The following is a 46,209-nucleotide window of genomic DNA, read 5'->3' on the forward strand; positions in this document are numbered from 1 at the left end:
GGTGAAATGGCGCACGCGCGGCAGGCGCGGATGAAGCACGATGATCTGCAGGATGCAACTCCTTCGCTGGCACGGCACCGGCAATGCAGCCGAGGCGCATAAGCCGCCGCGCTGACGCCAGCGGCACGCTAGAATGCGCGCATGCGCATGTTTACCCATTACGCCCTCCAGACGGCCGCAGCCAAGCCGCTCAATGACTGGCTGGACAAAGCCGGCCCGGTCTCGGCCCTGATGCAGACGGCGCGGGAACTGGCGGTACTGGAAGCTGAAGTGCTGTCCCTCCTGCCACGCGGACTGCAGGACGGCATTGCTGTCGCTGGTGTCAAGCAGGACGCCCGCGGGATCGGCCAAGGCCAATCGGAGCGAACCTTGCTGTTGCTTGCAGCCCATGGCGCGGCAGCGGCACGCGTTCGACAAGTGGTGCCTACACTACTTTCCAGGCTGCAACAGCGAGGGTCGCAGATTACCGCAATCCGCGTGAGGGTACAACCCGAGGTCGGCCGGCAGAGTGACTGGGACACCGGGCCGTTGGTCAAGCCCAAGGTGGCCCGGATGTCGGCCACCGGCTTGTCCAGCCTGACCCAGCTGGCCCAGGAACTGCCCGAGTCGCCGTTGCGCGATGCCCTGAATACGCTGTTGTCGCACCACCGCTAAGGGCGAACCTCCCTGTCCACGCGCGCCTCCCCGACGCAAAAAAGCCGGCCTGCGGGCCGGCTTTCATTTGGGGCCGGCAGCGTGGCCCCGGACTGCCCTCCAGCGTCAGGCGAACGCCGGCTGCAACTGCGGCAGGAACGCCGGGGGCGCATCCTCGACGCGGTCGAACGTCACTATCTCGTACGCTTCCTGGTCCGCCAGCAAGGCCCGCAACAGCTGGTTGTTCAGCCCGTGCCCGGACTTGTTGGCGATATAGGCGCCAATCAACGGATGCCCGACCACATACAGGTCACCGATCGCATCGAGGATCTTGTGGCGGACGAACTCGTCGCCATAGCGCAGCTCCTCGTTGTTCAGCATCCGGTGCTCGTCGAGCACGATGGCGTTATCCAGGCTGCCGCCGCGTGCCAGCCCCATCTCCCGCAACGCCTCGACTTCATGGGCGAAGCCGAAAGTCCGGGCGCGGGCAATCTCGCGCACGTAGCTGGTGTCGGCAAAATCGATGGAGAATGTCTGGCCGGTCTTGTCCACCGCCGGATGGCGGAAATCGATGGTGAAAGCCAGCTTGAAGCCGAAATAAGGCTCCAGACGCGCCAGCTTGTCGGCTTCGCGGACTTCCACGGCCTTTTTCACGCGGATAAAACGCTTGGGCCCGGATTGCTGCTCGATTTCGGCGGACTGCAGCAGGAAGACGAAGGACGCGGCGCTGCCGTCCATGATCGGGATTTCCTCGGCGTCGACATCCACGTACAGGTTGTCGATGCCAAGACCCGCGCAGGCGGACATCAAATGTTCCACGGTCGACACGCGCGCGCCATCCTTCTGCAGGACCGACGCCAGACGCGTGTCGCCAATGGCTAGCGTGTCCGCGCGGATCTCGACCGCTTCGGGCAGGTCGACGCGGGTGAATACGATGCCGGTATCTACCGGGGCCGGGCGCAGCGTCAGCGTCACTTTACGACCCGAGTGCAAGCCTATGCCAACGGTCTTGACCAGGGATTTGATGGTGCGCTGTTTGAGCATAACGATCTCAGCCATTATTAAAATCTATCGAATGCACTTTCTAATACAGCGATTTTACCACCACTACGTTTGGTGCGCTGCATCACTTTGTTTCGGTGTGTTATTCCCAGGAAATAAAGCGAAATAAGCGACAAGAAAATCACTTGGAAGTGTACCGATGACACATTCCCGTATTAAGCGCGCAACGCCGCCAGTACCGCTTCAGCACTGCTGACCTTGAATTCGCCAGGCGCTTCGAGCCACAGGTGGGTGACCACGCCATCGTCGAGCACCATGGCGTAGCGCTTGGAGCGTACGCCCATGCCGCGCCCGGTCAGGTCTTGCTCCAGGCCCAGCCGGCGCGTCCACTCGGCGCTGCCATCGGCCATCATCCGCACCTTGCCGGCGGTGTTCTGCTCGCGGCCCCAGGCGCCCATGACAAAGGCGTCGTTCACCGACACGCACCAGACCTCGTCGACGCCGGCCGCGCGCAGCGCCTCGGCCTGCGCCACATAGCCCGGCACATGCCTGGCGGAGCAGGTAGGGGTGAAGGCGCCCGGCAGGCCAAACACCACGATCTTGCGGCCACGCGCGAGTTCGGCAACCGAGAAGGCATTGGGCCCGAGGGTGCAGCCGCCGGCTTCCACTTCAAAAAATTCGTTCAGCGTGGCGTCGGGCACACGCGCTCCAATGGCGATCATGCTGTGTCTTCCTGTCTCGGCAAAAACCCTGTTTAGCATCATAGTGCGCCCACCGCGGGTGCCCAAGCCGGACACCGCCCGAATACATCGTCGAAATTGTCCGACATGACCGGGAGACTGGCGGGTGGAGGCGGCCTTTACGGCACCAGGCTCAAGGCCTCAAGGCCTCAAGACCTCAAGACCTCAAGACCTCAAGACCTCAAGACCTCAAGACCTCAAGGGCTCCGGGCGACGCTGCTTTTTCAAAATGGATCCGCGCACCGATCTTGCGATCGGCGCGCGGACGACGGCACATCCCGGCCGGGATGGCGGGAGACCAGTCCGGGGAGGCGGCCGGAGGCACGCCTGTCCCGGCGACGGGATGCGACCTGAGAGCGTCAGCGCGGGTGCGGCATGACCGAGCGGGTCAGTCCGCCACCACCGGGGCGCAACACGAGCGGATAGGGAGCGCTAGCGTGTTTCGCTGGTCCGGGGTCGCGGCCTGACTGCGGCCGGCCTTGCCCACACCCTGCCGAGCCAACTCAGTCCGCCTGCTTGCGCAGGAAGGCCGGGATGTCGTACGTATCCACACCCTTTTCCTGCAGCGCCGCCACGTGAGCCGATGCAGACTCGCGCGAGCTGCGCCATACCGCCGGCGTGTCCAGGTTGCTGTAGTCGGGCGCGTTGCTGTGGCCGTGGCCGTGGCCGTGACCGTGACCGTGGCCGACGTTGTTGGTCATGTTGCCCATCATCTGCACCGGCATGTTGTCGGTACCGGTCTTGAGCAGGGTCATCGGCTGTTGCTTCTTGGCCGAGCGGCCCAGGCCCGTGGCCACCACCGTCACGCGCAGCGCGTCGCCCATGGCGTCGTCATACACCGTGCCGAAGATCACGGTGGCATCTTCCGCGGCATAGCTGCGGATGGTGTTCATGACTTCCTTGGTTTCCGACAGCTTGAGCGAACGGCTGGCCGTGATGTTGACCAGCACKCCGCGCGCACCCGACAGGTCCACACCCTCCAGCAGCGGGCTGGCAACAGCCTGCTCGGCCGCCAGGCGGGCGCGGTCCACGCCCGACACKGTGGCCGTGCCCATCATGGCCTTGCCCTGCTCGCCCATGACCGTCTTCACGTCTTCGAAGTCGACGTTCACCAGGCCATCGACATTGATGATCTCGGCGATACCGGCAACCGCGTTGTGCAGCACGTCGTCGGCGCACTGGAAGCACTTGTCCATCTCGGCGTCGTCGCCCATCACTTCGAACAGCTTCTCGTTGAGCACCACGATCAGCGAATCGACGCAGGACTCCAGCTCGCCCGAGCCGGCTTCCGCCACCTTGGCGCGGCGCGCGCCTTCGAACTCGAAGGGCTTGCTGACCACGCCCACGGTCAGGATGCCCATTTCCTTGGCAACCTGGGCCACGATGGGAGCGGCGCCGGTACCGGTGCCGCCGCCCATGCCGGCAGTGATGAAGACCATGTGCGCACCGCGCAGCGAGTCGGCGATCTGCTCGCGCGCCTGCTCTGCGCAGTTACGGCCCACCTCCGGCTTGGCGCCGGCGCCCAGGCCAGTGTTGCCGAGCTGCAGCACACGCGAGGCACTGGAGCGCTTGAGCGCCTGCGCATCGGTGTTCATGCAGATAAATTCGACCCCTTGCACGCCACGGCTGATCATGTGCTGCACAGCGTTACCGCCCGCGCCGCCCACGCCAATCACCTTGATGATGGTGCCGTCCTGCAACTCCGTCTCGATCATGTCAAAGTCCATCACTGCCTCCAAGAAGTATCAGCCGCCAAACGCTGCAGCCTCCCCGCCGCAACCCTTGGTTACTGAACAAGAAACCATCAAAAGAAAACTGCCTGTTTAACGGCCCGTCCGCAATGACGTGGACAGGCCGCCTTTCACTCAAGTGCAAACCAAACGCCGGCAAGCTCAGAAATTGCCGACGAACCATTCCTTCATGCGCGTCCACACCTGCTTGACCGAGCCGCTCTGCACCGCGACCTTGCGGCCTCGCATGCGTTGCACGCGACCTTCGAGCAGCAGTCCCATTACGGTCGAATAGCGCGGACTCTTGACTACTTCATGCAAATTTCCGCGATATTCCGGCACGCCGACCCGAACCGGTTTGAGGAAGATGTCCTCGCCCAGTTCCACCATGCCCGGCATCATCGCCGTGCCGCCGGTAATCACGACACCGGACGACAGCAATTCTTCGTAGCCCGACTCGCGCACCACCTGGTGCACCAGCGAGTACAACTCCTCGATACGCGGCTCGATCACCGCCGCCAGCGCCTGGCGCGATAGCGAGCGCGTGCCGCGGTCGCCCACGCCGGGAACCTCGATCATGTCGTCCGGATCGGCGATGGCCTGCTTGGCAATGCCGTACTGGATCTTGACGTCCTCGGCATCGGGCGTGGGCGTGCGCAGCGCCATGGCGATGTCGTTGGTGATCTGGTCGCCGGCGATGGGGATCACGGCCGTATGCCGGATCGCGCCTTCGCTGAAGATAGCGATATCGGTGGTGCCGCCGCCGATGTCGACCAGCACCACGCCGAGTTCCCTCTCGTCCTCGGTCAGCACTGCCAGGCTCGACGCCAGCGGCTGCAGGATCAGGTCGTGCACCTCCAGCCCGCATCGGCGCACGCACTTGACGATGTTCTGCGCCGCGCTGACCGCACCGGTGACGATGTGCACCTTCACTTCCAGCCGGATGCCGCTCATCCCGATCGGCTCGCGCACGTCTTCCTGGCCGTCGATGATAAATTCCTGCGTGAGGATGTGCAGGATCTGCTGGTCGGTCGGGATATTGACCGCCTTGGCAGTCTCGATCACCCGGGCCACGTCGGTCTGGGTGACCTCCTTGTCCTTGATCGCCACCATGCCGCTGGAATTGAAGCTGCGGATATGGCTGCCGGCAATGCCGGTGAACACCTCGGAAATCTTGCAATCGGCCATCAGTTCAGCCTCTTCCAGCGCACGCTGGATGGACTGCACGGTGGCCTCGATATTGACCACGACCCCTTTCTTCAGACCCTTGGACTCTGACTGGCCCATCCCGATCACTTCATAGCTGCCGTCGGGGCGCAACTCCGCCACGACCGCGGCCACCTTGGAAGTGCCGATATCGAGACCGACCAGTAGGTCCTTGTATTCCTTGCTCATCGGTTTTTCTCCGCGTTCTTGCTCTTGAGTCGCGTCGGTTTGTTAATCGGATTGGTACTGGTAGTTGTGCTGGTGCTGGTGCTGGTGCTTGTACTGGTGCTGGTCCCGGCGGCCTTCGCCTTGGCGGCCGCCGCTGCCTGGGCATCGGTCAGGAACCGCACGTTGGCCGCGCGGATGGCGAACCCGTTGGGGTAGCGCAGGTCCGCGTATTCGATCTGCTTGCCCCACTGCTCGGTGACCTGGGGCCAGGCCACGACGAAGCGCTTGACGCGCTGTACCATGGCGTCGCGCTCCTCGTCGTTCTGTTCGCGCCCAAGCTCCACCACCATGCCGTTGGACAATTTCGCGCGCCACGCATAGCGCGACGACAGCGTGACCGCCAGCGGCTCGACCTTGAGCGGCTTGAACCATTCGCGCATGGTCTCCAGCTTGTCCACCACGTCGCCTTCGCTGTCCGGTGGGCCGTCGAGCGCGAGCAACTGGGCATCTTCCTCGGCTTCCGCCGGATTGGCGACGAAAACTTCGCCATACGTGTTGATCAGGCGCCCACTGTCGGCATTGCCCCACGTACCGAGCGCTTCGTGCTCCTCGACCTCGACCGCCAGCCCGTTGGGCCATTCACGCCGGACGCTGGCGCGGCGCACCCAGGGCACCGACTCGAAGATCTGCCGCGCCTCGTTGAGATCGAGCGTGAAAAAGCTGCCCGAGAGCTTGCCCAGCGCGTTGGCGCGAACGCTCGGCGCATTGACATGTCGCAGGGAGCCGCCTTCCATCGCCGCCACCTGGACGTGCGTGATGGCGAACACCGGCCGCTGCGCCAGCCATAGCAGGCCGGCCGCGAACGCCATCACCACCACCAGCGCGTAGAGCGTGGAGGCGATGAGGTTGAGCAGGCGAGTGTTGTGCCACATGGCTTAGCCGTGTTCCGGTTCCGGTCTGTCGGGTTTCAGTGTCTGTTCCATGCTGGTTCAGTGCTCAATCGGGTTTCCAGGCTTCGCTGGGATGCAGGTCCAGCGTGGCGGCCGCGGTCACCTGCATGACGAAATCCTCGTAGCTGATGCCCACCGCGCGCGCCGCCATCGGCACCAGCGAATGACCGGTCATGCCGGGCGACGTATTCATCTCGAGCAGGAAAGACTTGCCGTGCGCGTCCAGCATCACATCGGCGCGCGCCCAGCCGCGGCAACCGAGCACGCGGAAGGATTGCACCGCCAGGCGCCGGACTTCGGCTTCCACTTCGTCCGGCAGGCCCGACGGGCACAGATATTGGGTATCGTCAGTAAAGTACTTGTTTTGATAGTCGTAATTGGCGCCGGGCGCGACGATGCGGATCACCGGCAGTGCCTCGGCACTGGCGCCCTCCCCCACGATCGGGCAGGTCAGCTCCGCGCCGTCGATGAACGTCTCGGCGATGACGTCGTTGTCCAGCGCCGCGGCCTTTTCGAAGGCGGCACGTATCTGGCCCGCTTCGGTCACCTTGCTCAGGCCGATCGACGAACCCTCGCGCGCCGGCTTGACGATGAGCGGCAGGCCCAGGTCGGCGGCGACGGCGTCGAAATCGGTATCGGCATGCAGCATCGCAAAGCGCGGCGTGGGCAGCCCGTGGGTCATCCACAGGCGCTTGGTGGCCTGCTTGTCCATCGCCAGCGCGGAAGCCAGCACGCCGCTGCCGGTGTAGGGCACGCCCAGTTGTTCCAGCAGGCCCTGGATGGTGCCGTCCTCGCCGTAGCGGCCGTGCAGGGCGATAAAGACGCGATCGAAGCCGGCCGTGGCCAGTTCGGCCACCGACTGCAGGCCCGGATCGAAGGCATGGGCATCGACGCCGCGCGAGCGCAGCGCAGACAGCACGCCATTGCCCGACAGCAGCGAGATCTCGCGCTCGGCGGAACGGCCGCCGAGCAGCACGCCGACCTTGCCGAGCGATTTGGGATCGATATTGGGATGGGCGACGAAGCTCATGCCTGACCCCCAGCCTGTTGCGAAACCAGTTGTCCGGGCACGGTGCCGATCGTGCCGGCCCCCATTGTCACCACCACGTCGCCGGGCCGGGCGGCATTCAGGATAGCCTGCGGCATGTCGTCGATCTGCTCCACAAAAACGGGTTCAACCTTGCCTGCCACGCGCAGCGCGCGGGTCAGCGCGCGGCCGTCGGCGGCCACGATCGGGGCTTCGCCGGCGGCATAGACCTCGGCCAGCAACAGCGCATCCACGGTGCCCAGCACCTTGATGAAATCCTCGAAGCAATCCCGCGTGCGGGTAAAGCGGTGCGGCTGGAACGCCAGCACCAGCCGGCGCCCGGGGAACGCGCCGCGCGCCGCGGCCAGCGTTGCCGCCATCTCGACCGGGTGATGGCCGTAGTCGTCGACCAGCGTGAAGGTGCCTTCGGTCTTCGTCTCGCCCTGCGCATCGGTGCTGACGCAGGCCACTTCGCCATAGCGCTGGAAGCGGCGTCCCACCCCGTGGAACTCGCGCAGCGCCTTGACGATGGCGGCGTCGGGCACTTCCAGCTCGGTCGCAATGGCGATCGCTGCCAGCGCGTTCTGGACGTTGTGCATGCCGGGCAGGTTCAGCACCACGTCCAGCGGCGCCTCGGCATGGCCGTTGAGCTGGCGCAGCACGGTGAAGTGCATCTGGCCGTCGACCGCACGCGCATTGACCGCGCGAATCTGGGCGTCCTCGGCAAAGCCGTAGCGCACGATCGGCTTGGACACGAAGGGCATGATCTCGCGCACGTTGGGGTCATCCGCGCACAGCACCGCGATACCGTAGAACGGCAGGCGCTGGGTGAATTCCACGAACGCCTGCTTGAGCCGGGCGAAATCGTGCCCGTAGGTGTCCATGTGGTCGGCATCGATGTTGGTAATGACCTCGATCACCGGGAACAGGTTCAGGAACGAGGCATCCGACTCGTCGGCCTCGGCCACGATGAAGTCGCCCGTGCCCAGGCGCGCGTTGGCGCCTGCCGAATTCAACCGGCCGCCGATCACGAAGGTGGGATCGAGCCCGCCTTCGGCCAGCACCGACGCCACCAGGCTGGTGGTGGTGGTCTTGCCATGGGTGCCGGCGATGGCCACGCCCTGCTTCAGGCGCATCAGCTCGGCCAGCATCACCGCGCGCGGCACCACCGGGATGCGCTTGGCGCGCGCGGCCAGAACCTCGGGGTTGTCGTTGCCAACCGCGGTGGACACCACCACCGCGTTGGCGCCGTTGATATTGGCGGCGTCGTGGCCGTGCATCACGGTCGCGCCCAGCGACGCCAGGCGGCGCGTGGCGGCATTGCTGCCCACGTCGGACCCAGTGACCTTATAGCCCTGGTTCAACAGGACCTCGGCGATGCCGCTCATGCCGGCGCCGCCGATGCCTACGAAGTGGATGTTCTTGACGATGTGCTTCATGAATCCGTTGTATCAATCCCTGGCCATCTGGCTGCAGATCTCCGCCACGCGCCGGGTAGCTTCCGGCTTGGCCAGACCGCGCGCCTGATGCGCCATCTCTTTGAGTCGGGTCCGCGATAGCGAGGCCAGCGTCTGCGCCAACCCGCTCGCGGTCAGATCGTTCTGTTGGACCAGCAAGGCGGCGTCCTGGCTCGACAGGAATTTCGCATTGGTGGTCTGGTGGTCATCGACCGCATGCGGGAACGGCACGAACAGTGCCGCCACGCCTGCCGCCGCCACCTCCGACACGGTCATCGCGCCCGCGCGGCAGATCACTAGATCCGCCTCAGCGTAGGCCGCTGCCATGTCGTCGATAAAGGGCAATGCTTCCGCCGTGACGCCGGCGGCCTGGTAGTTGGCGCGCAGCGTGTCGATCTGCCTGGCGCCGGCCTGGTGCCTGACAAGCGGGCGCTCGCCCTCCGGCAACAGCGCCAGCGCCTTGGGCACGACGTCGTTGAGCGCTGCCGCGCCCAGGCTGCCACCCACCACCAGCAGCCGCAACGGCCCGCTGCGGCTGTCGTAGCGCTGCTCGGGCGCCAGCATCCGCGCGACTTCGTCGCGCACCGGGTTGCCGGTCCACTCGCTGTCCGGCAGTGCGTTCGGGAAGGCGCACAGCACCCGGTCCGCGACCTTGGCCAGCACCTTGTTGGCCAGCCCGGCAATCGAGTTCTGCTCGTGCAGCACCAGCGGCCGGCCCAGCAGCGAGGCCATCATGCCGGCGGGGAAGGTGATATAGCCGCCCATGCCCAGCACCACGTCGGGCCGCACCCGGCGCAGCGCCTGCAGGCTCTGCCAGAAGGCGCGCAGCAGGTTCAGCGGCAGCAGCAGCTTGGTCAGCGGACCCTTGCCGCGCAGGCCGCCGAACTGGATGAACTCCATCGGGATGTCGTACTTGGGCACCAGCGTGGCTTCCATGCCGGTCCGGTTGCCAAGCCACACGACACGCCAGCCCTGCTCGCGCAATGCGCGCGCGACCGCCAGCCCGGGGAAGACGTGCCCCCCGGTGCCGCCAGCCATCACGAGCAAGGTGCGCGGTGCGGTCATACCTTCCCTCCGCGCATCATCACGCGATTCTCATAGTCGATACGCAGCAGGATCGCCAGGCCCACGCAGTTCATGAAAATGCCCGAGCCGCCGTAGCTCACCAGCGGCAGTGTCAGCCCCTTGGTGGGCAGCAGGCCCAGGTTCACGCCCATATTGATAAAGGTCTGCCAGCCGATCCAGATGCCGACGCCCTTGGCCACCAGGCCGGCAAAGGTGCGGTCGAGCTGCAAGGCGGTGCGGCCGATCTCGAAGGCGCGGCGCACCATCCAGTAGAACAGCACGATCACCACCAGCACGCCCACGAAGCCGAATTCCTCGCCAATCACGGCGAGGATGAAGTCGGTATGGGCTTCGGGCAGGTAGTGCAGTTTCTCGATACTGCCGCCCAGCCCGACCCCGGTCCACTCGCCGCGCCCGAAGGCGATCAGCGAATGCGTGAGCTGGTACGCCTTGCCGAGCGCATTGCTCTCTTCCCACGGGTTGAGATAGGCAAAGATCCGCTCGCGCCGCCATGGCGACGCCGTGATCAGCAGCGCGAAGGCGCCCACCGCCACGCCGACCAGGCCGGCGAACAGCTTGCCGTTGATGCCACCCAGGAACAGGATGCCCATGGCCACCGTGGCCACCACCAGGAAGGCGCCCATGTCGGGCTCCAGCAGCAGCAGCATGCCCACCACCACCACGGCCACGCCCATCGGCAGGAAGCCCTTGCCCACGTTCTGCATCCACTCCTGCTTGCGCACGGTGTAGTTGGCGGTGTACAGCACCACCGCCAGCTTCATGAACTCGGACGGCTGGAAGTTCATGATGCCGAGCGGAATCCAGCGCCGCGCGCCGTTCACGCCCTTGCCGACGAAGGGCACCAGCACGACGATCAGCATCACCAGCGCGATCACGAACAGCTTGGGCGCGTACTTGTCCCAGAACTTGACCGGGATCTGGAACGCCAGCAAGCCCATGGACAGTCCGATGAACAGCGCGAACGCGTGCCGTGCGAGGAAGTGGCTTTCGCGGTAGTTGGCGTAGCGCGGCGAGTCAGGCAGCGCGATCGAGGCCGAGAACACCATCACCAGGCCAAGCGCGAGCAGCACGATCGCCACCCACAGCAGCGGCTGGTCGTACTCCATCATGCGCGAGCGCGTCGGCTTGACGCCGGACACCGCATCGCGCAATCCGCCCCAGGCGTTGCCGATGGTCGCGCCGATAAAGCCGCTGCGCTTGACCTGTCCGTCGCTCATGGCACGATCCCCCGGGACATCGCCAGTTCTTCCACCGCGGCGCGAAAGACTTCGGCGCGGTGCACATAGTTACGGAACATGTCGAGGCTGGCACAGGCCGGCGACATCAGCACCGCGTCGCCGCCCTGCGCCGCACTGGCGGCGAGGGTGACTGCCTGCTCCAGCGTGGCCGCGTCGACCAGCGTGACGCCGGCATCCTGCAGCGCGCGGCGCAGCTCGCCGGCATCCTTGCCGATCAGCACCACGGCGCGCGCGTACTGCGCCACCGGCGCGGCCAGCGGCGAGAAATCCTGCCCCTTGCCTTCGCCGCCTGCGATCAGCACCACGCGCTTGTCCAGCCCGGACAGCGCGGCCACGGTGGCGCCCACATTGGTGCCCTTGCTGTCGTCGAAGAACTCGACATCATCAATCGTGGCGACCCACTCCACCCGGTGCGGTTCGCCGCGGTATTCGCGCAGGCCATGCAGCAAGGCATTGAGCGGCAGGTCGATGGCGCGGCACAGCGCCATCGCAGCCATGGCGTTGGCGGCGTTGTGCATGCCGCGGATATGCAGCGCGTCGGCCGGCATCAGGCGCTTGTGGCGCACCGGCACTGCTTCGGCTTCCTCGGCGGCGGCCTTGCGGCGGCGCGGCTTGTTCTCGCCCTCGGCTTCGCTATCGGGCTCCGCCACCACCAGCCACGGCATGCCGCCCTCGCGCAGCACGCCGAAGCTGCCCGGCACTTCGGGCAGGTCGGTGCCGAAGGTCACCGGCGCGGTGCCAGGGCGTGCCATGCCCAGGGTCAGGCTGTCGTTGCGGTTCAGGATCTGCACGCAGCCGGCCTCGCCCGGCGCCGGGGCCGGACCGAAGACACGGGCCTTGGCTGCGGCGTAGGCTTCCATGCCGCCGTGCCAGTCGAGATGGTCCTGGGAGATATTGAGCACCGTGGCGGCATGCGGCGCCAGCGTGTGCGTGGTTTCCAGCTGGAAGCTCGACAGCTCCAGCACCCATACCTCGGGCAGCGTGGCCGACGCGATGCAGGCGGCCAGCTTGTCCAGCGCCGACGGGCTGATATTGCCCGCCACCGCCACGCTCTTGCCGGCGCGCTCCACCAGGCGGCCGGTCAGCGCGGTGGTGGTGGTCTTGCCGTTGGTGCCGGTGATAGCCAGCAGCCTGGGTGCATAGCCCGACTCGGCCTGGAGGTGCGCCAGCGCACGCGCGAACAGCTCGATCTCGCCCCATACTGGAATCCCGCGCTCGCGTGCCGTGGCCAGCAGCGCTGCGGTCGCGCCTTCCAGTGGCGACAGGCCGGGGCTGATGGTCACCAGTTCGATGCCGTCCAGCAGTGCTTGCGTGAAGGGACCGCCATGAAATTCGGCCGAAGGCAGTTCGGCTTGCAGGAAGACCAGGTTGGCAGGGGCCTCGCGCGTGTCGGCAACGCGCACGAGCGCGCCATACTGGCCGCACCAGCGCGCCATCGCCAGGCCCGATTCGCCGAGACCCAGTACCAGCACATGAGGTTTTTGCAACTCGCCAAACACTTCGATTCCCGCCCTTTCTGTTTCTGCGTTGATAGATATAGCGTTGCGCCGGATCAGCGCAACTTGAGCGACGACAGCCCAATGAGCACCAGCAACATGGTGATGATCCAGAAGCGCACCGTCACCTGCGTTTCCTTCCAGCCCGACAATTCAAAGTGGTGATGCAGCGGCGCCATCTTGAACAACCGCCTGCCCTGGCCATAGCGCCGCTTGGTAATCTTGAACCAGCTCACCTGCAGCATCACCGACAGCGTTTCCACCACGAAGATGCCGCCCATCACGAACAGCACGATCTCCTGGCGCACGATCACCGCCACCGTGCCCAGCGCGCCGCCCAGCGCCAGCGCGCCGACGTCGCCCATGAAGACCTGGGCCGGGTGGGCGTTGAACCAGAGGAAGGCCAGGCCCGCCCCCGCCAGCGCCGAACAGAAAATCAACAACTCGCCAGCCCCGGGGATGTGCGGGAACAGCAGGTACTTGCTGTAGACCGAACTCCCCATCACATAGGCAAACACGCCCAGTCCGCTGCCGACCAGCACCACGGGCATGATCACCAACCCGTCCAGGCCGTCGGTCAGGTTCACCGCGTTGCTCGAACCCACGATCACCAGGTAGGTCAGCACGATAAAACCGGCCACGCCCAGCGGATAGCTCACTTCCTTGAAGAAAGGCACGATCAGGTTGGACTTGTACGGCATGTCGAGCGACAGACCGCCTTCGACCCAGCCCAGGAACAGGTCCCACACCCGCACATTGCTGCTTTCCGACACCGAAAACGCCAGGTAGACCGCGGCCACCAGGCCGATCAGGGTCTGCCAGAAAAACTTCTCGCGGCTCGACATGCCGCGCGGATCGCGATAGACCACCTTGCGGTAGTCGTCCACCCAGCCGATCGCGCCGTAGCCAAAGGTCACCAGCATCACGACCCAGATAAAGCGGTTGCCCCAGTCACACCACAGCAACGTGGAGATGGCGATCGACACCAGCACCAGCACGCCGCCCATGGTGGGCGTGCCGGCCTTGACCAGATGCGACTGCGGGCCGATGGTGCGCACCGCCTGGCCGATCTTGAGTTCGGTCAGCTTGCGAATCACCCAGGGCCCAAGGCCGAGCCCGATCAAAAGCGCGGTGAGGTTGGCCATCACCGCGCGGAAGGTCAGGTAGTTGAAGACCCGCAGGAAGCTGTAGTCGTTTTGCAGCCACTGGGCCAGAGCCAATAACATCGTGTTTCCGTATTCCTTTCGACAACCGCCCGGCGGTGCCGGGCTATCAGATTGATTGCGTAAATGACTGGTAAATGACTGGTAATAACTGCCAGTGACGATTAGTGCGGGGGAGTGTTTGCGACCAGCGCATCGACCATCCGTTCCATCCGCATGAACCGCGATCCCTTCACCAGTACCGCGCTGGCTGCCGCCACGGCACCGTCCTTGTCTTCCACCAACGCCTGGGCGAGGTCTTCTGCACGCTCGAAATGCCGGCCCCGCGCACCGAATGCCTTCACCGCATCCGCCACGGCCTGGCCGGTTGCCCATAGCGCCTCGATGCCGCGCGCGTTCGCGTAGGCGCCGATCTCCGCATGGAAGGCCGGCCCCTGGTCGCCCACTTCGCCCATATCGCCCAGCACCAGCAGGCGCGGCGCGGCAAACCCGGCCAATACGTCGATGGCCGCGCGCACCGAATCCGGGTTGGCGTTGTAGCTGTCGTCGATCACCAGCGTGCCGCCGGCTGCGTGCTTGACCTGCAGCCGTCCCTTGACGGCGGCAAACCCGGCCAGTCCCGCCTGGATTGCCTCAACGCCCACGCCGGCGCCCAGCGCACAGGCGACCGCCGCCAGCGCGTTGCGCACGTTGTGGGCGCCAAGCACCGACAAGCGGACCTCGAACGCGGTGCCGGGCGCGCGTACCTGCATCACTTGAACGCCATCCTCCAAATGCACGTCGGCGCCGACATCGGCGCTCGCATCCAGGCCGAACGACAGCACGCGGCGCTGGCCGGCGGCCTGCCGCCAGATGCCGGCATGCGCGCCGCCGCCCTCGGCGTCGAGCGGAAACACCGCCACGCCGTCGGCGGGCAATGCCGCGATGGCCGCCGCGTGCTCGTGCGCCACGGCCTCGACGCTCACCATGAACTCCTGGTGCTCGCGCTGGGCATTGGTCACCACGGCCACGGTGGGCTGGGCGATGCCAGCCAGGTAAACCGTCTCGCCCGGGTGGTTCATGCCCAGTTCGAGCACGGCCAGCCGGTGCGCGCGGCGCAAGCGGAGCACGGTCAGCGGCAGGCCGATATCGTTGTTCAGGTTGCCGCCGGTGGCGAGCCGGGCGCCCTCCCCTACCGCCGCGGCGAAGATCGCCGCGATCATTTCCTTGACCGTGGTCTTGCCGTTGCTGCCCGTCACCGCGACCGCGGGCAGGCTGAAACCGCGGCGCCAGCCGGCGGCCAGCTGGCCCAGCGCCAGGCGCGTATCGGGCACCACGATGGCGGGAATGCCAAGCCCGGCATCGGGCGCCCGCTCCACCACGACCGCGGCGGCGCCACGCGCCACCACATCGGCCAGGAAGTCATGCGCATCGAAGCGCTCGCCCTTGAGCGCGACAAAGAGGTCGCCGGGCTGGACCGTGCGGCTGTCGGTGAGCACGCGCGAGAAAGCACGGCCGGCCGCGCCATCCGGCCCGGAAATACGCGCGCCGGCGATCCAGCCGGCGGCTTGCTGCAAATCGGTCATGGTGAATTGGGTCATGCCGACACCCCACGCGTACCCAGCGTCAGCCGCACATGCTCGCGGTCGGAGAACGGACGCTTGCGGCCATGCACCTCCTGGGTGGCTTCGTGCCCCTTGCCGGCCACCAGCACCACGTCGGCCGCGGTGGCGTGCTTGATGGCGTAAAGGATGGCGGCGGCGCGATCCTCGATCAGGTGGGTATGGCCGCGGTCGTCGATACCGTCGGCGATGGCGTTGAGAATGTCCTGCGGGTCTTCGCTGCGCGGGTTGTCGCTGGTCAGCACGATCTCGTCGGCAAGGCGCTCGGCGACCGCGCCCATCAGCGGCCGCTTGATCGGATCGCGGTCGCCGCCGCAGCCGAACACGCACCACAGGCGTCCCTTGCGCGCCTGCGCCACGGGGCGCAGCGCGGCCAGGGTCTTTTCCAGCGCGTCCGGCGTGTGGGCGTAATCGACCACGGCCAGCGGCCCGTCCTGGCCGCCATGGCTGCCGCCGAACAGTTCCATGCGGCCATCGACCGGCTTGAGCGTGCGCAGCGCGTCGATGGCCGCAGCCCACTCGACGCCGTTGGCGAGCACCGCGCCGAGCACGGCGAGCAGGTTGCTGACATTGAACTCGCCGATCATCGGCGTGGCGACCTCGGCGCTGCCGAAGCTGCCGTCGACATGGAAGGCGGTTCCGGCAGCCGTGGCGCGCACACCGGTGGCGCGCAACCACTGGCCGCCCTTGCGGCTTGCGGCGCTGTCGCCGTCGATGCCGTATTCGATCACCTGCCCGGCCGCCAGCGCGCCCGTCAGCAGCCGCCTGCCCATGGCATCGTCACGGTTGATCACGGCGGCACGCAGGCCGGGCCACTGGAACAGCAAGGCCTTGGCCGCCTCGTACTCGGCCATGGTGCCGTGGTAGTCGAGATGGTCCTGGGTCAGGTTGGTCAGCACCGCCACCGCGAAGTGCGTGCCGGCCACCCGGCCCTGCTCGAGCCCGTGCGAGGACACTTCCATCGCCACGGCGCGCGCGCCGGCGGCGTTCAGCTCCGCCAGGCTGTCCTGCAGCTGGACCGCGTCGGGCGTGGTGAAACCGGTCGCCGTGAGCGCGTCCGGGAATCCGGTGCCGAGCGTGCCGATGGTGGCGCAGCGCTTGCCGGCCACCTGCAGCGCGCGCGCCAGCCACTGGCTGCACGAAGTCTTGCCGTTGGTGCCGGTGATGCCGGTCACCGCGAGGTCGCGCGCGCCGTTGCCGTACCAGCCCGCGGCGATCGGGCCGGCGAGCTGGTGCAGGCCGGACACGCCAAGGTGCGGCACGGCTTCGGCGTGCGGCCAGGCAAACCCATCGGCCTCGTAGACAATGGCGCTGGCGCCGCGGGCGATGGCCTGGGCAATGTGGGGGCGCGCATCGGTCGACAGGCGCTGGTTGCCGAGCACATAAGCGAGGAAGACATCGCCCTGGGTCAACCGGCGCGTGTCGCCGGTCAGCCTGGCGCCGGCAGGCGCGTGCTGGCGCAGCCACGCCAGCGCATCGCCGGCCTGCGCGGCCACTTCGAGGGGGAGCAGGTTCCGGCTCATTGGGTCGCGCTCCACGGTTCGCTTTCCTGCACCTTGTCGCTCACCACCAGCTGCCGGATCGGCGAGTCCGGCTGCACGTTGAGCGCGCGCAGCGCGCCGCCGGTAATCGCGGCAAAGGCCGGACCCGCTGCGGCACCGCCGTAATGGCTGCCGGAGGTAGGTTCGTCCACGCTGACGGCCACGATCACGCGCGGATTCGACATCGGCGCCAGGCCGATGAAGGAAGCGCGATACTTGCTGCGGTCGTAGCCGCGGCCAACGTGCTTGTAAGCGGTGCCGGTCTTGCCGCCCACCCGGTAGCCCATCACCTGGGCCTCGGGCGCGGTGCCGCCAGGCGCCGTCACGGTCTCGAGCATGGCGCGCACCTGGCGCGCCACCTCGGGCGACAGCACGCGCTCGCCAGTGACTTGCCCCCGGTTGCGGAACATGGTGACCGGAATCATTTCGCCGTCATGGGCGAAGATGGTGTAGGCATGGGCGATCTGGAACAGCGACACGGACAGGCCGTAGCCATAGGACATGGTCGCCTGCTCGATGGGCCGCCAGCTCTTGAACGGGCGCACCCGTCCGGCCACGGCGCCGGGGAAGCCGATCTTGGGCGCCTGCCCCAAGCCCACGCTCATATACATATCCCACATTTCCTGCGGCTTGAGCAGCATCGCGATCTTGGTCGTACCGATGTTGCTCGACTTCTGGATGATGCCGGCAACCGTCAACGCCCCGTAGTTGTGGGTGTCGCTGATGGTGGCGCCTTCGTAGTTGAATTTGCCGGCAGTGGCAAATACCGTCGACGGCGTCACGCGCTTGAGCTGCAACGCCAGGCCGATCGTGATCGGCTTCATCATCGAGCCCGGCTCAAAGGTATCGGTCAGTACCCGGTTACGCAGCTGCTCGCCCGACAGGCGGGAGCGGTCGTTGGGGTTGTAGGTCGGCCAGTTGGCCAGCGCCAGCACCTCGCCGGTCTGCGCGTCGAGCACCACGGCGCTGGCCGCCTTGGCCTTGCTGCGCTCGACGATGGCCTTGACCTCGTTGTAGGCCAGGTACTGGATCTTGGCGTCGATCGAGAGCTGCTGGTCCTCGCCGTCGCGCGGCGTCTTGAGGATGCCCACATCCTCCACCACGCGGCCGAGGCGGTCCTTGATCACCTGGCGCGCGCCGGACTTGCCGGCCAGCACGGCTTCGCGCGCCAGCTCCACGCCCTCCTGGCCGCGGTCTTCCACGTTGGTAAAGCCGACGATATGCGCCATCGCCTCGCCTTCCGGGTAGAAACGCTTGTACTCGCGGGTCTGGTGGATGCCTTCRATCTTGAGCGCGGCGATCTTGTCCGCGACGTCCGGCAACACCTGGCGCTTCAGGTAGACGAAGCTCTTGTCTTCCGTAAACTTGCGGCGCAGTTCCTTGTCGCTCATGTCGAGCAGCTTGCTCAACTGGCGGATCTTGTCCGCATCGATTTCGTCGGGCACGTCTTCGGGGACCGCCCAGATGGCCTTCACCGGGAGGCTGGTAGCCAGCACCAGGCCGTTGCGGTCGAGAATCTTGCCGCGCGTTGCCGGCAGATCAAGGGTGCGCTGGAAGCGCTTCTTGCCTTCGGCTTCATAGAACTGGTTGCCCGGGCCCTGGATCCACAGCGCGCGGCCGGCGAGCGCAACGAAGGCGGCGAACATCATGAACACCACCAGCTTGGAGCGCCACATCGGCAGGCGCAGGCCAAGCACGGGGCTGGCGGCAAACTGGCCGGTGCGCGGGCGCGACGGACTGCCGCGCCGGGCGTTTTGCGAGGGGCGGGAGATGGTCATGGCTTGCTCCCCTGCGGCGCGGCGGCCGCGGGCGCGCTGGCGGGCTGCGTATCGAACACCACGCCTGCCAGATATTGGGTCCTGCCGGCAAGCACCGGCGTCATCTTCAGCTGCGTGCGCGCCGCTTCGGCAATGCGTGCGCTCTTGCCAAGCGCGCTCTGCTGGTACTGCAGGCGCGACCAGTCCATGTCGAGCTGCTTTTCTTCCGCCTGCGCGCGCTCGTGGGCGACAAACAGGGTGCGGGCCTGGTGCTGCGCGCTCACCAGCGAGAGCGCGCACAGCATCAGGGCAGCCAGCAGGAAGAAGGTCAGGCGGTTCATGCGCGGCCCGCCTGTGTGGTGAATACGGCAGGCAGCTTCTCGGCCACGCGCATCACCGCCGAGCGCGCGCGCGGGTTGGCGGCGATCTCTTCGGCGCCCGGCTTGATCCGGCCGAGCAGCTTCAGCGTGGGCTGCGGCAACTGGTCCGCGCGAAGGGGCGCGCGACGCATGGCAGGATCGGCGTTCTGCTGCGGACGGGCGTGCGCCTGCATGAACCGCTTGACGATGCGGTCCTCAAGCGAGTGAAAGCTGATGACCACCAGCCGCCCTCCTGCCTGCAACAAGTCGTAAGCGGCGCTCAGGCCGCTTTCGAGGTCCGCAAGCTCTTGATTGACGTGAATCCGTAGAGCCTGAAAGGTGCGGGTCGCAGGGTCCTGACCCTTCTCGCGTGTTTTGACGGTTTTCGCCACGAGCGCGGCAAGCTCGGCAGTCGTAGTGAGAGGTCCGCCATGGCCGGGTTCGCTCCTGCGAGCAACAACCGCCTTTGCAATCTGTACAGCAAACCGTTCTTCCCCATAGTCCCGTATCACCCTTGCGATGTCTTGCTCGTCCGCTTGCGCCAGCCACTGCGCGGCCGTCACGCCGCGGGTGGTGTCCATGCGCATGTCCAGCGGTCCCTCGAAGCGAAAAGAAAACCCCCGCTCCGCGTCGTCGATCTGCGGCGAGCTGATGCCCAGGTCAAGCAGTATCCCGGCTACCTTGCCGCGCCCAGCCATGCGCTCCGACATCTCGGCGAAGCTGGTGTGCTCAATGGAGAAGCGGGCATCCTCGATGGTGCCCGCCTCTGCGATTGCTGCCGGATCCTTGTCGAAGGCCACCAGGGCCCCGGCCGGGTCCAGCCGGGCCAGTATTGCCCGGCTGTGCCCCCCTCTGCCGAAGGTGCCGTCCACATAGACGCCATCCGGCCGCCAGACCAGGGCTTCGACAGCCTCGTCCAGCAACACGGTGCGATGGCGCAGGGCGGTGGTCCCCGGCGATTGGGTTGAGCTCATGACCTCGTCAGAAAGAGAAGTTCTTCAATGCATCCGGCATGCCTTGCGCCATCGCCTGCTGTTCCTTGGCGGCGTAGGTCGCGGCATCCCAGACTTCGAAATGGCTGCCCATACCAAGCAGCATGACTTCCTTGTCGAGCATGGCGGCATTGCGCAGCTCGGGGGCAATCAGCACCCGGCCCGCGCCGTCCATGTCGACGTCGGCGGCATTGCCCAGGAAGATGCGCTTCCACCAGTGCGCATCCATCGGCAAGGCTGCAATGCGAGTACGGAAGTTTTCCCATTCAGGGCGGGGAAACAGCAGCAGGCAGCCGTCCGGGTGCTTGGTCAGCGTCACCCGGCCTTCGGCCTGTTGTTGCAGCGCTTCACGGTGCCGCGCCGGAATCGACATCCGGCCCTTGGCATCCAGTGACAGCGCCGATGCGCCCTGAAACAAGCTAGCTCCCGATCCGCGCCGGCATCGTTACCGCCGGTTGGCGCATGCATCCTTCGAATCCGACGCTGGACGATGATCCCACAGTCAGACAGCCTTTTCACACAAAAACACACTTCCTCACACTATTTCCCACTGTAGAGGAAGCGATTTGGCGGGTCAAGGCTCGCGGCATGGCAACAAACCGGTTTTTTTGAATCAGAACAATGACTTAGCGCGCACACTTCACGCACCGAAAAAGTGAATCCCTAATGAAATGAAGATCTTATGGAGGAAAGCAGAGAAACCACCTGAGAACAACAGAGGGAGGAACTGCCTGCAGCACGAAATTCAGCCACGCGGGACCGATGGAAGGATACAACGTTTTGAAGTCTACCCCGCTTGCGGACCGGTATCCATCGCCGTACCAAAGCGCGATCGGACCCCAATCAGATCCCGATCAGATCCGATAGGCGGCCGTGGTCATGATCCGCGAGGCCACCCGCATCATCGCGCGCACCGGCGCGGGCAGCGGCATGCCGCCTGCCTCGCGGGCGGCGGCACCGTGGCGGACCTCGTCGTCGCGCATCTGCTCCAGGATCGCGCGCGACCGGGCATCGTCGGCGGGAATCTGTTCGAGATGGCCATTCAGGTGCTGCTCGACCTGATACTCGGTCTCGGACACGAAACCCAGGCTGCCCCGGTCACCCGCGCGGCCCGCCGCGCAGCCGATGGCAAATGCACCGGCATACCAGAGCGGGTTGAGCAGGCTCGGACGCGAGCCAAGCTCACGCAAGCGCTCGGCGCACCAGCCGAGATGGTCTTCTTCCTCGCGCGCGGCCTCGTCCATCTGCGCGCGCACCTGCGCGGTCCGCGCGGTCAGCTTCTGGGCCTGGTATAGGGCCTGGGCGCAAACCTCGCCCACGTGGTTGACGCGCATCAGGCCGGCCACATGCCGGCGCTGCGCCGCGTCGAAGCCGTCCGCATCGGGCGCCAGATCCTCCGCGGGATTGGCGCGGCTGGCACGGGTGACGCCCGCGATCGCGCGCAAGGCCACATCGAATTCGCGAATCAAGTTATCCATGGATGCATCGCTGGTGGTTGCTCGGGACGGGCATGCCGCCCGCTCCCGCCGCGGCGGACACAACGTGTTTGAAACCGCCTCGGGATTTCCCGCATTGTACCGTGACCGCCTTGCGCGCCGCCCTCCAGCCAGCCCGCGCCAGGCCAGCGCCTGCCGCATCCGCTACTCCAAAACCCTGAGTTGCGAAAAGCTGACAAGGGCAGTCAACCCGATTGTGAAACGAAGGCGGTTTGTTACAGTATTTGGCAACTTCTGACGAAGTTGGGTAAGCGGTGCAAGGAGACTCAGGAGGTTTCTCCGCTTGACCACAAATAATTCCTACATGGAGATCATCGAGCATGAAAAAATCGCTTCTCGCGCTGGCCGCGCTGGGTGCATTCGCTAGTGCCGCACAGGCACAGTCCAGCGTGACGCTGTACGGCGTGGCGGATATAAACATCGAATACGTCAACCACCTCGGCGTCGCGCCGTCGGCGGCCAACGGCTTCAATACCGGCCGCGGCAATAACGTCTACCGCCTGTCGTCCGGCGGCCTGTCCGGCTCGCGTTGGGGCCTGCGTGGCGTGGAAGACCTGGGCGGCGGCCTGAAGGCGCTGTTCGTGCTCGAAAATGGTTTCGCCCTTGACAACGGCACGCTCCAGCAGGGCAGCCGCCTGTTTGGTCGTCAAGCGTACGTGGGTATTGAAAGCGCCCAGGTTGGCCGCTTCACCTTCGGCCGCCAGTACACCTCGATTTTCGACGTGCTCGCCAACTTCTCGCCCGCCGGCTACGCCACCCAGTATGAACCGGTGGTGGCCCAGCTTGGCCTGAACTTCCGCTCGGACAACACCGCCAAGTACACCGGCGTGTTCGGCCCGGTGACGGCGATTGCGCACTGGTCCTTCGGCAACGGTGTAGCAGGCAACGGCGAAGTCCCTGGCCAGTTCCGCCGCGATACCGGCTACGGTGCCGGCGTGGCCTACGCTGCCGGTCCTTTCGGCGCGACCGTCGCCTACGACCAGTACAATCCGACCCTGAGCGCGACCGGCGACACCGGCACCTTCAAGAAGGCGGCCGCGGCAGCCAGCTATGCCTTTGGCCCGGCCAAGATCATGGGCGGCTATCGCTGGGGCCAATCCAAGGGCCCTGGTGGCTCGCTCGTGCTTCGCGACGACTATTACTGGATCGGCGCCAACTACCAGGTCACCGCGCCGCTGGGTCTGACGCTGCAGTACAACTACGACAATGTCAAGAACCTCGGCGGCAACACCCACCTCGCCAACCCCTGGCAGATCTCCTTCATCGCCGACTACAACCTGTCCAAGCGTACCGATGTCTACCTGACCGCTGCGTACGCCAAGAACGCTGGCCTGAACTTCGACACCTCGGCCATCAGCTTCGCCAACGGCTACTTCCTCGGCAGCAACAACGACAACATGCTTGGCGTCGGCCTTGGTATCCGCCACAAGTTCTAAGCGCATCCGGGCTCTTTTGCACAGGCACCTTCGGGTGCCTTTTTTGTTTCTGGCGGCGCCTCGCATTCGCGCTTAGGGCATCACCTCATCGGCACATTGTTATGCCGACACTACAATGCAGCAACGTTTTCGGCCGCATTCAACATCGTGCCGTGCGGCCGCGGCAAACACCAACAAGGAGACAGTCCATGCACCGCATGCGCCGCCGCGCCACCCGGATGCTGCTAGCCACGATCGCCGGCACATGCCTGGGTGCCTTCGCCTGGCAGGGCCCCGCGCTAGCCGCCGACCCCTACCCCGCCAAGCCGATCCGGCTGGTGGTCCCGTTCCCGGCCGGGGGCACCACCGACATCCTCGCCCGCGCGGTGGCCGCCGAACTGTCGAAGCTGCAGGGCTGGAATGTGGTGGTCGACAACCGGCCCGGCGCGGGGGGCAACATCGGCGCCGACATGGTTGCCAAGGCGGCGCCGGATGGCTACACGCTGCTGATGGGCACGGTGGGCACGCATGGCATCAACCAGTCGCTCTACAGCAAGCTGCCGTTCGACCCGATCAAGGACTTCGCGCCCATCACCGAGGTGGCCTCGGTACCGAATGTGCTGGTGGTCAATCCGGCCTTCGCGCAGCAGAACCGCATCAACAGCGTCAACGACCTGATTACCTACGCGCGCGCCAATCCCGGCAAGCTGAATATGGCATCGAGCGGCAATGGCACTTCGATCCATCTTGCCGGCGAGCTGTTCAAGACCCAGACCCGCACCTTCATGGTGCATTTCCCCTACAAGGGCAGCGGCCCGGCGCTGACCGACCTGGCCGGAGGCACCATGCAACTGATGTTCGACAACCTGCCCTCGTCGATGGCGCTGATCAAGTCCGGCAAGCTCAAGGCGCTGGCGGTCACCAGCGCCAGGCCCTCCCCGGCTCTGCCCGGCATGCCGACGGTGGCCGAAGCGGGCCGCCTGCCCGGCTTCGAGGCCAGCTCCTGGTTCGGCCTGCTGGCGCCCGCGGGGACGCCGCACGACATCGTCGCGCGCATCCAGCAGGAAGTCGCCCGCTCGCTCGCCACGCCAGCCGTGCGGGAAAAGATGCAGGCACAGGGGGCAGAGCCGGTCGGCAATACGCCGGAGCAGTTCGCCGCCTTTATCCGCGCCGAGCACGCGAAGTGGGCCAAGGTCGTCAAGGATTCGGGCGCCAAGGTGGATTGATGCCTCCTGCGGTCCGTGGCGGCCCGCCAGCGCATATACTTGAGGCATCAAACAAACTGCGTGCCGCGATGCCCATCACACCTGCCACCGGAGCTGCCGGGATCCCCGGAAACTCCGGAATCTCCGGGATATCCGAAAAAGCCGGCGCCGAAGAAGCGCCGGTGGATCTCGAAACCCGTGCCGAAGACACCACCCACGACGCCCTGCGCCTGTGGCTGCGGCTGCTGACCTGCACCAACCTGGTCGAGTCCGACATCCGCTCGCGCCTGCGCCAGGATTTCGCCTGCACCCTGCCGCGCTTCGACCTGATGTCCCAGCTCGATCGCCACCCCGAAGGCCTGAAGATGGGCGAGCTGTCGCGCCGCATGATGGTCACGGGCGGCAACGTCACCGGGATCACCGACCAGCTCCAGCAGGAGGGCCTGGTCTCGCGCGAGGCGCTGCCCAGCGATCGCCGCGCCTACCTGATCCGGCTCACGCCGGCCGGGCGCACGGCGTTTTCCAGGATGGCGCGCGCGCATGAGGCATGGATCGAGCAGTTGCTCGGCGGCCTGCCACCAGCCGACCGGCGCGCGCTGTTCCGCCTGCTCGGCAGGCTCAAGGCCGGCCTGGTGAGCGCATGAACATCCGCGGCCCGGGACTGGCCGCGCCTGGCACTTTGCTGCTGCTCAGGCTGCCTTGCGGTTGTCGCGCAGTTCGCGGCGCAGGATCTTGCCCACATTGGTCTTGGGCAGCTCGCCGCGGAACTCCACATACTTGGGCCGCTTGTAGCCGGTCAGGCGTTCCTTGCAGAAGGCGATCAGCTCGGCTTCGGTCAGGCCGGGGTCCTTCTTGACCACGAACAGCTTGACCACTTCGCCCGAATGCTCGTCGGGCACGCCCACCGCCGCCACTTCCAGCACGCCCGGGCATTCCGCGACCACGCCTTCAATCTCGTTCGGATACACGTTGAACCCGGACACCAGGATCATGTCCTTCTTGCGATCGACGATCCTGGTGTAGCCGCGCGCATCCATCACGCCGATGTCGCCGGTCTTGAAGAAGCCGTCGGGCGTCATGACCTTGGCGGTCTCGTCGGGGCGGTTCCAGTAGCCGGCCATCACCTGCGGGCCGCGAATGCAGATCTCGCCAGGCTGGCCCAGCGGCACGTCGCGACCGTCGTCGTCGCGGATGGCGATGTCGGTCGAGGGGATCGGCAGGCCGATGGTGCCGGAGAAGGCGTCGGTATCGGTGGGGTTGCAGGTGGCCGACGGCGAGGTCTCCGACAGTCCATAGCCCTCGATGATCGGGCAGCCGGTCTTGGCCAGCCATTTCCTGGCCACCGCTTCCTGCACCGCCATGCCCCCGCCGTTGGCCACGCGCAAGCCGGAGAAGTCGACCTTGTCGATCTCCGGGTTGTTGATCAGCGCGTTGTACAGCGTGTTGACCGCCGGGAACATATTGAACTTGTACTTCTGCAGTTCCTTGATCAAGCCCGGGATGTCGCGCGGATTGGGAATCAGCACGCTCATGCCGCCGCTGCGCATGCCAAGCAGGCAGCAGACCGTCAGCGCGAAGATGTGATACAGCGGCAGCGCGGTGATGGTGATCACCTGGTCGATCGGCGCGCCCTTGTTCAGCGCCGGCTGCATCCAGGCTTCCGACTGCAGCACATTGGAGACGATGTTCCTGTGCAGCAGTACCGCGCCCTTGGACACCCCGGTGGTGCCGCCCGTGTACTGCAGGAAGGCGATGTCCTCCGGCCCGGTGGCGGCGGGCTGCAGCTGCATGCCGCGGCCCTCCTCCAGCACGGTATTGAAGCGCACGCAGTTCGGCAGCTCCCACTCCGGCACCATCTTCTTGACGTTGCGCACCACGAAATTGACGATCGTGCCCTTGAGGCCGCCCAGCAGGTCGCCCATGCTGGCGACCACCACATGCTTGACCGGCGTGGCAGGCAGCACTTGCTGCAGCGTGGTGGCGAAGTTCTCCAGGATGACGATGGCCTCGGCGCCGCTGTCCCTGAGCTGGTGCTCGAGTTCGCGCGGCGTGTAGAGCGGATTGACGTTGACCACGACAAGGCCGGCGCGCAGCACGGCGGCCAGCACTACCGGATACTGCAGCACATTGGGCATCATGATGGCCACGCGCGCACCGGGCTTGAGCCCGCGCGACTGCAGCCATGCGGCGAACTGGCGCGAGAGGCGGTCGAGCTCGCCGTAAGTGATCGACTTGTCCATGCAGACAAAGGCACGGCGATCCGCGTAGGTGCGCAAGGATGCCTCAAGCAACTCGGCCAGCGAGCGAAACTGGCTGCTATCGATCTCGGCGGGTACGCCGGCCGGGTAATGCTTCAGCCACAGTCTTTCCATGCCGTCTCCTGATTTCTGAATGATCGTTCGATTTTCGACAGATGCTAAACGTGCGGCCCGCGTAAAACAACACGTTAGATGAAGTCCTCTGGAAGCCGCTCACCTTTTGACGTGAAGCTTAGCGCACAGTTCAGGCGGGCTCGGGAATTCCCCTAGCGATCGGCACGGGAGAACGGCAAGCGCCAGGCCGCTAGGCGCTAACCGGCAACACCATTTTCATCATATTGGTAGCCAGCTGCTGCGCCAGCGCCTGCGCTTCCATGCGGCCGGGCTCGTGCCACGTGTACATGAAGCCGACGACGCTGCCGATTGCATGCGCGGTCACGCGCGCGTCGCCATAGCTGAAGACGCCGGTGCGCTTGCCCTCCTCAAGCAAGGCATAGAGGTCGCGGTAAAAGGCGCGCGCCATATTGCGCAGCCATGCCACCGTTTCCGGCCGCAGGTACTGGTTATCGCGGAAACTCAACGTGGCCGGCACATAGCAGGCGATGCAGCGGCGAGCCATTTCCAGCAGGCAGGCATGCAGGCGCTCGCGCACCGGCAAGGCCGGGTCCGCGGTCTCGCGGATGACCGGCAGGCAAGTCTGGGCCGACTCGCGGCAAAGGATATCGAAGATCTCGTATTTGTCAGTGAAGTAGTAATAGACCGCCGGCTTGGTCACGCCCAGTGCCCGGCACAGGTCGTTCATCGTCATGCCGGGATAGCCCTTGGTGTAGAACAGCTGGGCGGCGGTATCGAGAATCTGGCGGCGGCGGGCTTCCTGCCGCTCGGTGATATGCGGGCGGGCGGGGGCAGCGTCCGGTGTGGTCTCCGGTGCGATTTCCGGCTCGGCCCGGATGGCCTGGACGCCATTGGGGGCGGGAGCGGTTTTCTGAGCAGTCGGCATGACGCGATTCTCGCATGGCGCCGGGCCCCGGAAGGCCTGGCGGTCCTCGTAGACATGTTCCGCTCGCCCCCCGGCCACGGCGGGGTTCCGGCTTGACGCACGGCGGCGATGCCAATAGCATCATACCCAAGGGTACATAAATATACCAAAGAGTAAATTTCGCCAGCCCAACGGCTTGGCGGCCCACCAGCAAGGAGACATCGCCAATGGACGAGACCGCTTACCTGGCAGACCTGCATGCGCGCTGGCAGCGCGCTTGGCCCGAGCACACGCCGCGCGCGTCGCAGTATCCGCTGGGACGCCAGCCGCTCACGGAGATGGCTGCGCGGGCCGAGCGGTTGCCTGGCTGAGCCGTCCATGGTCTTCCTCTCTCCAGCGCTGTCCAACGCCTTCGCATCATGACGTTCCGCAAGCTACTGATCGCCAACCGCGGCGAAATCGCCATCCGCATCGCCCGCGCCGCCGCGGGCGCGGGGCTGGAGAGCATCGCCCTGTACAGCGAGGACGACCGCGACGCCCTCCACGTGCGCAAGGCCGACGGCGCCGTTGCGCTGCCCGGCACTGGTCCGCGCGCCTATCTCGATATCGCGCAGGTCGTGGCCGCGGCGACCCGCGGCGGCTGCGACCTGGTGCACCCCGGCTACGGCCTGTTGTCCGAGAACGCGGAGTTCGCCCAGGCCTGCCTGGATGCCGGCCTGGCCTTCGTGGGCCCCGCCCCGGATGTGCTGCGCCTGTTCGGCGACAAGGCCCGGGCGCGCGCACTGGCGCGGGAATGCCATGTACCCGTGGTGCCGGGTACCACCGGGCCCACCACGCGCGAAGCCGCGCACGCGTTCTTTGCCTCGCTGCAAGCCCAGGGCGCCGGCGCCGGCATGATGATCAAGGCGCTGGCCGGCGGCGGCGGACGCGGCATGCGCGCGGTGCACGCCGCGGCGGACATCGACGAGGCTTACGCCCGCTGCGTGTCCGAGGCCACGGCCGCGTTCGGCAATGGCGCCGTCTACGTGGAGCGCATCGTGCACGCGCCCCGCCATATCGAAATCCAGGTGGTGGCGGATGCCGCCGGCGGCGTGATCGCGCTGGGCGAACGCGAATGCAGCCTGCAGCGGCGCCACCAGAAGCTGGTGGAGGTGGCGCCCAGCCCGTCGCTGGACGATGCCATGCGCGCGCACCTGGCGCAGGCCGCGGTGACGCTGGCGCGCGCCAGCGCCTATCGCGGCATCGGCACGTTTGAATTCCTGGTGGGGGCAGACGGCGCGTTCTGGTTCATGGAGGCCAACCCGCGCCTGCAGGTGGAACACACCGTCACCGAGATGGTGACGGGCGTGGACCTGGTCCAGGTACAGCTGGCCCTCGCCGCCGGCACGACCCTGCCCCAGCTTGGACTGGCGCAGCCACCCGCGCCGCGCGGCATCGCGGTGCAGTTGCGCATCAACGCCGAGCACCTCGACGCGCGGGGGCAACTGCGCCCCGCCAGCGGCCGCATCGATGCCTATGAGCCCCCCAGCGGCCCTGGCGTGCGCGTGGACGGGGCCGGCCACGCGGGCATGACGGTCAACCCGCGCTTCGATTCGCTGCTGGCCAAGCTGATCGTGCATGAACCCGGCGGCAACTACGCGCGCGCGCTGTCCCACGCCTATCGCGCCCTGTGCGAATTCCGCATCGAGGGCATCGACACCAACCGCAGGCTGCTGCAGGACCTGCTGCTGCGCGAGGATGTGCGGCGCAATGACGTCCACACCCAATACCTCGATGCCGCGCTGCCGGCAATGGCGGCACAGGTGCTGGACGGCGACCAGGCCCATCCGGCGCTGCACGCGACAGGCGGCACCGCGAGCATCCAGGTGCCGGGCGCCGCGCAACTGGACGACCTGCCGGACGATGCCGAGTTGGTCACCGCACCCATGGACGGCGCGCTGGCCGCGGTGCAGGTGCACCCCGGCGACATCGTGCGGCGCGGTCAATCGCTCGCCATCATCGAAGCGATGAAGATGGAGCATCCGCTGGAGGCGCCGGTAGCGGGCGAAGTGCTGCGCGTACTGGCCGCGGCCGGCGATGTGCTGCGCGCCGGTGCGCCGGTGATCGCGCTGTCGGCGCACGACGGCAGCCACCATGCGGTGGATGCGGGCGCCGCCGTGGATCCCGCCCATATCCGCGCCGACCTGCGCGACGCGCTGGCCCGCCAGGCACTCACGCAAGACGCGGCGCGCGCGCAGGCGGTGGACAAGCGTCATCGCCAGGGCGGACGCACCGCGCGGGAGAACATCGCGCAGTTGTGCGATGCCGACTCCTTCATGGAATACGGTGCGCTCGCCATCGCCGCGCAGCGCCAGCGCCGCAGCGTCGAAGACCTCGAACGCGCGACGCCGGCCGACGGCATCGTCACTGGCATCGGCACGGTCAATGCCGCAAGGTTCCCCGCGGCCGATGCACGCTGCATGGTGCTGGCCTACGACTACACGGTGCTGGCCGGCACGCAGGGCTTCTACGGCCACAAGAAGCTGGACCGCATGCTGGCGCTGGCGCGCCAGTGCCGCTTGCCGGTGGTGCTGTTCGCCGAAGGCGGCGGCGGGCGGCCCGGCGATACCGACATGCCGGTGGTAGCCGGGCTGGACTGCACATCCTTCATCCAGTTCGCGCGGCTCTCGGGCCAGGTGCCGCTGGTGGGCATCGTCTCCGGCCGCTGCTTCGCAGGGAATGCCGCGCTGCTGGGGTGCGCCGACGTGATCATCGCCACGCGCAGCGCCACCATCGGCATGGGCGGCCCGGCCATGATCGAAGGCGGTGGCCTGGGCGTCTTCGCGCCCGAGGAAGTCGGCCCGGTGAGCGTGCAGGCGCCCAACGGCGTGATCGACGTGCTGGTCGAGGACGAGGCCGCGGCGGTGGACGCGGCACGCCGCTACCTCTCCTACTTCCAGGGCGACCTGCCCGACTGGGGGGCGGGTGACGCCCGCGCCCTGCGCCACCTGATCCCGGAGAACCGGCTGCGCAGCTACGATATGCGCAACGTGCTCGCCGCGCTGGCAGATCACGATTCCGTGCTGGAACTGCGCGCCGCTTTCGGCGCCGGCATCATCACCGCGCTGATCCGCATCGAGGGGCGCGCCTTCGGCTGCATCGCCAACAACCCGCGGCACCTGGGCGGCGCCATCGATGCCGCGGCGGCGGACAAGGCCGCGCGCTTCATGCAGTTGTGCGATGCGCACGGCTTGCCCATCGTGTCGCTGTGCGACACGCCCGGCTTCATGGTGGGACCGGAGGCCGAGAAAACCGCCACCGTGCGCCACGTGTCGCGGCTATTCGTCACCGCCGGCGCACTGCGTGTGCCCTTCTTCACCGTGGTGCTGCGCAAGGGCTACGGCCTGGGCGCGCAAGCCATGGCCGGCGGCAGCTTCTCCGCCCCCTTCTTCACCGCGGCATGGCCCAGCGGCGAGTTCGGTGCGATGGGCATCGAGGGATCGATCCGGCTGGGCTTTCGCAAGGAACTGGAAGCGGTGGCCGATCCGGCCGAGCGCGCAGCGCTGTTTGCGCGTATGGTGGATGCGGCCTACCAGCGCGGGCGCGCGCTTAACATGGCGAGCCACCTGGAAATCGACGCGGTCATCGATCCGGCCGACACGCGCCACTGGCTGCTGCGCGGACTGGCTTCGGTGCCGCCATTGCGCGAAACGCCGCACGGCGAGTCGCGGCGCTTTATCGATACGTGGTGATGCCGGGCAAGGCGATGGCACTGCCATCCCGCCACGCCCCGCCCCGACAAGAGTGAGAGTGAGTGAGAGAGGGAGACAGACAAGCCATGCCCCATGACTTGAAACACGCCGCACCGGGCGCCACCGCCGGGATCGCCACGCGCGCAGCCGGGGTACTGATGCGCTGCGCGGCCGCCTTCGCGCTGGCCGCGGCCTTGCCGCTGCAGGCACAGGCGCAGGCCCCCGCCCAGACCCCCGGCGCGCCCGCCATCAAGGTGGCGTTCATCGACGAGTTGTCCGGACCGCAGGCCAACGTCGGCCAGATCTTCCAGGCCAACCTGAAGTTCGCGCTCGACGACGCCAATGCCCAGGGCGGCGTGCTGGGGCGCAACTACGAGCTGCTCAGCTATGACAACAAGCTCTCCCCGCAGGCAAGCCTGACGGCACTGCAAAGCGCGATCGATGCCGGTGTCCACGTGGTATTCACCGGCGCCTCCGGCTCGCCGGTGGTGACCGCGCTGGTGGAGGCCGCCAACCGGAATAACGAGCGCAACCCCACGCAGCGCATCCTGATCATCAACTACGCCGCGCTCGACCCCGACCTGACCGGGGCGCGCTGCAGCTTCTGGCATTTCGCCACGGAAGCGAACACGGCGATGAAAATGCGCGCCCTGGCCAACTTCGCGCGCGAGCAAAAAAGCATGCACAAGGTGTACCTGCTCAACCAGGACTACACCCAGGGCCGCATCTGGGCCGCGCTGGGCCGGCAGATGATCGCCGGCGCGCGGCCCGACGTACAGTTCGTCGGCGAGGCGCTGCACCCGCTGGCCAGCGTCAAGGACTTCGCGCCCTATGTCAGCAGGATCAAGGAAAGCGGCGCCGATACCGTGGTCACGGGAAACTGGGGCCAGGACCTGAGCCTGCTGATCAAGGCCGCGGGCGAAGCCGGCTACGAGCTGAACTACCTGAACCATAGCGGCGGCGGCGCGCCCGGCACGGTGCTGGCCGTGGCGCAGGCCAGGAACGCGCACCTGACATGGGTGGCAGAGTACCTGCCCAACGGCGACGACCCGGTACTGGCGGCGCTGGCGGCCCGGGTGAAGCAAACCCCTGCCGGCGAGTACTTCGCCCCGCGCGTGCTGATCGCCGTGCAGATGCTCAGCGAGGCGATCCGCCGCGCGAAAACCGACGACCCCACCAGCGTGGCCTTTGCGCTGGAAGGCATGCAATACCAATCGCCCGTGGGGGAAGTGCTGATGCGCAAGAGCGACCACCAGCTGCTGTTGCCGCAGGTGGTGTCAACGATCGCGCCGGTGGACGGCAAGACCGTCAAGGTTGGCGTGGAAGGCACGCAGTACGGCTTCCGCCTCGACGGCGTGACCGCGGGGCGGGACCTGAACCTGCCGTCGGCCTGCCGGATGAAACGCCCGGCGGGCGCCTAGCCTGGCGGCTCGGGAGCCGGCCATGCGAGGACATCAGTGCCTGGCGCCGGGCACCGCGGGCGCGGCCGGCGTATCGGGTGCGCCACTGGCGCGCGCCGCCCCGATCGCAGCCCCCACCGTGCCGCCGCTTTCGCCGGCGGTCATCGCATCGCCACCGCCGGCCGGCGGCGCCAGCTGGCGCAAGCGGGCATCACGCTCGGCGCGCGGCAGGTCGCCAATGCGCCGGACCTCGGCATAGAACGCAGTCCAGTCGCCGCCGCTCTGCGCCAGCAGCACCGTGAACGCCGGCACCCATTGCTGGTAGGTCGCCACGGCCGCCAGTTGCGCATTCGTCAGCGGCTTCTCGAACCAGCGATCGTAGCCGCTGTAGCCACCCCACTCCGTCTTGAGCTGCGCATAGCGCGCGCGCAGGCCGGCGAATATTTCCGCCTTGCGGGCCCGCTTGACGTCGTCCGACAACGGCGAACGATAGAGCGTATCGAGCTGCTCCCGCGCGCCCAGCAACATGGCGCGGAACTGCTGGCGCCGCATATCGTACTGGCGGTAGCTGGCACGCGCTTCGGGCGTTGCCGCCAGCGTCAGCCAGCGCTCCACGCCAGCCGTTTCCACCGCGGTGGCGAAGGACTCGTTGAACGTCGTGTCGTTGCGCACGTAGACCACCTGGTGCGCCAGTTCGTGGAAGATCAGCCTGGCCAGTTCGCCTTCGGGCTGGTAGACGAAGGTATTGAGCAGCGGGTCATCGAAGTAACCCAGCGTGGAATAGGCCGGGATGCCGGCAACGTAGGGCTCGAGCCCTTCCTTGCGCAGCCCCTCGGCATAGCCGTACGCATCGGACTGGGCGTAGTAGCCGCGGTAGCTGATGCAGCCCACTACCAGGAAGCACCACTTGTGCAGCTCCATCGACAGCTCGGGGGTCGCGAACACGCTCCACACCACATAGGGCCGGTGCAGGTTGACGTAGCGCCGGTAGCTGCCGTTGTCGGGCAGCTTCAGCTCGCGCGAAGCGAAGTCGCGGATGGAGCCGGCCAGCGTCAGGCGCTGCGCCAGGCGCGTATCCTTGGCTACCTGCGCCGCGGCAATGGCATCTGGCAATGGCTGGGCGCCGGCCATCACGCCGAAATGGCCGCCGATGGACTGAGCGTAGTAGCCAATCGTGTCGCAGCCGGCCAGCATCGCGGCAAGCCCCAGCGCAGCCAGGGCCTGTAGCGCACGTGCCGGCCGCCGGATCATGATGCCGATGCGCACGCCGCCGGCTGCGCTTGTGCCGCCGTGCCCGGCGCGGCTTCCACCTGCACCAGGCAATCGTAGAACACCGGCGCGCGGCCCAGGTCGGTCAGCCGCTGGCTGGTCAGCTCGTTGGCGTTCTTGCCATCCGGCGCCAGCTTCTTCCACCAGATCGACAGCCCCACCACCAGCCCGCGCCGCGCCCGGTCGGTCACGCGGGCACGCGCCAGCATGCTGCCGCGGTCGTTGAAGGCGCGCACCATGCCGCCATTGACGATGCCGCGCGGCGCGGCGTCCTCGGGATGAATATCCAGGTGCGGCTCCCCCTCGGTCGCGCGCAGGCTGTCGACGTTGACGAAGGAGCTGTTGAGGAAGTTGCGCGCCGGCGGCGAGATCATCGCCAGCGGATAGCGCGCCGCCAGTTCCGGCGCGGTCGCGGGCGTCTCGTAGGGCGGCACGTAGTCGGGCAAGGGATCGAGGCCGTCGCGGCGCATCGCCTCCGAATAAAACTCGCATTTGCCCGACGCCGTGGCGAAGCCGCCTTCGGCCAGTGGCGCCGCCGGCAGGTTGAGCTTCTGCCAGCCCTGTGCCTTTAGCGACTCCCAGCTGATGCCGGCGGCACGCGGGTCGGTAGCCACGATGGCCTGGGCGGCAATGTCTTCGTCGCTGTCGGCGAAGCACGGCTCGTCAAAGCCCATGCGCCGCGCCAGGCGGCGGAAGATCTCGGTGTTTGGCAGCGCCTCGCCCAGCGGAGCGATGGCCTGGTTGTTGGCGAGGAAATACGTATGCCCGTAGGCCTTGTGCACGTCCACGTGCTCGAGCTGGGTAGTGGCCGGCAGCAGGATATCGGCATAGTCCGCGGTGTCGGTACGGAACTGCTCCAGCACCACGGTGAACAGGTCTTCACGCGCGAAGCCCTCCGCCACCTTGGTCGACTGCGGCGCCACCGCCACCGGGTTGCTGTTGTAGACCACCAGCGCCTCGATCTTCGGGCCGTTGCGGGTGCCGGCGTCCAGCAGCGCATCGCCGATGGTGCTCATATTGATCGTGCGCGGCAGCGCCGGCAGGCCTGGCAGCAGGTCCGGCCGCTGCAGCGCCTGGTTGTCCACCGGGAAGAAGCCCGAAGTGGACAGTTGCAGGCCGCCCGCCGCGTGGCGCCAGGCGCCCACCAGCGACGGCAGGCAGGCCACCGCGCGCACCGCCTGGCCGCCGCCGTGGGCGCGCTGCATGCCGTAGTTCAGGCGGATCGCCACCGGCTGGCGCTCGCGCACCGCCAGTTGCCCATAGAGGCCGGCCAGCCACTCGATGTCCCCGATGCTGATACCGCACAACCCGGCCGCGCGCGCCGGGGTATAGGCGGCGGCAAGTTCGCGCAGCGCCTCGAAGCCCACGGTGTGGCTGGCAATGTACTCGTGATCGAGCAGGTCGTCGCGCATCAGCACGTGCATGATCGCCAGCGCCAGCGCGCCGTCCGTGCCGGGCATGAGGGCGATATGGCGATGGCACTTCTCGGCGGTCAGCGAACGGTACGGGTCGATCGCCACCAGCGTTGCCCCGCGCCGCTTGGCTTCCTGCACGCGCGTCCAGAAGTGCAGGTTGGAAGCAATCGGGTTGCCGCCCCAGATGATGATCAGCTTGGCGTCGGGCACATGCTCGATGTCCATGCCGATACTCGCGCCGTAGGTATAGCGCAGCGCCGTGGCGCCCGCGCTGGCGCAGATGGTGCGGTCAAGCAGCGAGGCGCCGAGCTTGTGGAAAAAGCGCGCTGCCATGCTCTCGCCCTGCACCAGCCCCATGGTGCCGGCATAACTGTACGGCACGATCGCCTGCGGATCGCGCGCGGCGATGGCGGACAGGCGGGTGGCCACGGTGTCCAGCGCCTCATCCCACGAAATCGGCACGAACTTGCCTTCGCCCTTGGCGCCGACCCGCTTCATCGGCGTGAGCAGGCGGTCGGGATGGTAGGTGCGGTCCGTGTAGCGCGACACCTTGGTGCACAGCACGCCCTGGGTGGCGGGATGGCCGGGATCTCCCGCCACCTTGATGGCGCGGCCGTCTTCGACGGTGACGAGCAAGGCACAGGTATCGGGGCAATCGTGCGGACAGGCGGCACGGACGACGTGGGAAGCCATGGATTCTCCTGGCAATCGATTGGGGACACACGGCATGGCCGGCATCGGGGCGGCTGGACGGTCACGCACGCGGGAGGGGCCATTGCCGGGCGTCCCGGGCGGCCTCGCGTGTTGTACGCCGGCGTCGTCCCGAGGGGCGCCGCTGGGGAAATTGTCAGGCTCCGATTGTATTCGATTATCATAGCCCGACGCTGCGCCAGGGATGGCGCCAGAGTAGCGCCGGCACAGACCGGCAAGGCATTCACGGGTAAAGAAACGCCGTTTTTCACGGGAAAACCATGCAAATGCATTCTGGGGTCAGGGGCTGGCGCATCGCCGGCCTGCTGGTGGCGTGCGCCATCGGCTCATCATTCATTGCCAGGGCCAATGCCGAAAGCGGCGTCAGCGCCGACACCATCCTGCTGGGCCAGTCGGCTGCGCTCACCGGACCTACCGCGATGCTGGGCAAACAGCTGAATTCCGGCGCGCGGCTTTACTTCGATTTCGTCAACCAGCACGGCGGCATCTACGGGCGCAAGATCGAGCTCAAGGTGCTCGACGACTTCAACGAGCCGGAGGCCGCCGCCAAGAACACGCGCACACTGATCGACGACGACCGCGTCTTCGCCCTGTTCGGCTACGTCGGCACCGAGACCGGCGAGGCCTCGCTGCCGCTGGCAACCCAGGCCAGGGTACCCTTCTTCGCCCCCTTCAGCGGCGCCCAGTCGCTGCGCGAACCGCTCAACCGCTACGCCTTCCACGTGCGTGCCGGCTTCAACGAAGAGGCCGCGGCCATCCTGCGCCAGATCCGCGTGACTGGCCTCAAGCGGGTGGCGGTGGTGTACAACGAGGATGCTTACGGCAAGGCGGGTCTGGAAGCACTCGACCGCGCGCTCAAGGCAGCGCCCGGCAGCGGCGTGGAGATCGTCGCGCGCGAGGGCGTGGTGCGCAACACCGTGGAAATCGGCGACGCCATGCAGGGCTCGATGAAGTCCAACCCCGACGCGGTGGTCATGATCAACGCGTACCGGACCGCGGGCGCCTTCGTCAGGGAAGCCCTGCGGCGCGGCTTCAACGGCCAGTTCTATAACGTCTCGTTTGTCGGCACGCAGGCGCTGGCCAGGGAAGTTGGTCCCAAGGGCAGCGGCGTGATCATTTCCCAGGTCATGCCCCACCCCGGCAACGCCACGCTGCCGGTGGTACGCGAATACCTGCGCCTGCTGCAGGCGGTCGGCAAGCCCAACGAGTTCGACTACGCCGGTATCGAAGGCTTCATCGCCGCCAAAGCCTTCACCGAAGGCCTGCGCCGCGCCGGCAAGGACCTCACCCGGGAAAAGCTGATCACCGCGCTGGAAGGCATGAGAAACCTGGATCTGGGCGGCTACATCGTCAACTTCAGCCCTGAAAGCCACATCGGCTCGAAATTCGTCGAAATGACCATCATCAATTCCAAGGGGCAGGTGATTCGCTGAAGCGCGGCCATCTGCCTTGCGCCGCGGCCGGGCCGTTTTCCCTCTCCCTTGAGGCCCCTGAGGGGTCCTGAGGGGAGACGGAGCGACAAGCGCATGCTGTCGGCTCCGTCCAGCGCCGTGGGACTAGCCAACTACCCCATATCGTTCAAATGGCAAGCCGAGAACCGCATCGGCGCAATTTCCTTGAGCATCGGCTGCTCCTCCCGGCAGCGCGGCATCGCATGCGGACAACGCGGATGGAAATGACACCCCGGCGGCGGATGCAAGGGCGAAGGAATCTCCCCCTTAATCGCCACAAACGTCTTCTTCCCCACCTCCAGCTTCGGTGCCTCCGCCAGCAACGCCTGCGTATAGGGATGATTCGGACTGGCAAACACATCTTCCGCCGGCGCCGACTCCACCACCCGCCCCAGGTACATGATCACTACGCGGTCGCTGATATGCTTGACCACGCCAAGATCATGGCTGATGAAGAGATAGGTCAGGTTCAGATCCTGCCGCAGGCGCATGAAGAGATTCAGCACCTGCGCCTGGATCGACACATCGAGCGCGGCCACCGATTCATCGCACACCAGGAATTCCGGCTTCACCGCCAGCGCCCGCGCAATGCCGATCCGCGCCCGCTGGCCACCCGAGAACTGGTGCGGAAAGCGGCGCAGCACGGTCGGGTCCATGCCCACCCGCACCAGCATGTCTTCCACATAACGCTTCTGCTCGCCGCGCGGCACCATGCCGTGCACCACCGGCGCCTCGCCCACGATATCCAGCACACGCAGCCGCGGATTCAGCGACGCATATGGATCCTGGAAGATCATCTGGATCGCCAACTGCTTCTCACGCTTCTTCTCGGGCTGCAGGTGGTCGAGGTCGATACCCTTCCAATACCGCGAGCCTTCCGTCAGCGAATGCAGGCCCACCGCCATGCGGCCAAGCGTGGACTTGCCGCAGCCGGACTCGCCGACCAGGCCGACCACCTCGCCGGTGCGAACGGCCAGGTCGACACGGTCGACGGCATGCACCACTTCCTCCTGCGCGCCGGCACCGAACAGATTGGCAATCCTGGCCGCGGTGTCGAGCGATTTGACGAATCGCTTGGAAACGCCTTTCAGCTCGAGGATCGGCGCGCTGGGCGTGGGTTCGGCAATGGGTTCGGACGTCATGGCGGGATCAACAACGGTGGCGTTCATGCGGCCTCCTGCTGCGCGAGGACCGGATGAAAGCAGCGCAGGCGGCGCCCGTCCGCCGCGGTGTCCAGCGGCGGTGTCGTCTTGCACACATCGGTGGCGTAGGCGCAGCGCTCGCGAAAGGCACAGCCGGCCGGCAGGTTCAGCAGCGACGGCGTCATGCCGGGAATCTGGCGCAACGGCGCGCCGCGCGGATTGCGCGATGGCGCGGAACTGATCAGGCCGTGGGTGTAGGGATGCTCGGGCCGCTCCAGCACCTGGCGCACATCGCCGGCTTCGACAATCTTGCCGGCATACATCACGCACACGGAATCGGCCAGGCCAGCGACCACGGACAGGTCGTGCGTGATCCAGATCAGCGCGGTGCCGGACTCGCGGCACAGCTTCTGCATCTCGTACAGGATCTGGCCCTGGATGGTCACGTCCAGCGCGGTGGTGGGTTCGTCGGCGATGATCAGGTCCGGCTTGTTCAACAGCGCGATGGCAATCGCCACGCGCTGGCGCATGCCGCCGGAGAACTGGTGGGGATAGGCGCGCAACCGCTCGTCCGGCGATGGAATGCCGACGCGGGCCAAGGCGTTGCGGGAGCGCTCGCGCGCCACCGCCTTGTCGACCTTTTCATGCGCCAGCACCGCCTCGATCATCTGGGTATCGATGCGCAGCACGGGGTTCAGCGTCATCATCGGATCCTGGAAGATCATCGCGATGCGATTGCCGCGCACGTCGCGCATCTGTGCCGGCGTGAGATTGCGCAGGTCGCGCGTGATGCCATCGCGGCTGGTCAGCGCGATGCGGCCATCCACCACTTTGCCGGGCGGGTCGATCAGGCCCATGATCGAGTAGCCGGTCATCGACTTGCCCGAGCCGGATTCGCCCACCAGTCCCATGATCTCGCCGCGGCCAACCGAGAACGAAACGTCGTCGACGGCGCGCGCGACACCGGCGCGCGTATGGAACTGGGTCTTGAGACCTTCCACCACCAGGGTAGGGTTGCGCATGTTCGCTCCTGTCGTGCTACGTTACTGCGTTACTGCGTTTGCAGGCGCGGATTGAGTACGTCACGCAACTGGTCGGCAACCAGGTTCATCGCCACGATGGTGACCACCAGCGCAATGCCCGGGAAGAAGCTGATCCAGTACTTGCCGGACAGCATGTATTGCTGGCCGTTGGCGATCAGCGAACCCAGCGACGGCTCGGTAATGGGCACGCCCAGGCCGAGGAAGGACAGCGTGGCTTCCAGCGTGATCGCCGATGCCACCTGCAGCGCCGCAATCACGATCAGCGGCGGCAGGCAGTTGGGCAGCAGGTGGCGGAACATGATCCGCCCCGGCGGCAGGCCCAGGCAGGTGGCGGCTTCGATATATTCCTTGCGCCGCTCGACCAGGGCTGCGCTGCGGGTGGTGCGTGCGTAATAGGCCCACTGCACCGCCACCAGCGCGATCACGATATTGCCAATGCCCGGACGCAGGAAAGCCAGCAGGATCAGCGCCAGCAGGATGGGCGGGAACGACAGCTGCAGGTCGGCCACGCGCATGATGATGGCTTCGACGCGGCCGCCGAGGAAGCCGGCGATCAGGCCCAGCGTGGCGCCCAGGAACAGCGCGATCACGGTGCTGACGACACCCACGCCAATACTGATGCGCAGGCCATACATCACGGCGGAAAGAATGTCCCGGCCCTGCTCGTCCGAGCCCAGCAGAAAGGTCATGCCTTCGTCGGATTTCTCGCCCGGGGCCATGCGCGAATCGAGCACGTTGAGCGTAGCGAGGTCGTAGGGGTTCTGCGGCGACAGCCACGGCGCCAACAGCGCAATCAGCAAGATGATGATCAGCAAGGCCAGGCCGGCGACCGCGATCTTGCTCGAGAAGAACTGGCTGGCGAAGCGCCGCAGCGGGGTCTGCTCGGCCAGCGGCAGCGGTACCGCCGCGATTTCGATTTCGGTTTCGATTTCGGTTGTCATGAGCTCAGCCCTTGTTGTCGGCGATACGCACGCGCGGATCGAGGACGCTGTAGATGATGTCCACCAGCAGGTTGATCAGGATGAACAGCGTCACGATCACCATCAGGTAGGCCACGATGACCGGCCGGTCTAGCAACTGGATGGAATCGATGATCAGCTTGCCCATGCCGGGCCAGGCGAAGATGGATTCGGTCACGATGGCAAACGCGATGATCGAGCCGAACTGCAAGGCAATCACCGTGACAATGGGGATCATGATGTTCTTGAGCACGTGCACCCCGACGATGCGGGTATTGGACAGGCCCTTGGCGCGCGCGAACTTGACGTAGTCCTGCAGCATCGCCTCCTGCGTGCCGGCGCGCGTGAGCCGGATCACCATCGCGATATTCAGCAGCGATAGCGTCACCGCGGGCAGCAGCAAGTGACGCAATCCATCGATGGTCAGGAAACTGACGGGGATACCGAGCAGCGACGTGGTCTCCCCGCGCCCATTGGACGGCAGCCAGCCCAGTTGCACCGCGAACACCATGATCAGCATCAGCCCGACCCAGAAGGTCGGCAGCGAAAAACCGAGGATGGACACGCCCATGATGGTCTTGCCGGCCACGCCGCCGGGCCGCAGGCCCGCCCACAACCCGAGCGGAATACCCAGCAGCACGGCCAGCAGGATGGCGCACACGGCCAGCTCCATGGTGGCCGGCATGCGCTCGAAGATCAGCTTGAGCGCCGGCGTGCCGTGTGCGAACGAAGTACCGAGATCGCCATGGAGTGCATTGCGCAGGAAGATCCAGTACTGCTCCCACAGGGGCTTGTCGAGCCCGAGAGCGGCGATGGTGCGCTTGATGTCTTCCTGGTCGGCCTGGGGATTGATCAGGATATCGACCGGGTTGCCGATGGCAAAGACGCCCAGGAAGACCAGCAGTGACATGACGAAGAGCACGACTACGCTCTGCATCAGGCGTCGAATGATGAATACCAGCATGTTCGGAAGCTTCCTTCGCCGATGACACGCCACGCCGCCTGTGGGCGCCGCCTGGCTGCACCGGCAGTCGGGTCGTGGCTAGGCCCGGCTACCGTCGGGGGATGAATCGTCGGGAAGCGGCCACCCAGACCGCGGACGCTTCCCGCTTATACGTGTGGATCTTTTTTGCCCGGGAGTGCGGCGTTGCGGCCGCGCCCCCGGTGTCACCTGTTGCTTCACTTCACTGCGGCCTGAAATTGTGCGCGTACGTCCGTTCGTCGGTACGCGGCACATAGGTGATGCCCTTCTGCGTGGCCCAGGTGGTCACCTGCTGATGGATCGGGATGATACCGCCATCGTTGATGGCGATCGCGGTCGCTTCCTGCAGGAGCTTGGAACGCTCCCCGTCATCCACGGTGGCCAGGGCTTTTTCCAGCACCACGTCCATCTTGGGATTACAGTACTCGCCCCAGTTGGTCGTGCCAAAGCCCTTCTTGGAATCCTCGCATGCCAGCAGCGCACGCAGCGGCGAGCTCACTTCGCCGGTTTGCGCGCCCCAGCCCAGCAGGCCGAACGAAAATTCGTGCTTGATACCCTTGGAAGAATAGGTTGCCATCGGCATGCCCTCGACCTTCGTCACGATACCAATGCGGGTCAGGTTCTGCGCAATGGTCTGAGCAATCTTCTCGTCGTTGACGTAGCGATTGTTCGGCGTGTGCAGCGTGATGCCGAAGCCGTTCGGATAGCCCGCCTCGGCCAGCAGCTTCTTGGCGCCTTCCGGGTCGTACTTGACCGTCTTCAGGTTGGGGTTGTAGCCGAACAGCGTTGGCGGCACGAGGTTGTTGGTGGGCTCGGACAGGCCTTCCATCAATCGGTCCTTGATGCCCTGCCGGTTGATGCTCATGCTGATGGCATTGCGCACGCGCGCATCCTTCAGCGGGTTCTTGTCCATCGGCGCGCCTTCCCTGGTAGTGACAAAGGGCGTCTTGTCCTTCTTGTCATCGGTGTACAGGTAGATCACACGGTGCGAGATCTTGGAGAAGAACGCCAGTTTCGGATCCTTGCGCACTTGCGGCAGGTCCGGCGTCGGCACATTCTCGATGGCCTGGACGTCGCCGGACAGCAGCGCCGCCATGCGCGTGGCCGGATTCGGGATAAAGCGCAGCGTCACCTTGTCCCAGGCGGGCTTGGGGCCCCAGTAATTGGGATTCTTCACCAGTTCGACCCGGTCGTCGCGCGCATAGCTGACGAACTTGAAGGGGCCGGTGCCGATCATGCCCTTGCCCTGCGCGAAGTCATCCGAGTTCAGGCCCTGCGTCGCCTTCTTCTGCACGATGTAGATCGACGTCAGGTCGTTCAGCATCAGCGGGTACGGCGTGCTGGTGGTGAGCTGGATGGTGTACTTGTCGATCACCTTCTTGTTGGTGATCGCCTTGGTGTAGACGTCGAACTTGCCGGGGCTGTTCTGGATGGTGGCCGGGCGGTCGAGCGACCAGACGATATCGTCGGTGGTCAGCTCCGAGCCGTCGTGGAACTTCACGCCCTTGCGGATCTTGAATTCCCAGGTCAGGTTATCCACCAGCTTCCAGGACTCGGCCAGGCCGGGAATGATCTTGCTGTCCGCGTCCATCTTCACCAGGCTCTCGAACATGTGCTCGGAGACGTTGATGTTCGAGAACAGGTTGTAGAAATGCGGATCCATCGAGGTCGGGGGTGAACTCATGGCCAGCTTGAAATCGACCGCCTGGGCCTGGCTGGCAAAACCGAAGCTCATGGCCGCGGTTACCACCATGGCACCGAATGCCTTCTTGCATGTGCGAAGGGACATCGCGCAACTCTCCCGGGGAAATGTAGCAAACAACGACTAAGGGCAGCGAAGGCATATCGCCCCGGGTGCCGCATTTTGGTGCGGCTGGATGAGCGATTAGCGGCAACGATACCAGGCAGGCACATCAAGCATGAACTGTTCCAGCAGCGGACCCTGCGCGGCAATGCGGGGAAACCCCCGCGCTGGTTTGCCCGCAGTGCATCATCTGGCGGCACCAGGATTCGGGCGGGGGCGGTCTGCGGTGCGCCTGCTTTGGCGCTTTCAGCACGGGCGTCGTATGATCGGGGTATCCATCGCCCGAACTGGCATCATGACACTCATCCCCGAAATTCTTCAGGCGCAAGCCGAGATCCGCACCATCCGACGCGACATCCACGCCCACCCGGAGCTTTGCTTCAAGGAGGAACGGACATCCGACGTGGTGGCGAAGAACCTCGCCGCGTGGGGCATCGAAGTCCATCGCGGCCTGGGCACCACCGGCCTGGTCGGCGTGATCCGCAACGGCAATAGCGGCCGCAGCATCGGCCTGCGCGCCGATATGGATGCCCTGCCGCTACAGGAGGCCAACACCTTCGGCCACCGCTCGCAACACGACGGACGCATGCATGCGTGCGGCCACGACGGCCATACGGCGATGCTGCTGGGCGCGGCGCGCTACCTGGCCGAGCACCGGAATTTCGACGGTACCGTCAACCTGATTTTCCAGCCGGCCGAAGAAGGCGGCGGCGGTGCCCGCGAGATGATCAAGGACGGCCTGTTCGAACGCCATCCCTGCGATGCCGTGTTCGGCATGCACAACTGGCCGGGCATGCCCGCCGGCAGCTTCGGCACGACCGCCGGGCCGCTGATGGCCTCGAGCAATGAATTCCGCATCGTCGTGCGCGGCAAGGGCGCCCATGCTGCGTTGCCGCACAATGGCAACGACCCGGTCTTCACCGGCGCGCAGATTGTCTCGGCGCTGCAGGGCATCATCACGCGCAACAAGCGTCCGATCGATGCGGCGGTGATTTCGGTCACGCAGTTCCATGGCGGCGATGCCACCAACATCGTGCCGGACGAGGCATGGATCGGCGGCACGGTGCGTACCTTCACGCTGCCCGTGCTGGACCTGATCGAGCGCCGCATGGGAGAGGTCGCGCGCGCCGTCGCCAGCGCCTTCGATTGCACCGTGGATTTCGCCTTTCATCGCAACTATCCGCCCACCGTCAACAGCGCGGCGGAAACGGCATTTGCCGTGGAAGTGGCACGCGAGCTGGTAGGCGCGGGCAATGTCGATGACAAGATCGAGCCGACCATGGGCGCCGAGGACTTCTCCTTCATGCTGCTGGAAAAACCGGGTTGCTACCTGTTCATCGGCAATGGCGAGGGGCTGCACCGCGAAGCCGGCCACGGCCTGGGCCCATGCATGCTGCACAACCCCAGCTACGACTTCAACGACGAGATCCTGCCGGTTGGCTCGACTTTCTTCGTGAAGCTGGTGGAGAAGTGGCTGGCTCCTGCCTGAGCGCGCAGGTCGGCGATGCGCCGGCGTTCAACGCCGGCGCGTGTTGGTTGGCCGGTGATCAGTGATCAGTCCAGAGCGATATCGCCGTACCAGCTTTCAGCACGGCTCCTGGTATTGTCGGTATCGGTCATGACACCGATCGCCACCACCTTGCCCGGATCGGTCCCAAAGGCCTTGCGATAGTCGGCGCGCAGATCGCGCCGATGGCAGCGCCACTCGTTGGTATGGCGGGTACCGGAGTCGACCACGATCATCCGCACACGCTCGGTGTGGGGATTCGATATCACGGAGCCTTCTGGCTTTCGCCCGCCCCAGATGTACATCAGCGTGGCATAGGGCATCTCGCGCCCCGTCGTCAGCCGTGCCATCTCGTACATCAGTTGATCCTTGAGCGACAGGCTGCCCTTGTCGCCATCGAAGGCGACGAAGATGCGCAGCGGCGAGTCCTCACGCGGGGCCAGGGAGTTGTCAGCGCTGCGAATCACGTCGCGCGTCTTCCACGTCCAGTTCAGCATGCCCGGCTCGCGCCCGACCAGCGGCACGTACAATCCCGATGCCGAACTGTCGGCTTGCGCATGCAACACCATGCGTCGGTCGACTTCTGTCAGGGCATAGCGCGTTGGCGTCTTGTTGCGATTGACGGTCCAGGACTGCCAGCCTACCGGCTTGTCAAGCCCGCTGGGCGTCGCCGAGAACAGCGGCAAGCGTTGCTGCGCAGGGATTTCTTCCGGCTCGCTGGCCTGATGGTCGCCTTCGGCCTGGTCCTGGCTCGTTGCGGTCAGGTCCGCTGCCTTGCGCTCCACCGGAACCGATGCGTCTGCCGGTTCGACTTGCCTGAGCCGATCGAGATGCGTGGCAACGCTACTGCAATCGTCCAGCGATACCGCGGCCATGGCACCGGGGCCCCATCGCGGGACCGGTGCTTGTGCCGTGGGCGCCGTTGCCAATGTGCCGCACCCCGCCAAAATAAGCGTACCTACCGCGCCGGTCAGTGCCAGCAGGCAAAATCTGGCCGCCATTCATCCCCCGAACCTGGATACCACACATCGAACTGCGTCACGGGGACCGTGCCTCCGCTTGGGGCTACGGTAACAGAACGATATKGGCGAAGGAAGGCTCCAGTACCCTGATTGGGGGATCCCTGGCCGGGTATTGGGTATTGCGGCGGCGGCATTTTCGCCGCCGCAAAAGCAAAACCCCCCAGTACTTTCGTACTGGGGGGTTTCAAGGGAGAGCCTGGCGATTACCTACTTTCACACGGGTATCCGCACTATCATCGGCGTGGAGTCGTTTCACGGTCCTGTTCGGGATGGG

General features: G+C 66.1%; 39 protein-coding genes (1 of these 39 cut by a window edge). 10 read left to right on the plus strand and 29 right to left on the minus strand.

Going from position 1 to position 46,209, the window contains the following annotated elements; translation table 11 throughout:
- Window positions 1-51 carry the 5' portion of a M23 family metallopeptidase gene (locus AC1DQ3_RS24935; protein WP_477122866.1) on the minus strand. 885 nt of this gene lie to the left of the window's left edge, so only the first 51 of its 936 coding nucleotides appear in the window; the start codon lies at window positions 49-51; the stop codon falls past the left edge of the window.
- Between the two features lie 90 nt (window positions 52-141).
- On the opposite strand from AC1DQ3_RS24935, the gene AC1DQ3_RS24940 reads away from it, so the two are divergent.
- The gene (locus AC1DQ3_RS24940) at window positions 142-654 is read left to right on the plus strand and encodes a hypothetical protein (protein ID WP_477122828.1); all 513 of its coding nucleotides are present in this window, start codon (window positions 142-144) and stop codon (window positions 652-654) included.
- Between the two features lie 105 nt (window positions 655-759).
- On the opposite strand, the gene lpxC is transcribed toward AC1DQ3_RS24940, so the two are convergent.
- The 18 genes from lpxC to coq7 form a co-directional block, all read right to left on the minus strand.
- On the minus strand, window positions 760-1,677 hold the full coding sequence (gene lpxC, locus AC1DQ3_RS24945; protein WP_477122867.1) for a UDP-3-O-acyl-N-acetylglucosamine deacetylase: 918 nt from the start codon (window positions 1,675-1,677) through the stop codon (window positions 760-762).
- Between the two features lie 173 nt (window positions 1,678-1,850).
- Window positions 1,851-2,357, minus strand: coding sequence for a redoxin family protein (locus AC1DQ3_RS24950; RefSeq protein WP_477122829.1), 507 nt, complete (start codon window positions 2,355-2,357; stop codon window positions 1,851-1,853).
- Window positions 2,358-2,878: 521 nt separating this feature from the next.
- Complete coding sequence (gene ftsZ / locus AC1DQ3_RS24955; RefSeq protein ID WP_477122830.1) at window positions 2,879-4,102, minus strand: cell division protein FtsZ; 1,224 nt, start codon at window positions 4,100-4,102, stop codon at window positions 2,879-2,881.
- A gap of 165 nt (window positions 4,103-4,267) precedes the next feature.
- Entirely contained in the window at window positions 4,268-5,500 is a 1,233-nt protein-coding gene (gene ftsA, locus AC1DQ3_RS24960) for a cell division protein FtsA (RefSeq protein ID WP_477122831.1), read from the minus strand.
- The gene (locus AC1DQ3_RS24965; protein WP_477122832.1) at window positions 5,497-6,411 is read right to left on the minus strand and encodes a cell division protein FtsQ/DivIB; all 915 of its coding nucleotides are present in this window, start codon (window positions 6,409-6,411) and stop codon (window positions 5,497-5,499) included. The genes ftsA and AC1DQ3_RS24965 overlap by 4 nt, the downstream gene beginning before the upstream one ends.
- Before the next feature lie 64 nt (window positions 6,412-6,475).
- Window positions 6,476-7,459, minus strand: coding sequence for a D-alanine--D-alanine ligase (locus AC1DQ3_RS24970; RefSeq protein ID WP_477122833.1), 984 nt, complete (start codon window positions 7,457-7,459; stop codon window positions 6,476-6,478).
- On the minus strand, window positions 7,456-8,895 hold the full coding sequence (murC, locus tag AC1DQ3_RS24975) for a UDP-N-acetylmuramate--L-alanine ligase (protein ID WP_477122834.1): 1,440 nt from the start codon (window positions 8,893-8,895) through the stop codon (window positions 7,456-7,458). Before murC ends, AC1DQ3_RS24970 begins: the two co-directional genes overlap by 4 nt.
- A gap of 12 nt (window positions 8,896-8,907) precedes the next feature.
- Complete coding sequence (gene murG, locus AC1DQ3_RS24980) at window positions 8,908-9,978, minus strand: undecaprenyldiphospho-muramoylpentapeptide beta-N-acetylglucosaminyltransferase (protein WP_477122835.1); 1,071 nt, start codon at window positions 9,976-9,978, stop codon at window positions 8,908-8,910.
- Window positions 9,975-11,216 (minus strand): putative lipid II flippase FtsW, encoded by a 1,242-nt coding sequence (ftsW, locus tag AC1DQ3_RS24985; RefSeq protein ID WP_477122836.1) that lies wholly within the window; start codon window positions 11,214-11,216, stop codon window positions 9,975-9,977. The genes murG and ftsW overlap by 4 nt, the downstream gene beginning before the upstream one ends.
- A complete protein-coding gene (gene murD / locus AC1DQ3_RS24990) occupies window positions 11,213-12,736 on the minus strand; it encodes a UDP-N-acetylmuramoyl-L-alanine--D-glutamate ligase (RefSeq protein WP_477122837.1) in 1,524 nt (507 codons plus the stop codon). The genes ftsW and murD overlap by 4 nt, the downstream gene beginning before the upstream one ends.
- A 53-nt stretch (window positions 12,737-12,789) precedes the next feature.
- Window positions 12,790-13,959, minus strand: coding sequence for a phospho-N-acetylmuramoyl-pentapeptide-transferase (mraY, locus tag AC1DQ3_RS24995; protein WP_477122838.1), 1,170 nt, complete (start codon window positions 13,957-13,959; stop codon window positions 12,790-12,792).
- Between the two features lie 101 nt (window positions 13,960-14,060).
- The gene (locus AC1DQ3_RS25000) at window positions 14,061-15,476 is read right to left on the minus strand and encodes a UDP-N-acetylmuramoyl-tripeptide--D-alanyl-D-alanine ligase (protein ID WP_477122839.1); all 1,416 of its coding nucleotides are present in this window, start codon (window positions 15,474-15,476) and stop codon (window positions 14,061-14,063) included.
- On the minus strand, window positions 15,473-17,020 hold the full coding sequence (locus AC1DQ3_RS25005; RefSeq protein WP_477122840.1) for a UDP-N-acetylmuramoyl-L-alanyl-D-glutamate--2,6-diaminopimelate ligase: 1,548 nt from the start codon (window positions 17,018-17,020) through the stop codon (window positions 15,473-15,475). Before AC1DQ3_RS25005 ends, AC1DQ3_RS25000 begins: the two co-directional genes overlap by 4 nt.
- Window positions 17,017-18,816, minus strand: coding sequence for a peptidoglycan D,D-transpeptidase FtsI family protein (locus AC1DQ3_RS25010; protein WP_477122841.1), 1,800 nt, complete (start codon window positions 18,814-18,816; stop codon window positions 17,017-17,019). Before AC1DQ3_RS25010 ends, AC1DQ3_RS25005 begins: the two co-directional genes overlap by 4 nt.
- Window positions 18,813-19,136 (minus strand): cell division protein FtsL, encoded by a 324-nt coding sequence (gene ftsL / locus AC1DQ3_RS25015; protein ID WP_477122842.1) that lies wholly within the window; start codon window positions 19,134-19,136, stop codon window positions 18,813-18,815. Before ftsL ends, AC1DQ3_RS25010 begins: the two co-directional genes overlap by 4 nt.
- Complete coding sequence (rsmH, locus tag AC1DQ3_RS25020; RefSeq protein ID WP_477122843.1) at window positions 19,133-20,128, minus strand: 16S rRNA (cytosine(1402)-N(4))-methyltransferase RsmH; 996 nt, start codon at window positions 20,126-20,128, stop codon at window positions 19,133-19,135. The genes ftsL and rsmH overlap by 4 nt, the downstream gene beginning before the upstream one ends.
- 7 nt (window positions 20,129-20,135) lie before the next feature.
- Window positions 20,136-20,564, minus strand: a complete 429-nt coding sequence (mraZ, locus tag AC1DQ3_RS25025) for a division/cell wall cluster transcriptional repressor MraZ (RefSeq protein WP_477122844.1) — start codon at window positions 20,562-20,564, stop codon at window positions 20,136-20,138.
- Window positions 20,565-21,000: 436 nt separating this feature from the next.
- Window positions 21,001-21,624 (minus strand): 2-polyprenyl-3-methyl-6-methoxy-1,4-benzoquinone monooxygenase, encoded by a 624-nt coding sequence (gene coq7 / locus AC1DQ3_RS25030; protein WP_477122845.1) that lies wholly within the window; start codon window positions 21,622-21,624, stop codon window positions 21,001-21,003.
- On the opposite strand from coq7, the gene AC1DQ3_RS25035 reads away from it, so the two are divergent.
- From AC1DQ3_RS25035 to AC1DQ3_RS25050, 4 genes are all read left to right on the plus strand, one after another.
- Window positions 21,623-21,880 (plus strand): hypothetical protein, encoded by a 258-nt coding sequence (locus AC1DQ3_RS25035; RefSeq protein WP_477122846.1) that lies wholly within the window; start codon window positions 21,623-21,625, stop codon window positions 21,878-21,880. The genes coq7 and AC1DQ3_RS25035 overlap by 2 nt on opposite strands.
- Before the next feature lie 82 nt (window positions 21,881-21,962).
- Window positions 21,963-23,078: a porin gene (locus AC1DQ3_RS25040; protein ID WP_477122847.1), complete on the plus strand. Its 1,116-nt coding sequence runs from the start codon at window positions 21,963-21,965 to the stop codon at window positions 23,076-23,078.
- 188 nt (window positions 23,079-23,266) lie between these two features.
- Complete coding sequence (locus tag AC1DQ3_RS25045) at window positions 23,267-24,283, plus strand: Bug family tripartite tricarboxylate transporter substrate binding protein (protein WP_477122848.1); 1,017 nt, start codon at window positions 23,267-23,269, stop codon at window positions 24,281-24,283.
- A 68-nt stretch (window positions 24,284-24,351) separates the two neighbouring features.
- On the plus strand, window positions 24,352-24,906 hold the full coding sequence (locus tag AC1DQ3_RS25050) for a MarR family winged helix-turn-helix transcriptional regulator (RefSeq protein ID WP_477122849.1): 555 nt from the start codon (window positions 24,352-24,354) through the stop codon (window positions 24,904-24,906).
- A gap of 45 nt (window positions 24,907-24,951) precedes the next feature.
- Here AC1DQ3_RS25050 and AC1DQ3_RS25055 read toward each other — a convergent pair whose 3' ends face one another.
- Both AC1DQ3_RS25055 and AC1DQ3_RS25060 read right to left on the minus strand, forming a co-directional pair.
- A complete protein-coding gene (locus AC1DQ3_RS25055; RefSeq protein WP_477122850.1) occupies window positions 24,952-26,634 on the minus strand; it encodes a long-chain-fatty-acid--CoA ligase in 1,683 nt (560 codons plus the stop codon).
- Window positions 26,635-26,824: 190 nt separating this feature from the next.
- Complete coding sequence (locus tag AC1DQ3_RS25060; protein WP_477122851.1) at window positions 26,825-27,520, minus strand: TetR/AcrR family transcriptional regulator; 696 nt, start codon at window positions 27,518-27,520, stop codon at window positions 26,825-26,827.
- A gap of 206 nt (window positions 27,521-27,726) precedes the next feature.
- On the opposite strand from AC1DQ3_RS25060, the gene AC1DQ3_RS25065 reads away from it, so the two are divergent.
- From AC1DQ3_RS25065 to AC1DQ3_RS25075, 3 genes are all read left to right on the plus strand, one after another.
- Entirely contained in the window at window positions 27,727-27,870 is a 144-nt protein-coding gene (locus AC1DQ3_RS25065; RefSeq protein ID WP_477122852.1) for a hypothetical protein, read from the plus strand.
- A gap of 48 nt (window positions 27,871-27,918) precedes the next feature.
- Window positions 27,919-31,230 (plus strand): acetyl-CoA carboxylase family protein, encoded by a 3,312-nt coding sequence (locus tag AC1DQ3_RS25070; protein WP_477122853.1) that lies wholly within the window; start codon window positions 27,919-27,921, stop codon window positions 31,228-31,230.
- A gap of 158 nt (window positions 31,231-31,388) precedes the next feature.
- A complete protein-coding gene (locus AC1DQ3_RS25075; protein ID WP_477122868.1) occupies window positions 31,389-32,651 on the plus strand; it encodes a branched-chain amino acid ABC transporter substrate-binding protein in 1,263 nt (420 codons plus the stop codon).
- 33 nt (window positions 32,652-32,684) lie between these two features.
- Here the strand turns inward: AC1DQ3_RS25075 and AC1DQ3_RS25080 are convergent, their stop codons facing one another.
- The gene (locus AC1DQ3_RS25080; RefSeq protein WP_477122869.1) at window positions 32,685-33,881 is read right to left on the minus strand and encodes an aminopeptidase; all 1,197 of its coding nucleotides are present in this window, start codon (window positions 33,879-33,881) and stop codon (window positions 32,685-32,687) included.
- Window positions 33,878-36,007, minus strand: coding sequence for a molybdopterin-containing oxidoreductase family protein (locus AC1DQ3_RS25085; RefSeq protein WP_477122854.1), 2,130 nt, complete (start codon window positions 36,005-36,007; stop codon window positions 33,878-33,880). The genes AC1DQ3_RS25080 and AC1DQ3_RS25085 overlap by 4 nt, the downstream gene beginning before the upstream one ends.
- 278 nt (window positions 36,008-36,285) lie before the next feature.
- Between AC1DQ3_RS25085 and AC1DQ3_RS25090 the strand changes: the two genes are divergently transcribed.
- On the plus strand, window positions 36,286-37,458 hold the full coding sequence (locus tag AC1DQ3_RS25090) for an ABC transporter substrate-binding protein (protein WP_477122855.1): 1,173 nt from the start codon (window positions 36,286-36,288) through the stop codon (window positions 37,456-37,458).
- 131 nt (window positions 37,459-37,589) lie between these two features.
- On the opposite strand, the gene AC1DQ3_RS25095 is transcribed toward AC1DQ3_RS25090, so the two are convergent.
- From AC1DQ3_RS25095 to AC1DQ3_RS25115, 5 genes are all read right to left on the minus strand, one after another.
- Window positions 37,590-38,645: an ABC transporter ATP-binding protein gene (locus AC1DQ3_RS25095; RefSeq protein ID WP_477122856.1), complete on the minus strand. Its 1,056-nt coding sequence runs from the start codon at window positions 38,643-38,645 to the stop codon at window positions 37,590-37,592.
- Window positions 38,642-39,640, minus strand: a complete 999-nt coding sequence (locus AC1DQ3_RS25100) for an ABC transporter ATP-binding protein (protein ID WP_477122857.1) — start codon at window positions 39,638-39,640, stop codon at window positions 38,642-38,644. The genes AC1DQ3_RS25095 and AC1DQ3_RS25100 overlap by 4 nt, the downstream gene beginning before the upstream one ends.
- Before the next feature lie 29 nt (window positions 39,641-39,669).
- On the minus strand, window positions 39,670-40,602 hold the full coding sequence (locus AC1DQ3_RS25105; protein ID WP_477122858.1) for an ABC transporter permease: 933 nt from the start codon (window positions 40,600-40,602) through the stop codon (window positions 39,670-39,672).
- A 4-nt stretch (window positions 40,603-40,606) separates the two neighbouring features.
- Window positions 40,607-41,584, minus strand: coding sequence for an ABC transporter permease (locus AC1DQ3_RS25110; RefSeq protein WP_477122859.1), 978 nt, complete (start codon window positions 41,582-41,584; stop codon window positions 40,607-40,609).
- Window positions 41,585-41,804: 220 nt separating this feature from the next.
- Window positions 41,805-43,391 carry an ABC transporter substrate-binding protein gene (locus AC1DQ3_RS25115; RefSeq protein WP_477122860.1) on the minus strand — a complete coding sequence of 529 codons (1,587 nt, stop codon included), beginning with the start codon at window positions 43,389-43,391 and terminating at the stop codon, window positions 41,805-41,807.
- A gap of 310 nt (window positions 43,392-43,701) precedes the next feature.
- Here AC1DQ3_RS25115 and AC1DQ3_RS25120 point away from each other — a divergent pair, with 310 nt between their 5' ends.
- Entirely contained in the window at window positions 43,702-44,895 is a 1,194-nt protein-coding gene (locus AC1DQ3_RS25120; protein WP_477122861.1) for a M20 aminoacylase family protein, read from the plus strand.
- 65 nt (window positions 44,896-44,960) lie between these two features.
- Here AC1DQ3_RS25120 and AC1DQ3_RS25125 read toward each other — a convergent pair whose 3' ends face one another.
- Window positions 44,961-45,788, minus strand: a complete 828-nt coding sequence (locus AC1DQ3_RS25125; RefSeq protein WP_477122862.1) for a DUF3047 domain-containing protein — start codon at window positions 45,786-45,788, stop codon at window positions 44,961-44,963.
- Window positions 45,789-46,209 lie beyond the last annotated feature (421 nt).

It is taken from the genome of Cupriavidus sp. 01T418 (genome assembly GCF_056398885.1).

Excerpts from the sequence above, each read along its gene's own strand:
- AC1DQ3_RS24940 (WP_477122828.1), top strand. The coding sequence starts at position 142 with ATGCGCATGTTTACCCATTACGCCCTCCAGACGGCCGCAGCCAAGCCG.
- lpxC (WP_477122867.1), bottom strand. The coding sequence starts at position 1,677 with ATGCTCAAACAGCGCACCATCAAATCCCTGGTCAAGACCGTTGGCATA.
- AC1DQ3_RS24950 (WP_477122829.1), bottom strand. The coding sequence starts at position 2,357 with ATGATCGCCATTGGAGCGCGTGTGCCCGACGCCACGCTGAACGAATTT.
- ftsA (WP_477122831.1), bottom strand. The coding sequence starts at position 5,500 with ATGAGCAAGGAATACAAGGACCTACTGGTCGGTCTCGATATCGGCACT.
- AC1DQ3_RS24965 (WP_477122832.1), bottom strand. The coding sequence starts at position 6,411 with ATGTGGCACAACACTCGCCTGCTCAACCTCATCGCCTCCACGCTCTAC.
- AC1DQ3_RS24970 (WP_477122833.1), bottom strand. The coding sequence starts at position 7,459 with ATGAGCTTCGTCGCCCATCCCAATATCGATCCCAAATCGCTCGGCAAG.
- murC (WP_477122834.1), bottom strand. The coding sequence starts at position 8,895 with ATGAAGCACATCGTCAAGAACATCCACTTCGTAGGCATCGGCGGCGCC.
- murG (WP_477122835.1), bottom strand. The coding sequence starts at position 9,978 with ATGACCGCACCGCGCACCTTGCTCGTGATGGCTGGCGGCACCGGGGGG.
- ftsW (WP_477122836.1), bottom strand. The coding sequence starts at position 11,216 with ATGAGCGACGGACAGGTCAAGCGCAGCGGCTTTATCGGCGCGACCATC.
- mraY (WP_477122838.1), bottom strand. The coding sequence starts at position 13,959 with ATGTTATTGGCTCTGGCCCAGTGGCTGCAAAACGACTACAGCTTCCTG.
- AC1DQ3_RS25000 (WP_477122839.1), bottom strand. The coding sequence starts at position 15,476 with ATGACCCAATTCACCATGACCGATTTGCAGCAAGCCGCCGGCTGGATC.
- AC1DQ3_RS25005 (WP_477122840.1), bottom strand. The coding sequence starts at position 17,020 with ATGAGCCGGAACCTGCTCCCCCTCGAAGTGGCCGCGCAGGCCGGCGAT.
- ftsL (WP_477122842.1), bottom strand. The coding sequence starts at position 19,136 with ATGAACCGCCTGACCTTCTTCCTGCTGGCTGCCCTGATGCTGTGCGCG.
- rsmH (WP_477122843.1), bottom strand. The coding sequence starts at position 20,128 with ATGAGCTCAACCCAATCGCCGGGGACCACCGCCCTGCGCCATCGCACC.
- AC1DQ3_RS25035 (WP_477122846.1), top strand. The coding sequence starts at position 21,623 with ATGGATGCATCGCTGGTGGTTGCTCGGGACGGGCATGCCGCCCGCTCC.
- coq7 (WP_477122845.1), bottom strand. The coding sequence starts at position 21,624 with ATGGATAACTTGATTCGCGAATTCGATGTGGCCTTGCGCGCGATCGCG.
- AC1DQ3_RS25040 (WP_477122847.1), top strand. The coding sequence starts at position 21,963 with ATGAAAAAATCGCTTCTCGCGCTGGCCGCGCTGGGTGCATTCGCTAGT.
- AC1DQ3_RS25045 (WP_477122848.1), top strand. The coding sequence starts at position 23,267 with ATGCACCGCATGCGCCGCCGCGCCACCCGGATGCTGCTAGCCACGATC.
- AC1DQ3_RS25050 (WP_477122849.1), top strand. The coding sequence starts at position 24,352 with ATGCCCATCACACCTGCCACCGGAGCTGCCGGGATCCCCGGAAACTCC.
- AC1DQ3_RS25055 (WP_477122850.1), bottom strand. The coding sequence starts at position 26,634 with ATGGAAAGACTGTGGCTGAAGCATTACCCGGCCGGCGTACCCGCCGAG.
- AC1DQ3_RS25060 (WP_477122851.1), bottom strand. The coding sequence starts at position 27,520 with ATGCCGACTGCTCAGAAAACCGCTCCCGCCCCCAATGGCGTCCAGGCC.
- AC1DQ3_RS25065 (WP_477122852.1), top strand. The coding sequence starts at position 27,727 with ATGGACGAGACCGCTTACCTGGCAGACCTGCATGCGCGCTGGCAGCGC.
- AC1DQ3_RS25070 (WP_477122853.1), top strand. The coding sequence starts at position 27,919 with ATGACGTTCCGCAAGCTACTGATCGCCAACCGCGGCGAAATCGCCATC.
- AC1DQ3_RS25075 (WP_477122868.1), top strand. The coding sequence starts at position 31,389 with ATGCGCTGCGCGGCCGCCTTCGCGCTGGCCGCGGCCTTGCCGCTGCAG.
- AC1DQ3_RS25080 (WP_477122869.1), bottom strand. The coding sequence starts at position 33,881 with ATGATCCGGCGGCCGGCACGTGCGCTACAGGCCCTGGCTGCGCTGGGG.
- AC1DQ3_RS25085 (WP_477122854.1), bottom strand. The coding sequence starts at position 36,007 with ATGGCTTCCCACGTCGTCCGTGCCGCCTGTCCGCACGATTGCCCCGAT.
- AC1DQ3_RS25090 (WP_477122855.1), top strand. The coding sequence starts at position 36,286 with ATGCAAATGCATTCTGGGGTCAGGGGCTGGCGCATCGCCGGCCTGCTG.
- AC1DQ3_RS25095 (WP_477122856.1), bottom strand. The coding sequence starts at position 38,645 with ATGAACGCCACCGTTGTTGATCCCGCCATGACGTCCGAACCCATTGCC.
- AC1DQ3_RS25100 (WP_477122857.1), bottom strand. The coding sequence starts at position 39,640 with ATGCGCAACCCTACCCTGGTGGTGGAAGGTCTCAAGACCCAGTTCCAT.
- AC1DQ3_RS25105 (WP_477122858.1), bottom strand. The coding sequence starts at position 40,602 with ATGACAACCGAAATCGAAACCGAAATCGAAATCGCGGCGGTACCGCTG.
- AC1DQ3_RS25110 (WP_477122859.1), bottom strand. The coding sequence starts at position 41,584 with ATGCTGGTATTCATCATTCGACGCCTGATGCAGAGCGTAGTCGTGCTC.
- AC1DQ3_RS25115 (WP_477122860.1), bottom strand. The coding sequence starts at position 43,391 with ATGTCCCTTCGCACATGCAAGAAGGCATTCGGTGCCATGGTGGTAACC.
- AC1DQ3_RS25120 (WP_477122861.1), top strand. The coding sequence starts at position 43,702 with ATGACACTCATCCCCGAAATTCTTCAGGCGCAAGCCGAGATCCGCACC.
- AC1DQ3_RS25125 (WP_477122862.1), bottom strand. The coding sequence starts at position 45,788 with ATGGCCGCGGTATCGCTGGACGATTGCAGTAGCGTTGCCACGCATCTC.